The sequence below is a fragment of the Methanocella paludicola SANAE genome, assembly GCF_000011005.1.
Classification (GTDB): Archaea; Halobacteriota; Methanocellia; order Methanocellales; family Methanocellaceae; genus Methanocella; species Methanocella paludicola.
On the sequence record NC_013665.1, the window covers coordinates 1,924,414 to 1,982,084 of the forward strand.

The 57,671-nt window shown below is 49.4% G+C and carries 55 protein-coding genes and 1 pseudogene (1 of these 56 running past the window's edge); 29 read left to right on the forward strand and 27 right to left on the reverse strand.

Annotated features, from left to right (window positions below; all coding sequences use genetic code 11):
• From ablB to MCP_RS09705, 3 genes are all read right to left on the reverse strand, one after another.
• A protein-coding gene (gene ablB, locus MCP_RS09695) for a putative beta-lysine N-acetyltransferase (RefSeq protein ID WP_012900667.1) crosses the window boundary here: on the reverse strand, nt 1-63 show its start. It extends 783 nt beyond the left edge of the window; the window shows 63 of its 846 coding nt (coding positions 1-63); its start codon is at nt 61-63; the stop codon falls past the left edge of the window.
• On the reverse strand, nt 53-1,360 hold the full coding sequence (ablA, locus tag MCP_RS09700) for a lysine 2,3-aminomutase (RefSeq protein WP_012900668.1): 1,308 nt from the start codon (nt 1,358-1,360) through the stop codon (nt 53-55). The genes ablB and ablA overlap by 11 nt, the downstream gene beginning before the upstream one ends.
• Nucleotides 1,361-1,791: 431 nt before the next feature.
• Nucleotides 1,792-2,022: an Lrp/AsnC ligand binding domain-containing protein gene (locus MCP_RS09705; protein ID WP_012900669.1), complete on the reverse strand. Its 231-nt coding sequence runs from the start codon at nt 2,020-2,022 to the stop codon at nt 1,792-1,794.
• A gap of 260 nt (nt 2,023-2,282) precedes the next feature.
• Between MCP_RS09705 and MCP_RS09710 the strand changes: the two genes are divergently transcribed.
• Nucleotides 2,283-2,780, forward strand: coding sequence for a DUF5788 family protein (locus MCP_RS09710; protein WP_012900670.1), 498 nt, complete (start codon nt 2,283-2,285; stop codon nt 2,778-2,780).
• 27 nt (nt 2,781-2,807) lie between these two features.
• Here MCP_RS09710 and MCP_RS09715 read toward each other — a convergent pair whose 3' ends face one another.
• The 4 genes and pseudogenes from MCP_RS09715 to MCP_RS09730 all read right to left on the reverse strand — a co-directional run bounded on the left by MCP_RS09715 (nt 2,808) and on the right by MCP_RS09730 (nt 6,811).
• Complete coding sequence (locus tag MCP_RS09715; protein WP_128567147.1) at nt 2,808-3,095, reverse strand: hypothetical protein; 288 nt, start codon at nt 3,093-3,095, stop codon at nt 2,808-2,810.
• Between the two features lie 467 nt (nt 3,096-3,562).
• A pseudogene (locus tag MCP_RS09720) lies at nt 3,563-4,737 on the reverse strand (IS3 family transposase).
• A gap of 265 nt (nt 4,738-5,002) precedes the next feature.
• Nucleotides 5,003-6,301 (reverse strand): methyl coenzyme M reductase-arginine methyltransferase Mmp10, encoded by a 1,299-nt coding sequence (mmp10, locus tag MCP_RS09725; RefSeq protein WP_012900672.1) that lies wholly within the window; start codon nt 6,299-6,301, stop codon nt 5,003-5,005.
• 123 nt (nt 6,302-6,424) lie between these two features.
• A complete protein-coding gene (locus MCP_RS09730) occupies nt 6,425-6,811 on the reverse strand; it encodes a type IV pilin (RefSeq protein WP_012900673.1) in 387 nt (128 codons plus the stop codon).
• A 321-nt stretch (nt 6,812-7,132) separates the two neighbouring features.
• Here MCP_RS09730 and MCP_RS09735 point away from each other — a divergent pair, with 321 nt between their 5' ends.
• Nucleotides 7,133-8,110: a glycosyltransferase family 2 protein gene (locus MCP_RS09735; RefSeq protein WP_012900674.1), complete on the forward strand. Its 978-nt coding sequence runs from the start codon at nt 7,133-7,135 to the stop codon at nt 8,108-8,110.
• A 10-nt stretch (nt 8,111-8,120) separates the two neighbouring features.
• Here the strand turns inward: MCP_RS09735 and MCP_RS09740 are convergent, their stop codons facing one another.
• Entirely contained in the window at nt 8,121-9,185 is a 1,065-nt protein-coding gene (locus MCP_RS09740) for a glycosyltransferase family 2 protein (RefSeq protein WP_012900675.1), read from the reverse strand.
• A 113-nt stretch (nt 9,186-9,298) separates the two neighbouring features.
• Here MCP_RS09740 and MCP_RS09745 point away from each other — a divergent pair, with 113 nt between their 5' ends.
• Complete coding sequence (locus MCP_RS09745; protein ID WP_012900676.1) at nt 9,299-10,423, forward strand: glycosyltransferase family 4 protein; 1,125 nt, start codon at nt 9,299-9,301, stop codon at nt 10,421-10,423.
• Nucleotides 10,424-10,432: 9 nt separating this feature from the next.
• Here the strand turns inward: MCP_RS09745 and MCP_RS09750 are convergent, their stop codons facing one another.
• From MCP_RS09750 to MCP_RS15715, 8 genes are all read right to left on the reverse strand, one after another.
• Nucleotides 10,433-11,332, reverse strand: a complete 900-nt coding sequence (locus MCP_RS09750; RefSeq protein WP_012900677.1) for a glycosyltransferase family 2 protein — start codon at nt 11,330-11,332, stop codon at nt 10,433-10,435.
• Nucleotides 11,333-11,353: 21 nt separating this feature from the next.
• Nucleotides 11,354-12,253, reverse strand: coding sequence for a glycosyltransferase family 2 protein (locus MCP_RS09755; protein WP_012900678.1), 900 nt, complete (start codon nt 12,251-12,253; stop codon nt 11,354-11,356).
• Nucleotides 12,254-12,283: 30 nt separating this feature from the next.
• Nucleotides 12,284-13,318: a glycosyltransferase family 2 protein gene (locus MCP_RS09760; RefSeq protein ID WP_012900679.1), complete on the reverse strand. Its 1,035-nt coding sequence runs from the start codon at nt 13,316-13,318 to the stop codon at nt 12,284-12,286.
• An 8-nt stretch (nt 13,319-13,326) separates the two neighbouring features.
• Nucleotides 13,327-14,388, reverse strand: a complete 1,062-nt coding sequence (locus tag MCP_RS09765; RefSeq protein ID WP_012900680.1) for a CgeB family protein — start codon at nt 14,386-14,388, stop codon at nt 13,327-13,329.
• 23 nt (nt 14,389-14,411) lie between these two features.
• On the reverse strand, nt 14,412-14,921 hold the full coding sequence (locus tag MCP_RS09770; protein WP_197525915.1) for a DUF268 domain-containing protein: 510 nt from the start codon (nt 14,919-14,921) through the stop codon (nt 14,412-14,414).
• Between the two features lie 303 nt (nt 14,922-15,224).
• On the reverse strand, nt 15,225-16,532 hold the full coding sequence (locus MCP_RS09775) for an ABC transporter ATP-binding protein (protein WP_012900682.1): 1,308 nt from the start codon (nt 16,530-16,532) through the stop codon (nt 15,225-15,227).
• A gap of 2 nt (nt 16,533-16,534) precedes the next feature.
• Entirely contained in the window at nt 16,535-17,350 is an 816-nt protein-coding gene (locus MCP_RS09780; protein WP_197525916.1) for an ABC transporter permease, read from the reverse strand.
• 179 nt (nt 17,351-17,529) lie between these two features.
• Nucleotides 17,530-17,706, reverse strand: coding sequence for a hypothetical protein (locus MCP_RS15715; protein WP_012900684.1), 177 nt, complete (start codon nt 17,704-17,706; stop codon nt 17,530-17,532).
• A gap of 535 nt (nt 17,707-18,241) precedes the next feature.
• On the opposite strand from MCP_RS15715, the gene MCP_RS09785 reads away from it, so the two are divergent.
• The gene (locus MCP_RS09785) at nt 18,242-19,891 is read left to right on the forward strand and encodes a glycosyltransferase family 39 protein (RefSeq protein WP_158301481.1); all 1,650 of its coding nucleotides are present in this window, start codon (nt 18,242-18,244) and stop codon (nt 19,889-19,891) included.
• A gap of 429 nt (nt 19,892-20,320) precedes the next feature.
• Here MCP_RS09785 and MCP_RS09790 read toward each other — a convergent pair whose 3' ends face one another.
• Both MCP_RS09790 and MCP_RS09795 read right to left on the reverse strand, forming a co-directional pair.
• Nucleotides 20,321-20,710, reverse strand: coding sequence for a type IV pilin (locus MCP_RS09790; protein ID WP_012900686.1), 390 nt, complete (start codon nt 20,708-20,710; stop codon nt 20,321-20,323).
• A gap of 580 nt (nt 20,711-21,290) precedes the next feature.
• Nucleotides 21,291-23,357, reverse strand: a complete 2,067-nt coding sequence (locus MCP_RS09795) for a sodium-translocating pyrophosphatase (RefSeq protein ID WP_012900687.1) — start codon at nt 23,355-23,357, stop codon at nt 21,291-21,293.
• Between the two features lie 344 nt (nt 23,358-23,701).
• Here MCP_RS09795 and MCP_RS09800 point away from each other — a divergent pair, with 344 nt between their 5' ends.
• Entirely contained in the window at nt 23,702-24,091 is a 390-nt protein-coding gene (locus MCP_RS09800; protein WP_012899246.1) for a GxxExxY protein, read from the forward strand.
• A gap of 109 nt (nt 24,092-24,200) precedes the next feature.
• On the opposite strand, the gene MCP_RS09805 is transcribed toward MCP_RS09800, so the two are convergent.
• Nucleotides 24,201-25,250: a beta-ribofuranosylaminobenzene 5'-phosphate synthase gene (locus tag MCP_RS09805; RefSeq protein WP_231845057.1), complete on the reverse strand. Its 1,050-nt coding sequence runs from the start codon at nt 25,248-25,250 to the stop codon at nt 24,201-24,203.
• A gap of 356 nt (nt 25,251-25,606) precedes the next feature.
• Nucleotides 25,607-26,503 (reverse strand): radical SAM protein, encoded by an 897-nt coding sequence (locus MCP_RS09810; RefSeq protein WP_012900689.1) that lies wholly within the window; start codon nt 26,501-26,503, stop codon nt 25,607-25,609.
• A 172-nt stretch (nt 26,504-26,675) separates the two neighbouring features.
• Between MCP_RS09810 and MCP_RS09815 the strand changes: the two genes are divergently transcribed.
• Nucleotides 26,676-28,004 (forward strand): M50 family metallopeptidase, encoded by a 1,329-nt coding sequence (locus tag MCP_RS09815; RefSeq protein WP_128567149.1) that lies wholly within the window; start codon nt 26,676-26,678, stop codon nt 28,002-28,004.
• 14 nt (nt 28,005-28,018) lie between these two features.
• Here MCP_RS09815 and MCP_RS09820 read toward each other — a convergent pair whose 3' ends face one another.
• The 3 genes from MCP_RS09820 to MCP_RS09830 all read right to left on the reverse strand — a co-directional run bounded on the left by MCP_RS09820 (nt 28,019) and on the right by MCP_RS09830 (nt 31,222).
• The gene (locus MCP_RS09820) at nt 28,019-29,245 is read right to left on the reverse strand and encodes a 2,3-bisphosphoglycerate-independent phosphoglycerate mutase (protein ID WP_012900691.1); all 1,227 of its coding nucleotides are present in this window, start codon (nt 29,243-29,245) and stop codon (nt 28,019-28,021) included.
• A gap of 650 nt (nt 29,246-29,895) precedes the next feature.
• Complete coding sequence (locus tag MCP_RS09825; protein ID WP_012900692.1) at nt 29,896-30,480, reverse strand: DUF99 family protein; 585 nt, start codon at nt 30,478-30,480, stop codon at nt 29,896-29,898.
• Nucleotides 30,434-31,222, reverse strand: coding sequence for a YhfC family glutamic-type intramembrane protease (locus tag MCP_RS09830; protein WP_012900693.1), 789 nt, complete (start codon nt 31,220-31,222; stop codon nt 30,434-30,436). The genes MCP_RS09825 and MCP_RS09830 overlap by 47 nt, the downstream gene beginning before the upstream one ends.
• Nucleotides 31,223-31,283: 61 nt before the next feature.
• Between MCP_RS09830 and MCP_RS09835 the strand changes: the two genes are divergently transcribed.
• Nucleotides 31,284-31,730 (forward strand): universal stress protein, encoded by a 447-nt coding sequence (locus MCP_RS09835; protein WP_012900694.1) that lies wholly within the window; start codon nt 31,284-31,286, stop codon nt 31,728-31,730.
• A 469-nt stretch (nt 31,731-32,199) separates the two neighbouring features.
• On the forward strand, nt 32,200-32,772 hold the full coding sequence (locus MCP_RS09840; protein WP_012900695.1) for a GNAT family N-acetyltransferase: 573 nt from the start codon (nt 32,200-32,202) through the stop codon (nt 32,770-32,772).
• On the opposite strand, the gene MCP_RS09845 is transcribed toward MCP_RS09840, so the two are convergent.
• Nucleotides 32,762-33,142, reverse strand: coding sequence for a hypothetical protein (locus MCP_RS09845; protein WP_012900696.1), 381 nt, complete (start codon nt 33,140-33,142; stop codon nt 32,762-32,764). The genes MCP_RS09840 and MCP_RS09845 overlap by 11 nt on opposite strands.
• A 63-nt stretch (nt 33,143-33,205) precedes the next feature.
• Here MCP_RS09845 and MCP_RS09850 point away from each other — a divergent pair, with 63 nt between their 5' ends.
• From MCP_RS09850 to MCP_RS09885, 8 genes are all read left to right on the forward strand, one after another.
• Nucleotides 33,206-33,595, forward strand: coding sequence for a hypothetical protein (locus MCP_RS09850; protein WP_231845058.1), 390 nt, complete (start codon nt 33,206-33,208; stop codon nt 33,593-33,595).
• Nucleotides 33,596-33,661: 66 nt separating this feature from the next.
• Nucleotides 33,662-33,832, forward strand: coding sequence for a CxxC-x17-CxxC domain-containing protein (locus MCP_RS09855; protein WP_128567150.1), 171 nt, complete (start codon nt 33,662-33,664; stop codon nt 33,830-33,832).
• Between the two features lie 145 nt (nt 33,833-33,977).
• A complete protein-coding gene (cobD, locus tag MCP_RS09860) occupies nt 33,978-35,075 on the forward strand; it encodes a threonine-phosphate decarboxylase CobD (RefSeq protein ID WP_012900698.1) in 1,098 nt (365 codons plus the stop codon).
• Nucleotides 35,072-35,995, forward strand: a complete 924-nt coding sequence (locus tag MCP_RS09865) for a cobalamin biosynthesis protein (RefSeq protein WP_012900699.1) — start codon at nt 35,072-35,074, stop codon at nt 35,993-35,995. Before cobD ends, MCP_RS09865 begins: the two co-directional genes overlap by 4 nt.
• 9 nt (nt 35,996-36,004) lie before the next feature.
• Nucleotides 36,005-36,808: an adenosylcobinamide-GDP ribazoletransferase gene (gene cobS / locus MCP_RS09870; protein WP_012900700.1), complete on the forward strand. Its 804-nt coding sequence runs from the start codon at nt 36,005-36,007 to the stop codon at nt 36,806-36,808.
• Nucleotides 36,793-37,398 (forward strand): NTP transferase domain-containing protein, encoded by a 606-nt coding sequence (locus MCP_RS09875; protein ID WP_012900701.1) that lies wholly within the window; start codon nt 36,793-36,795, stop codon nt 37,396-37,398. Before cobS ends, MCP_RS09875 begins: the two co-directional genes overlap by 16 nt.
• A 2-nt stretch (nt 37,399-37,400) precedes the next feature.
• Entirely contained in the window at nt 37,401-38,291 is an 891-nt protein-coding gene (gene mmp11, locus MCP_RS09880) for a methanogenesis marker protein 11 (RefSeq protein WP_012900702.1), read from the forward strand.
• Complete coding sequence (locus MCP_RS09885) at nt 38,291-39,271, forward strand: radical SAM protein (RefSeq protein WP_012900703.1); 981 nt, start codon at nt 38,291-38,293, stop codon at nt 39,269-39,271. The genes mmp11 and MCP_RS09885 overlap by 1 nt, the downstream gene beginning before the upstream one ends.
• Before the next feature lie 2 nt (nt 39,272-39,273).
• On the opposite strand, the gene cobT is transcribed toward MCP_RS09885, so the two are convergent.
• Entirely contained in the window at nt 39,274-40,338 is a 1,065-nt protein-coding gene (cobT, locus tag MCP_RS09890; protein WP_012900704.1) for a nicotinate mononucleotide-dependent phosphoribosyltransferase CobT, read from the reverse strand.
• A 1,144-nt stretch (nt 40,339-41,482) separates the two neighbouring features.
• Here cobT and MCP_RS09900 point away from each other — a divergent pair.
• A complete protein-coding gene (locus MCP_RS09900; protein ID WP_128567152.1) occupies nt 41,483-41,758 on the forward strand; it encodes a type II toxin-antitoxin system MqsA family antitoxin in 276 nt (91 codons plus the stop codon).
• 145 nt (nt 41,759-41,903) lie between these two features.
• A complete protein-coding gene (locus tag MCP_RS09905; protein WP_012900705.1) occupies nt 41,904-43,430 on the forward strand; it encodes a thiamine pyrophosphate-binding protein in 1,527 nt (508 codons plus the stop codon).
• Here the strand turns inward: MCP_RS09905 and MCP_RS09910 are convergent.
• Nucleotides 43,427-44,614: a homocitrate synthase family protein gene (locus tag MCP_RS09910; RefSeq protein ID WP_012900706.1), complete on the reverse strand. Its 1,188-nt coding sequence runs from the start codon at nt 44,612-44,614 to the stop codon at nt 43,427-43,429. The genes MCP_RS09905 and MCP_RS09910 overlap by 4 nt on opposite strands.
• Nucleotides 44,615-44,728: 114 nt before the next feature.
• Between MCP_RS09910 and MCP_RS09915 the strand changes: the two genes are divergently transcribed.
• The 11 genes from MCP_RS09915 (at nt 44,729) to MCP_RS09965 (ending at nt 56,806) form a co-directional block, all read left to right on the forward strand.
• Entirely contained in the window at nt 44,729-45,967 is a 1,239-nt protein-coding gene (locus tag MCP_RS09915) for a 3-isopropylmalate dehydratase large subunit (RefSeq protein ID WP_012900707.1), read from the forward strand.
• Nucleotides 45,964-46,437 carry a 3-isopropylmalate dehydratase small subunit gene (locus MCP_RS09920; RefSeq protein WP_012900708.1) on the forward strand — a complete coding sequence of 158 codons (474 nt, stop codon included), beginning with the start codon at nt 45,964-45,966 and terminating at the stop codon, nt 46,435-46,437. Before MCP_RS09915 ends, MCP_RS09920 begins: the two co-directional genes overlap by 4 nt.
• On the forward strand, nt 46,434-47,405 hold the full coding sequence (locus tag MCP_RS09925; RefSeq protein WP_012900709.1) for an isocitrate/isopropylmalate dehydrogenase family protein: 972 nt from the start codon (nt 46,434-46,436) through the stop codon (nt 47,403-47,405). The genes MCP_RS09920 and MCP_RS09925 overlap by 4 nt, the downstream gene beginning before the upstream one ends.
• Nucleotides 47,402-48,250, forward strand: a complete 849-nt coding sequence (locus tag MCP_RS09930) for a DUF7714 family protein (RefSeq protein ID WP_012900710.1) — start codon at nt 47,402-47,404, stop codon at nt 48,248-48,250. The genes MCP_RS09925 and MCP_RS09930 overlap by 4 nt, the downstream gene beginning before the upstream one ends.
• 29 nt (nt 48,251-48,279) lie before the next feature.
• Nucleotides 48,280-49,089, forward strand: a complete 810-nt coding sequence (locus tag MCP_RS09935; RefSeq protein WP_012900711.1) for a universal stress protein — start codon at nt 48,280-48,282, stop codon at nt 49,087-49,089.
• A 91-nt stretch (nt 49,090-49,180) separates the two neighbouring features.
• The gene (locus MCP_RS09940) at nt 49,181-51,667 is read left to right on the forward strand and encodes an amino acid permease (protein WP_128860026.1); all 2,487 of its coding nucleotides are present in this window, start codon (nt 49,181-49,183) and stop codon (nt 51,665-51,667) included.
• 19 nt (nt 51,668-51,686) lie between these two features.
• Nucleotides 51,687-51,776 (forward strand): potassium-transporting ATPase subunit F, encoded by a 90-nt coding sequence (locus MCP_RS09945; RefSeq protein WP_128567153.1) that lies wholly within the window; start codon nt 51,687-51,689, stop codon nt 51,774-51,776.
• A 26-nt stretch (nt 51,777-51,802) separates the two neighbouring features.
• Nucleotides 51,803-53,422 (forward strand): potassium-transporting ATPase subunit KdpA, encoded by a 1,620-nt coding sequence (gene kdpA, locus MCP_RS09950; RefSeq protein ID WP_231845061.1) that lies wholly within the window; start codon nt 51,803-51,805, stop codon nt 53,420-53,422.
• Nucleotides 53,423-55,456 carry a potassium-transporting ATPase subunit KdpB gene (gene kdpB / locus MCP_RS09955; RefSeq protein WP_012900714.1) on the forward strand — a complete coding sequence of 678 codons (2,034 nt, stop codon included), beginning with the start codon at nt 53,423-53,425 and terminating at the stop codon, nt 55,454-55,456.
• The gene (gene kdpC, locus MCP_RS09960; protein ID WP_012900715.1) at nt 55,453-56,010 is read left to right on the forward strand and encodes a K(+)-transporting ATPase subunit C; all 558 of its coding nucleotides are present in this window, start codon (nt 55,453-55,455) and stop codon (nt 56,008-56,010) included. Before kdpB ends, kdpC begins: the two co-directional genes overlap by 4 nt.
• Before the next feature lies 1 nt (nt 56,011).
• The gene (locus MCP_RS09965; protein ID WP_012900716.1) at nt 56,012-56,806 is read left to right on the forward strand and encodes a universal stress protein; all 795 of its coding nucleotides are present in this window, start codon (nt 56,012-56,014) and stop codon (nt 56,804-56,806) included.
• A gap of 24 nt (nt 56,807-56,830) precedes the next feature.
• Here the strand turns inward: MCP_RS09965 and MCP_RS09970 are convergent, their stop codons facing one another.
• On the reverse strand, nt 56,831-57,595 hold the full coding sequence (locus tag MCP_RS09970; RefSeq protein WP_012900717.1) for an SIMPL domain-containing protein: 765 nt from the start codon (nt 57,593-57,595) through the stop codon (nt 56,831-56,833).
• Nucleotides 57,596-57,671 lie beyond the last annotated feature (76 nt).

Below are 57,671 nucleotides of genomic sequence, written 5' to 3' on the forward strand. Positions count from 1 at the left end.
GTCATTGTGGTTGCCGTGCTGGACGACGGACTGCCCGAGCCTCATGATGATGTCACGCATCATATCGCCTCCCTATGCGCCTATTGTTCGAAGGTATGATCGATATGGTCTCATCCCTGTCGGACAGGAGCCTGGCAATGCCGACCTCGTTTTCTGAGCTCACATCGTCGTGCTGTAGATGGCATGCCTGGCAGTTGCCGTCGCACTTCGCCGCCTTATAGGCGTCGGGCTCGGTGTAAGTGGTGATGACGCCCTCGTAGTTTCTCATGACGACTTTGTTCGTGGCGCTTGAGATCAGGTAGTTGGGCATCACGGGTATCTTCCCTCCGCCGCCGGGAGCGTCCACGACGTACGTGGGCACGGCGAATCCGCTCGTGTGCCCCACCAAGTTCTCGATGATCTCGATGCCCTTGGATACCGAAGTACGGAAGTGTGAGAGGCCCTCCGAGAGGTCGCACTGGAACATGTAATAGGGCCTAACACGGTTCTGTACCAGTTTCTGGAAGAGCTTCTTCATTATCTGCGGGCAGTCGTTCACGCCCGCCAGCAGGACGCACTGGTTCCCCAGAGGAATGCCGGCATCGGCCAGCTTACGCAAAGCTTCACGGGATGCCGGCGTCACCTCCTTCGGGTGGTTGAAATGCGTGTTGATCCACAGAGGGTGGTGGCCCTTCAGCATTTCCACCAGATCATCGGTAATGCGGCAGGGGAGCACGACTGGCACTCTCGTGCCGATGCGTACTACCTCTACGTGCGGGATGTTGTCCAGCTCGCTTAATATCCAGTCGAGGTAGTCGTCAGGTAACATCAGCGGGTCGCCGCCCGAGAGGAGCACATCCCGAATGGACGGGTTATCCCGGATGTAGTCGATGCCCTTGAGGATCGTCTCCCTGTCCGGGATATAGTCCACGTTGCCTACTTTCCTCTTCCTTGTGCAGTGGCGGCAGTACATGGCGCAGACGTTGCTTACGAGGAAAAGCACCCGGTCCGGGTACCTGTGGGTAATACCTGGCACCGGGCTGTCCTCTTCTTCCGCCAGGGGGTCGACCATGTCGCACTTCTCGACGTTTAATTCCTCGGGCGAGGGAAAACACTGCTTATATACCGGATCGTTCTTCATGTCCGCAGTATCGATGAGCGAAAGATAGTATGGAGTTATGTTGAGCGGAAAGTGCTCGATGGTCTTTTCGAGCTCCCTGCGTTCTTCTCTGTTGAAGTGTACTCCAGTGAGCTCCTCGAATGAGGGTATGTCCCGGACCGCGTGCCTCATCTGCCATTTCCAGTCGTTCCATTGCCTTACGGCGGCCCCCGGGTCTATTTTCTTTGCCAGCCCTACCTGTTTTATTAATAAACTGACCAATTTGTCACCTTCCTTGTAATTGGTTGCTGATTAATGGGTTGATTTGAGGGTTCAAATATTTTTTCGTGTTTAGCCAACTTTAATAATTGATGAGGTATGGCAGTTTAATTTGGTTGTTATTGAGTTAATATGTTGAATAATTCTATCCTCTCACTTGCCCGGATAAGCCCGTGAAGAGGCACAAGCCCGCGAAGACTGTTTCGAGCCCGAAGACCGCTAAGCTGGCGCGAAGACCGCGAAGACTATCTTAAAGAATTAATATAGCATTTTTAACATTTAAAATGAGTAAATTAACTATCTTTTAATGAAGCTTCGCGGTCTTCGCGTACGCTTCGCGGCCTTTGCGCTCGTATAGTCTTCGCGGGCTTGTGCCTCTTCGCGGGCTTGGTTCTGCCCGGTAAATATGTTAAAAATAATTAAGCAGCTTGCGCCTAAAGCTCGGCACCGATGATGGTCTTAGTCGAAGTGACCATATCGTTTTCCCGAATCGTGTCGACGGTCTTGTTGATCTCGGACAGGCTCCCCACGTCGATGATGGCGATAAAGTCGTACTCTCCGAACACGTGGAAGACCTCCCTGACGCCGGCGATCTTGGTGAGCACGTTGTAGACGGCCCTCTCCTCGCCGGGTATGACGGTGATCATAGTGACTCCGATAACCATAGTTACACCTACCTATGAATTAATGCCTCATTATATAGAGTTTATCATCGCTTTTCCAGTGCTGCATCCAGAGCCGGCGCCCCTCTGCAGACGCCATCGTAGTCCCGTGAGTCAATATTAAAGTAGCCATAATAATCCCATAATGGCCTCCTTATGGTTATTTTTATGACTTATATTGCTTATATGCGTAAGATTTTATGAAAAATATTAATAAGTAAAAAAGCCTCTTACATCTACCGCTTCGGCCATGAGGTCGTCCCTTGAACGAGAATGTGCCTAATTCCTGCCCGCTGAACTATGCGGGTATACCTTCGGGAGGCAAGCTTACGGATGAAGAGCGTAAGCATCTAGAAGCTAAGCTCTCCCGGCTACTGGAATGGGTCGGGGCCTGGGTGCCCGACGAGATCGTTCTTGAAGGGAAAAAATTACCGCTCCACGAGATCATCTGGAACATCGTTAAGAAAGATAAGCTGACCGATAGCGAATTAGAGCTGTTGTTAAGCCTGGAAAAAAAGCTGAATGAAAAGTACCGGCAGGATCTGGCGAATATCAAATACAGGGATACCACGGAAGACCAGGCGATCAAAGATTTCTGCGAGGCCATCGGCCTTCTTCGGGCACTCGTTACCCTGAGGGATATCGAGAAAAAAGAGGAGAAAAAAGAGGAAAAGGATGATGTCATTCTTAAAATGCGTGAAAACTCAAAAGAGCAGGCCCTGTACTGGATGGGTTTCCTAAAACGGTTCAATGTTTTGTGATCGAGCTTTTGTTAAAATAAGCAGGCCTCAGGGGGTCAGAATACCCTCCATCCCGGGCCCGCACGCCAGCCTCATCCTTTCTAGCTGTTTTTCTACTTCTTCTATGGTCCGGCCATGCTCTCGCCTGAATGCGTCTTCGTCGTTCCAGCGCCGGACCGTTGTTCTTTTCCAGTCCTCGAGCATTGTCCCGCCCCGGTCCACCTTATGCCATATGTGGACGTTGGTCTTTCGATGGTAGTGCTGAAAATTGTATTTCGGTGTTTTTACGTGGGCCGCGTGCGGGCGATTTAGCTTAATATCGGGATCTTTAAGCAAGTGACACAATATATTATGAAAAATCAGAACCAGTACAAAATTGAGATGATCAGTAATAATAAAATCTCTGCAGAGTTCGCTCTTTTATTGAATTCCTTCGATGCGACTCACGTACTGCCATTCGGTTTTGCAACACGAAGACCCTAAATTCCTTTTTAGATTTTACGAACACTAAATCATGAAGACACTGTAAACACAATTAAGCCATGAAAACTCAAAGGCACTATTAAGTGAAATAAAACACCAAGCTCACGGTTATTAAGACACTAACGAACGACGTAAGCCACGAAGTGCCACAAAAATAAGACAAATAGATTAACTATAGTTATAGCGATCGATGCAACGCTATTATCGATACCAATTTTGAAAACGATAGGCAACTTAATGGTACCTGGGCTGGCGTTCCCTTTTTGTCTTATTTTGGTGGCACTTCGTGGTGGAGTGCTTCCATAAAAGTAGACAGTTAGTTAAGGCACAATGTTCGTATTTAATGTTTTCTCGTATTCGATTGGTGATTGGTATCCTATTGACGAGTGTAATCGTTTTTGGTTGTACACTTCGTCGATGAACCGTTCGATGTTCTCCATTGCGTCCTTGAACGTCTCGTACTCGTTCAGGTATACCTCCTCGTACTTCAGGGTCTTCATGAAGCTCTCGGCGAACGCGTTATCATACGGATTGCCACGCCGGCTCATGCTAACCCGGATACCGTGCTCAAGGAGGCATTCAACGTACTCCTTAGAGGCGTACTGGACTCCCTGATCGCTATGATGAACCAGGCCGCCTAACTCCGTCCTCCTGGTCTCCAGTGCATTATGCAATGCTCCCAGCGTCAGCCTCGTATCGATACTGTGGCTGAGCTGCCAGCCAACGCACCGTCTGCTGTACACGTCTATCACTACGGCCAGGTACACGAACTCCCTGGACAACTGGATGTACGTGATGTCGGCCACCCACAACTGGTTAATACCTGAAACCCTCATGCCCCCGGCCAGGTTCTCGTACACTGGTTTATCGTGATTCGAGTCAGTGGTGCATACCCGGTACCGTCTTCTCACACACAACAGGTTGTACTGTCTCATCAGCATGTACACCTTTTTCCTACTAACAATGAACCCACGGTTGCCCAACTCCACCCAGGCTCGCCTATACCCATACCTCGGATAGTCGAGAGCTATCCGCTGGATCTCTTCAGTGATCAACAAATCAGACTCCGTGGGCTGTATCATGTTTCGAGTATGCAACCACCTGTAATACCCGCTCCTGCTGACCCCCATCAATTCCACAGCCCTCGATACCGGAAGACTGCCACGGCACTCCAGTATGCTCATATACGATCCCTCCCTCGATCTTCCTCCCGTTTCTTCATGTTGGCCAACGCTCTTTTTAAAAAATCGTTCTCCGCATACAACTGGCCCACAAGCCTCTCCAACTCCCTCGTACGATTCTCATCCACGCGAGCCTTACCCTTACCCTGAAACGCGTCAGGATTCTCCTCATGCTCCCTCTTCCACCTGGCAACAAGAAACCGAGTGAGATCGTACTCCCTGCACACCTCTGCCACGCTCTTACCGCCTTTAAGCTCCCGCAACACCTGAAGCTTGAACTCCCGCGAAAACCTCCGCCGCTCAACTCTTCCCATACAATCATACCTCATAGCAGATGTGCCTTAACTACCTGTCCACAAAAAAGGGAGCAGTCCATGGCTTACGTCGTTCGTTAGTGTCTTAATAACCGCGTCTTAGCGGCTTAATTCGCTTAATAGGGCCTTTGAGTTTTCATGGCTTAATTGTGTTTACAGTGCTTTCACGATTTAGTGTTAAAACTCTAAAAAGAAGAATTTCATGTCTTCGTGTTGTAAAACCGAGGGTCTGTACATGAGTCGCAAACACTGCACAGAAATAAATTTACTTTTTCTTTTTCGTGACGGATTTTTTTACCGGAGCTTTAGTGACACTGCTTACTTTCTTCACTTTTTGTGGCGGCAGACCAATCGCGTTTATAATATCGATAAGCTCAGTAAAAGCACATACCTCGAAGTCGATGATCTCGTCTTTCGTCATGCTGATGGTCATCTCGCCATCCGCTGTCAAACGATCCGGACCCCTGCGCACAAGACGATCAACACCATCCTTCGTTAATAGCTCCTCGATCTCTTTGTCATGCACTAAAGCCCGTCCAGGGAAGATGACGGTCTCTTTTACGTCTTTGAGGTCGATGCCTTCGATGTCCTTTATGGTGATGAGGCATGCGATGTCCTTTTTGACGGGCACGACGTTCACACTGCTGCCCAGTTTCGTGAATATTTCCTGGATGAGCGGCGCTGCGATGGAGCCCGAAATGAGGGTCGCTTCCTTGGTGAGTTTGGGTAATTTCAGGAGCTTCTTGGGCTCGTTGCGTATGGCGAATGGGGAGCCCAGCTTCGGGTCGCCCAACGGCGTGCCCGTGACGCGGAACTTGTACTTCGAGGCGATGTCCTTTACGATGCCCTCGAATTCCTGGATGGTGTGTGGCTTGACGCCCTTGATGAGGGGCGCGTTGTTCAGGATGAGGCCCTGCTCCTCGGAGTTGGCGAAGCGCATTAAGATGACGCCTTTGACACCCCATTTTTGGAGGAGGTCGCACGTCTTGATCAAGTCTTCGCCGTCGTTGACACCCGGGATGAGGACCGACGCCGCATAAACATCACAGGACTTACAGAAGCGCTTGAGGGCCTCGAGCGACTCTTCGGGGTGTTTGTCGTTCATGTACTCCTTGCGGAGCTTCGTGGTGGCCGAGAATACGGTGAAGGTGACCTCTGTGACGCCGTTCTCGATGTAGAAGTCGGCATCATCCGCACTATCAAAGCCCTTACCGCTTGTATAGCCGAGGTGGATGGGAAGGCCGGTCTGGCTGAGGAACGCGACGAGCTCCTTCAGCTCGGGGTAGCAGCTAACGTCGCCGCCGCCGCTGATGGTGATCTTGTCGGCGTTGCGGTTGAACATGAGCGCGCCCATGACGTCGGAGGTGACCATGGGGAGAGGCTTGAAGCCGGGGTACTGCTCTTTTATGCCTCTGGTGCAATAGTCGCAACCCTTCTGGAAGGGGAGGCAATGCTTACAGCCGAAAGCTGGAACTTCCTTGACTAGCTTGAAATAACAATATTTGCAAAAGCCCCGGCAGTCCTTACCAGGACTGCCGCCCACGTCCGCGAGGATTTCAACCATGATGAATCTGAGAGATGAGTTGTGCTCTGAAGAAATAAAGCTTTTTAGATTGGGTGAAATTGTAAAAAAAATCAGTAAAAAAATTAGCTATCGACAGTTTATCAATCTAAAAAATTTAATTGATTATAATATACCATCATATATTACTTTAGGCGTTTCCTGGTAGCATATTGCGGTAACTACGACGTGTGCACCAGCATTTGCGTTAAAAACTTCTGTGGATCCGATATTTTCGTCCAGATTGCCGCATGGAACTTCAATATCATTAATCACAACTCTAAATGGAGTGGTTGTATCGAGAATTTCTAAATCGCCGCCAGAATTAGTTAGGGTTATTGTCGTAGTATCTACTCTCTGAGCTGTAACAACAACATTTTTCGGTTGTCTTATATCTTGAGCTAAACCATAGGCATATGAAGCCATTATACTTGCAATAATAATCGTCAATGCGGCAATTAGAATAACAGCGAGTACATCAGAAATACCTTCATCATCAATAATCAGTGGCATAATACAATCGTATGTAAAGCGAATACTTATATTTATCTTATTATAGTATAACAAAATTATATAATAAAAATAAAAAAAGAAATTTTTGATGATTACAGGATTTATAATAAATAAATTGCATTACTAAATCATTTGTTGATTATATGGATAGGAAAATATGCGATATGATAATCAGACCATGATAATAGTGATATTTTATATGAATCATATAAATCTATAAAATCGCGATATATTATATCTCTTACAATTTATTTGGTTATACCATAAATGATTTATGTTTTATTGTTGATATAATGGTTAATTTGCAGGGGAGGAGCATTGATGGCATCAACAATAGAGCATTCGTATAATCTAATAAAGCCTAATGCCATCGATTCAATAGCTCAAAATAATAGTAATACCCCAACAAATGAGAAATACAGGATCATAGTAGCTATTCCGTGTTATAATGAAGAGATCGCGATTGGAAGTATTGTTTTACGGTCACAAAAATTTGCGAATCAAGTTTTAGTAATTGATGATGGCTCAAAGGATAAAACTTCGGAAATCGCCAGAATTGCTGGTGCCGAGATTATCACTCATAAAACTAATCAAGGAAAGGGAGTGGCAATAAAAGATGCATTTGAATTCGTAAAAAGAGCAAATGCAGATATACTTATATTGATCGATGGTGATGGGCAGCATAATCCCGATGAGATACCACTTCTTCTAGGTCCTATCATTAGTGGGAAAGCAGATATTGTAAACGGTTCGAGGTTCCTCATTAAAAATGGTAACAAAGTACCGGGATATCGACGTATAGGGCAAGAAGTTTTAACTGCTGCGACGAACACCGGTACCAAACAAAAAATAACAGATTCGCAGAACGGGTTTAGAGCATTTTCTAGTAAAACGTTTAATTGCTTTTCTTTTAGGCAGAATGGCATGGCGATAGAAAGCGAAATGCTCATCGATGCGGCACAGGCAGGGCTTAAAGTTCTAGAAGTTCCGATAAATGTTAGGTATGATGTGGAAGGTTCCACGATGAATCCTGTCTCTCATGGGTTTGGCGTATTAAACCCAATCATAGGCCTGATATCACAAGAGCGGCCTTTACTGTTCTTCGGCGTTCCTGGCGGTTTATTATTGGTCACCGCGGCGATCTTCTGCTTCATGGTACTGGATATATTTAATGCTACAAAGGTCGTTGCTGTCGGGTATTCTTTAATCTTCATGCTATGCACTATTTTAGGGATATTTAGCATATTTACCGGATTGATGCTATGGTCTATACAGAACGTTCGAATAAAGATTAGATGAATTTTATTGCTTATACAATTTTTATAATCGCATAAAAATATATCTTATAAATAGAGTTAAAAATTTTATCGACTTGATTTTTTATGGATTCATTAACTATTACTTGCTCAAAAGGTATCCTCCAATCGAGGAGTTTTATAAGTTCTTTATCACTAATTTTTCTATAGCTTTGTATCTCCTTACGTTCTGGTATGACAAGGTTAAGGTTGCTAATTAACCACCAATAAGCCCTTAATTTACTCTGCATATATGGTAATCCATTTAGTATTGCATGTCCCCAAGTGATAGCTTCGGTGACCAGCAGCACTGGCAATAATAGGAAAAGTGTCTTCAGTCGATAGTTCTTTAACAGAAGGATATATCTGTTACGTTCGAGGTAATACTCCTTCCAGGGTGCGATTGTAAGCCGGTATTTATGATAAATAACGGATGACGGCACAAACATTATTTTATATCCGGCAAGACGAGCTCGCCAAGATAAGTCATCATCCTCCATATACAAAAAAAAGTTAGAGTCAAATCCACCCAATTCCTCAATGACCTTCCGTCGAGTAGCAAATGAGCAACCAGATATAGCACCGACCTCGAGTGGTTTTTTAAACGATGAAGAAAGCTGATTGAGCCCGCGGCAGAAGTTAAGACCGGTGTAATGTGAATGATTCGCACAAGTGTTGATTAAATGCTTATCAGTGTGCATCAAAATTTTTGAAGTAGTTATAGCAATTTCTGGATTCATTTGTAGTGGCGCAATAAGCGCAGAAAGCCAGTTATTACCCGGGATAGTATCCGGATTCACGACGACTATATACTCGCCTTTTGCATGTCGAAATCCTATATTGTTACCGGCGGCGTAACCCAGGTTTGAGCCATTTTCAATGAACTGGATATTCGAATAATTCTTTTTAATAAATGATTCCGTGCCATCGACTGAGCCATTATCGACAACGATTATTTCATGGTCGGAGCCAATTTGTTCCAATATAGAAGGTATACACTCCATCAGATCTTGACAACTGTTATATGAGAGTATAATGATGCTCACGGTTTTTTTATTAACGCCGTTATTAGTATACATGGATAAATCCGCGATTCGTTCTAGGATAGCGATATTAATCTACATATGAAGAAGCAACATATTTATCTATTCCTCTTACATGTTATTGCTTAAAAGTCGGATCGATATTCCAAATGAAAGTAATTCTATTACGCGCAAGGGCCACCGATTCTGCCATTTATAAAATAGCAGAGAGCCTGTCAGAAAATGGGATGGATGTAAAATTATTAGTATGGGACAGACAACATACTCTAAAAAGCCCCATAAATTCGCATTATGCTTTTCAAAAATTCAACTTGAAAGCGCCTCTCGATAAATGGACGGTAATATTTTACATGCCAATCTGGTGGATATACGAGTTTATTTACCTCTTGAAAAATGATGCGAATGTAATTCATACATGTGATATTGATACGCAGTGGCCGGCTATCATAGCTAAATTCGTAAAAAGATGCCGGCTCTTCTATACAAGCTTTGATTTTTATGCCAGTACTATACCGGAAAAACGCCCATATTTCATAGTAAATACTATTAGAAATGTGGTCGCTGCGATCGAGATGTTCGGCATTGGATTTGCAGACGTTTTATTCTTAGTCGATGAATGTCGTTATGATGAAGTTAAAGGGGCCAAAATAAATAAGCTAGTATACATCTATAATTCGCCACCCGACCGTTTCAATCTTCAAACAAGTAAAATTAAAGATGCAGCTGATGAGATGGTTATTTTCTATGCTGGAGCTATGCATAAATATCGTGGTATCGACCATATGATAAAAGCAATTGAGAATATCGATAATGTAAAACTAGTGCTAGTAGGCCCGGGATCGGATGTTTTACCATATATGGAGCAAATCAATCGTTATAATAATAAAATAAAATATATCGGATGGCTGCCAACTTATGAAGACGTCCTGCTAAAAACGATGGAAGCAGATGTTCTATTTAGGTTTAATGATCCCCGGGTTTTAAAAAGTAAATACGAGAGTCCCAATAAACTTTTTGAGGCGATGATGTGTGGGAAACCTATAATCGTAAATTCCGAGATAGCTGCGAGTCGAATCGTTAAGGAAGAGAATTGTGGTATACTTGTCCCCTATGGGGATATTGAGGCTTTAGAAAATTTGATAAAAATGTTAAAAAATGATCCTGAAAATAGAAAAAAACTAGGCGATAATGGGAGAAATGCCTACATTTCGAAATATTCCTGGAAAATAATGGAGCAACGATTGATAGACACGTACAATAATAGTAAAATATAGCCCAGTATATCATGTTTTAATAAAATAATCGAATGTTCCTTTCAAAAATCCCTTTAATTCAGCTATATTCCTATAATAGATACCATACATTAAAATATTGTACCAAAATTTGAACAATATAAAATAAGTAAGGAATGAGATGAATTGCGATGTACTGGCATTCTTTCTCATAAAGATGAAGCAATTTCTTGTCATATAATAGCTATTTGTACCGCCTCTTCTATTCGATGTCGCAGAGATCTTATGCCATATTTTTGCATCAGGGACTGATATGGTTTTATAACCAATTTTTCTGCCCCTTTCGCACCAATCGGTATCTTCCCAATATAAAAAATATTGTGGGTCTAATAATCCAATTTTTTCTATTACATCACGTTTTACCAATATGCATGAGCCTTCGACATAATCGACTTCAATGGTCCTGTTATACTGGCCATTATCTACTTCTTTTGCACCTAAATGTCTTACCGTACCTCGCCATTTACTTAATTTTCCTCCAACAAAACTGATAATGTCTTTTCTGCCATGATAATCATAAAAATAAATCATAGGTCCCGCAAAACCTACGTTCTTATAATTCTCTGCTGCAATTACCAGCTTATTTAAAAAATCAGTAGACACTGTAGTATCATTGTTTAGTAGTAAAAGATATTCATAATTATTATCATAAACATATCGTATTCCTGAATTATTGCCCTCGGCAAATCCTAAATTTTTTTTATTTTGTATTATCTCAATACCAGGGTATTTGTTTTTAAATAACTCTACCGAACCATCTGTCGAGCCATTATCAATTAATAGAATGTAATAATTTGGATAATCCACAGCTTTAAGTGATTCGATGCAATCGATTGTATCAGATTTCCCATTCCAGTTTAATATTAAGATTATTACTTTTGGGAAATCCATCGATATCAATCCGGTTGCAATTTATACAGTATGTTTTGTTAAAATATACGATATATACATAAAAGTAATTGGTGGCCACATCACACATGATAAAACAAGATCCAAAATCGATTTGAAATAATTTTTATCTCTAGAATCGATAATATACCTATATCTATAAAAACAGGAATTGACCTGGTACTTCCAGTATATTGGCATTCCATCTAGCAATTTAATCTTGTCAATATTACTTGGTTTAAAAGTTTTATCTAATACCTGACACGTACTATTAATCATCCTTTGCTTATTCTTTGTCATGGATTGCGGGTGAATCCTGTAGTGGGCGATTAAATGATTTAAGTACCCCATCTTATATCCATTACTTAATGCCCTGAGCCACATATCCCAGTCTTCATGGGAATTTAGGGCTACATCAAAAAAACCGCAATAATCGAATACTGCTTTTTTTATTAATAACGAATGTACCGGGAAAAGATTGGTCAACATAAGATCATACAAATAGTTTTTTCGTATTATTGGCCCAAATCTACGTGAAATTGCTTTTCCATTATCATCTATTTGGTCCCATGCTCCATTTACAATATCAATATTAACATGTTTTTCCAGATAGCCAGTCGTTAGTTCGAGCATTTGAGTATCCAAAATATCATCCGAATCTAAAAATACGACATATTTTCCTTTTGCTAACTTTAATCCAGTATTACGAGCTTCTGATAAGCCCTTATTATCTTGATATATATAATTAAATCGTGAATCCTTTTTAATAAACTCTTGAGCAATTATGTCCGTATTATCTGTGGATCCATCATTGACAATGATTGCTTCCCAATCTTTTAGTGTTTGATCAATTACACTAGATAATGCTGATTGAATGTATTCTTGTTGATTATAAGCTGGTATTATTATGCTGACAGTGGGCATATCAATATATTAATTTACTTCAACGAATTTTCAATTAATTGATGATTTATAAGATTGATATAATAGCTTCAACATTATATCTTTTATAGATTGCATTTTAAATATGCCAACTTTTAAAAATATTTTTATACGATAATTAATGCCCATATTCCTTTCTTTTATCACCTGTCTCAACAATAAATACATAACAATATTCGATATAGAATTTAATTCTTTTAAATTCAGATTGTTATTATTCGTATAATGATTATAGAGCTCAAACATAATATTAAAAGCATTTTCCACTTCATCATTATTATTCAATAGAAATCCGTTATATACCCTCTTCATATTTAGTATTATTTCATCGGATACATTATTATTTAAAATTTTTCTAACATTTAATATCATAATGCACAAGGCAATTTTTTCTTGCTCTTCAAAATAGACTGATGAAATACTACTATCGTGTATGTGATAACTCAATAACACTTCGGGGAGATTGGCGATATTCGTAATGCGACTCGCCCGGATCCATAGGTCATAATCCTCACAAAAATCTACCGACTTATCATAATACCCCAACATTTTGATTATTTCACTTCTTATAATAACAGAAGAATGGGCGATACAATTGCTAAAGATAAGGCACCATTTTAATATATTGGGGTTAGTCGGTAATAAATATATTTTTTTATTTCCGTTATCGTCATTAACTGTTTCAAAGAACGTGCCTAATACCCCCACATCACTGTGATTCTCCATAAAATTAACCTGTTTCTCTAATTTTTCCGGGAACCATAAATCATCCGAATCTAATATTGCTATATACTTTCCTTTTGCTAACTTTATGCCTGTGTTCCTTGCATAAGATGGTGATCCTGAGTGGTAGATATTGACATAATTTATTTTATTTCCATATTTTTTTAGAATAGCATTTGTATTATCTGTCGATCCATCGTCAACAATAATAATTTCATAATCCTGGAAAGTTTGATTGAATATACTATCTATGGTGTCTGATATAACATTTTCTCTGTTATATGTTGCGACAATTACACTTACTTTCGGCACAATTTCGGTCAAAATATCCCTTATTTTATTATCTCAACAGTACTTCCATGCTTTGGTTTTCCGATATAAGTAATATCTGATGGAGTGGATGCCCAGGCTATATGCTTGAATATATCGTTAAATCTATGGACGTAAGTGTGTTCTTTTAATGTTCTTATATATCCTGCGTTAGCTATCTGGCGTCTTTCTTCATCATGATTGAGATAGTAATTGATTTTATATAACAGGTCATTCATATCTTCGAAACAACAAACTTCTTTATTAATGTCATAATATTGATCTAGATCTTCGGCGATACCTGTTAACATGAAACTGCCGCAACCAGGTACTTCAAAATTTCGCCCTTTAATCTGATTATTAATATGATTGAATATTATTTTATCGTTCTTGTTTTTTACAAACATAGATTTTATTTTTCCTAAAATATTTATATTATTTATAGTAGAACTGTTGCTCAAATTTAGATTAATACGACTTTGATTGAATATCTTTATCATTTCCTCTTGAGTCACCCTCCCAGATTCCCAACCGGTGCCCCACGTCTCTATTTGAATGTTCGAATTTTTTATTCTTTGTATTATCTCACGCCGATTTCCATGAGGTTGCCCAATAAACGAAGAGTCATACTTAAACTGCAGTTCCATTTTTTTATATAAAAAATTATTACATGCCCACTGGCTTTTTATTACATTCGTATAACCCATTTTTTCGTATTTCGGTAGTGCACTCTTTGCTGTCGTCACGACATAGTTAAAACACGGTGCCCAATATTTTGTAAAGTTATCAAATCTCCAGTGATCATCGCAGAACCAATTTAGTGTAATAGTATCCGTACTATCGGATATTTTTTTTACTATGTTTTTATCGAGCTCTTCCTTAAACAAAACTGTGAACATTAAGTCAGGGTTTTCTTTTTTTACTATCTCGAACAACTTATTATTCATCCACTCTCTTCCATATTGTTGCATGAGTGTCATATAATCAAAATAAAGGATATCGTGACCAATATTAACGAGTGAGTCATAGAAATTATAATGCTCGAAGCTATAACCCTGATTGGGATTGCCATAATCGTACTTCATTCCGACATATAAAATTCGAATAATTATGCCCCCTTATTCTTTCTAAACCAGAAACAGCCGCAACCATATTCCTGTTTATCTGTTATCTCTTTAGATGCATTATAAATGATACCGATATCGTTTTGATTATCAGGGATTAATGCATATTCTTCTAGGGTAAGATCAGAAAAATAACCCATAATCTGCTCATAAGAATATATACGATGCGCATTGAATGCAATTTTTGGTTTTCCAATTGGAACAACAAACAACAAGGAGCCATCTTGCGCTAGTATTCTTTTGAGTTCAGATATCGCCTTTAGGTCTCCCATCGGATTAATTAGGTCCCCGTATCTCCCCAACCCGATATGTTCTACAGTGTGCATACATGATATTGATTTTATACTCATGTCATCAAACGGTAAAGCTAATAAGTCAGCTCTATCTGCGGATAAACCTGTTAATATTATCTCAGCAGGGCGATAATCATAAAATTTTATTGGTATCACTGAAGACATTATTGAACAAAAATACAAGGATGATGAGATGTCCACATGTATCTCAGGTTTAATTTTAATAAGTGTACGAGCTGCCCATGAAAGATGATAAACATAATGTCTGTCAAACCCTGTTGTTATTGTTCTATCATATAGACATGGATAAAAATTCGTCAATTTAATAAAAAAACGATGATCTTTTTTGTTTAATGAATTGAACTTATTATAATCTTCTATGAATCTAAAAAATAATGAAAAAGACCTCAATTTATTATATACCCAAACAAGTAGGTTAATATTCGGAAAAATTTTTGTCATCAATCTTCCCTTGGTTAATTTAACATTTCCATTGACATATCTTTACATTATATTACTATCTAATTGGCCCATTTCATCATTATCAATAATACACCAGTCTATAACTGGGGCTAAAATCCCCGGCCGTTTAACCATCCAGAGTGGAGAATCGCTTAATTCTCCTTGAATTGTAAGGTATATTGATGGCGCATTTATAATTGGTTGTAAAAGCCATTCTCTAAAATGAAGGCTTCCAATTAATTCAATTTTATAAATGCCCTCATTTAAAAGTCTTTTAGGAATCATACTTCTCAAAGTAATCATCCCTAATTTTAAATCTGGCCATTTATTTTTAGTTACATCAGTATGGTATGACCAATATAATAGATTACCTGATTCATCATATATCGCATATCCAATTGTAAGTGCTGAATCCAATTCTTTTATTTCTAGCTCAATATTTATCCATATTTCACTATTATTAGTAAATATCCCCTGTTTGATATTGTTTTTATTAGATAGATAAAATTTTCTTGGCACTAACCAATGACTATTAAACTCATTTCTTGAGTTAATCCATTCAAATGATCTTTCCTCATAGTTAGCATATAAATAATTATGAATTACAGAATTTACACTATTAGAATTTTGAACAATTTTACCTTTATCTAATTGTATAACTCGAGAGCAAAGCCTTTCAATGGCTTCCATATTATGACTCACGAAAAGAACTGTTCTGCCAGCTTTTGATACATCTTCAATTTTGCCTAGGCATTTCTTTTGAAACTCAGCATCACCAACAGCTAAAACTTCGTCAATTATTAATATTTCGGGGTCTAGATACGCAGCTACAGCAAAACCCAGCCGTACCTGCATTCCACTTGAATAATGCTTTAGAGCGGTGTCTAGGAACTTTTCTGTTTCCGCAAACTTAACTATTTCATCGAATTTATTATCAATCTCCGACTTTTTCATTCCTAGGATTGAACCGCTCAAATAAATATTCTCTCGACCGGTCAGTTCTGGATGAAAACCTGTCCCCACCTCTAAAAGCGATCCAACTCTTCCATAAATTTTTGCATATCCCTCTGTTGGATCTGTGATTCTTGACAATATTTTTAATAATGTACTTTTTCCAGCTCCATTGCGACCTATAATGCCTAATACTTCTCCCTTTTCAACATCGAATGATACATCTTTTAATGCCCAGAATTTACTTTCTTGATCGGTTAATCGACTTCCTTCCTTGAATCTTTTTATTGGTGCTGTTATGGTATTTGTTATCGCATCCCTGAATGTCAAATACGGCGCTTTTTGCCCTATGCGATACTGCTTCCCCATATGCTCCACTTGTATCGCTATCTCGCTCATCTTCAGACCTCATCAGCGAATGTCTTCTCCATCCGCCTGAAATAGAATGCTCCGGACACTAGTAGAGCTAACGACACTACTACTGAAGCTATGATTATCATTCCTGGCGCATTTGTGCTTAGCAGCGACCACCTAAACCCTTCTATAACGCCTGCCATAGGGTTCAGCCCATACAGGAATTGATATTGTACCGGTATCATCGACGATGCATAAACCACGGGGGACGCGAACATCCAGATCTGTATCACGAATGGTACTACGTATTGAATATCCCTATACCGGGCGTTCAGGGCCGAAGTCCAGAGCCCGACGCCTAACGATGTCACGATGGCCAGTAACAGGAACGCCGGCATCCAGATAACATTGATCGTGGGCATCACGCCAAAATAGGCCATCATCAGTATAAGAATAACAAACGCTATCGCAAAATCTACAATCGGAGAAAGTACGCTAGAGATCGGCAGCGCCATCCTGGGGAAATAGACTTTTTTTATGATATTAGAATTCATGACCATTGTACTGGTCGATCTCGCAATGCTTTCCGAGAACATCGTCCATGGAAGCAGTGCAGCATAGGCGAATATCGGATAAGGCACGCCATCCGAAGGTAACTTCGCCAGGCTGCCGAAGAACAACGTGAATATCAACATCGCAAAGAATGGCTGGATAATCGCCCAGGCGAAGCCTAAGACCGTCTGCTTATACCGGAGCTTGATGTCTCTCCACGTGAAGAAATATAAAAGGTCTTTGAACTCCCAGAGCTCGTGAAGGTTGATCGGCATCCAGCCCTTCGACGGCTTGATGATTGTTACAGGCAAATTTCTAAATGACATTTCATAAACGCTTGGTTTTACATCTACCTCTGTTGCCTGCATATCCCACCATCAATACCAATGCCGCTTAAATCATTAGCCCGAGTATATTATCTACTTTATGCTGAATAATTGTTAATTTAGTTACTGCAACTGGGCCTTGTACCCCCTGTAATACTTCTCGATCATATGGTCCCACCCCTAGCTGGCCCACGGTCCTTCTTGCTATACACCTCGATTTTAGTACTATCAACTCCAGGCGCTTTGAACAACCGGAACACCAGTATTCTAAGCATGCCCACGATGATGTCCATGATCCTGTCCAAAGTATCCCTGAGTTCTTGCTTGAACCTGGTGAACACGCAGTCGCTAGGTACCCCCTCTAAGCCAAATATTCATTTTATACTGGTAACGCATTGCTCGAATTAACTTTAGTCAAAAAATCCGTATCAGCTCGTGCACGCTGTCCAGACATGCCAACTCCATGTAGAAAAGGTCCTGGATGCAATCAAAACAAGAAATGGGCTTCTACAATCAGATACAAACGTTTTTATCGGGTATAAAAACGACAAAACCGGAAGCTCCAAATACTTTCACCTAATTACATAATACACCCCATATTATCAATAATTTTATGAATATTTTACTTTTATTTAATCATATGAAGAATTATTAATTGAGTTTTAAGTGAAAACTATATTAGATTTTGGAACATAAGAATTTTCACATTTAAATTGAGTAATTAATTCCTCTGGGTTGCTACAGATGAAAAATGGAATTCAATGTGTAAATCAATCAATTGAAAAATATGCTTTACTTATAATTTGCATATTATTTATATCATTAACATTATTAAAGATATTTTTATCGTTAAATTTCTATGCACCCTTCATACATATGGATGAAATCTATTATGATAGTTTGGCTAATAATTTAATAGAAGGTAAATTATATGCTAAATTTGGCGGTTCTTACTCCCCCGGATATCCTATATTTTTATCTCTAGCATATGCTATATCAAATGATAAAGAAGTGATTTATCATATAATGTTAGCAATAAGTGCGATAGTGACAACCTCAATTATTTTTCCAACATATTTCTTATTAAAAAAATATTGTAATTTAATTATTTCCATTATTGGTTCCCTTGCTGTTACTACCCTGCCTTTATTAAATTATAATAGTTTTACAATAATGACTGAAGTATTATTCATACCTTTATTTTTATTTTCAATTTGGTTCATACTCAAAAGTTATGAAACAAACGATAAGAAATGGGAGTTACTAGCATCTCTATCGGTCGTATACTTATATATAACAAGATCGAATGGTATATCAATGCTTATTGCATTTATTCTAACCTTTTTTTATTATTTATTAAGTAATAAAAAGTATGATAGTGTTACTAATTTATTAAAGAAAAAATGGTTTTTAATAGGTACTTTCACGTTATTTTTAATTTCTTGGGTATTTTTTTCCATGTATGTAACAGATATAAATAATTTATGGGGAGAACGCGAAGAACAGTTAGCAAGTTGGACATATGGCTCATCTTATAATGTTTTTACTATATTTTGGCAAGCAGTAAATGGACTATCAACTATAAATGGATTATTACGCATTATAGGATGTCTTATTTATTTAATAAATTACCTTTTTTTATCATCATATTTTTTATTATTTGTTGCCATCTTTTTTTTATTAATGTTATTTATACACGATAAAAAGATCATCAACAATAATGCGTCAGTATTAATCTTTTACTTATTTACTACAATACTTTTTTTAATTTTAACAACGCTTGTTTTTACATTTATTAGTGGTGAAACATTATTAGGTAGATATGTTGAACCAGTTATACCCCCAATTATAATTTTAAGTATAATAAGTATTTACAAAATAGATTGGAAAATATTAAGTGTTAAATATGTTAATTTGTTTATATTATTATTTATATTAATTATTTTAATAGTACTATTTATACTAATGTATAATAGCACAATTATACTTGGGTTTTTAAGTTTTGTAAATAATCCATCATTATATGCATATACTTCGTTCTATGATCCTTTCTTCGGGATAAATTATGGTCAAGCATTAAATATGCCTACATGGAACATACCATCGGCAGCATTGATAATTGTTTTTTTCTTATTATTATTAATGTTGATATACTTATCAATTAGTGATAAACGTTATATTTGCGTATTGTTACTTGTTATAATTATATTTTCATACTTCTTTTCGCTGAATATATATTATAATGAATTATTCCAGTCAAAATATGAATCATATCATGAAAATGCCATATACAATTTCATAAAAAATAATACAAATTCTAATACACTATTAATTTTAGATAATAATGAGTTTAATAACAATTTTTATTTATATAATTATTGGAATATGGGAGATTCGAGTTTACAAGATATAAAAAACAACACATTAGTAAAAAGTCAAAACAAAAAGATATATTTACTATCGAATAAAACTTTAGAATATGATATAGTAGCATGTGATGACTATATGAAATTATATATGATTTAATATGTTATATTGATATTAGATAATAATTGCAAAGTTTTAAATCTATCGTAAGTACTTTGATGTCTTCTTTTTCAAATAATAGAAATTTATTCACAGTCATACTACCTCCCGGTTAGCGCTAATCTAATTTTTCTATGCCTCAGAAACATATAAAGACAGTTAAAAATAGAAAATTCCTGCATCTCACCCATACTCAGTATTTATCTCATCCACATCATTTTAACTAAGAAAAAAAGAACACCTGGTCCAATCACAACCCTAAAATAAAACACCAATCAAAATTTAAAAAAGCAATATGAGTATCAATAGTTTCAATAAGTATGCTATTAAAACAAACAACTACTTTTTAAATGTTTAACCAAATTAAAAATTAAAAATATAGGTAAGCGGATATAATAGCTTACCTAACCATAACCGTGTTATATAATTTTACAGGGTTTGTGTCATTATCACTGATGTTGATCCATCAGCCCACTTAGACGTGACAGTTACAGTACACGGGTTAGCAGCATTAGTTACTTGAATTGAGCTACCAACGGTTGTACCCAATGTACCAGAGATAGTACCACCAACAGCCGATGCAGTTAACTCAACAACCTGTGCGGAATCCTGACCACCATTGTATGTAATAAGGACTGTGTTAACACTTGTTCTCTGCGCAGTTGCCGCAACAGTGTAAGTCTTCTTGACTCCGCCAACCATGCCGAATACGAAAGCCGCGATGACAGCCGCCAGAATGACGGTGACTGCGACCATGAGGATGACACCGATTACGGCGGAGACACCCTCATCATTGTTTGCAAATCTGTTTGCCTTCATAGTTAAAATTTCCTCCACCAATTTTCAGGCGATCTGAGACCATAGGTTTTTAGCCATAGTCGCGAAGGGAAGAATCCCTGCCCCCCTAACGATAGGTATCTAAGCGGTCTCACACCGCACTCTAACAACTAAATTACGAAAAGCTACTATATATATCCTTTCCTTAACAACCCAGTTTTTTAGATAAATTGTCAAAATGGGAGAAATATTTTCATGTTTTATCAGATTCTGGAACAAAATTGCTTAATTTAACATAATCGCTCAATGTAAACAGTTTATTTTAACTTATAAGAGAATTTATATGGCATCAGCGGTATTACTACCTATATGAACAACAATATCTTTATATAGATATTTTGATTCAGGACAATTCTAATTTTAAATGCCTAATTTGTGTAGAAAAAATTGGTTATATAAGTGAATAATCCTTAGTAACATGGATTCATTTTAAAAAATATTACTTTTTTGTATTATTAGTCATAATTGGTTCTGAGGTTACTGTTTAGACCATAAAACAAGTACTTCAGTACTTCAGTAAAACTCATTAAAAAGAAAGAGGGGTTGGGAGAAAACTCCCAACTTACCTGAGCAGGTAATACGTGGTGATCAGGCCGATGAAGATCAGCGAAATAGTATTCATGACCTTGATCAGTGCGTTCAGCGACGGCCCGGCGGTATCCTTATACGGGTCACCGACTGTGTCACCGACTACAGCAGCCTTGTGAGCATCGCTCTTCTTGCCGCCGTAATTACCAGACTCAATGAACTTCTTCGCATTATCCCAGGCAGCGCCTGCGGACGTCATATGCAGCGCAAGCACCAGGCCGGTAATGATCACACCGAGCAGCAGGCCACTCAGCGCTGCAGGCCCAAGGATGAACCCGACAAGCAGAGGAGTCAAAACCGCCAGGATGGCCGGAAGTGCCATCTGCTTCAAGGCAGCGATCGTCACAATATCGACGCACCTGCCATAGTCCGGCTTTGCCTTGCCTTCCATGATGCCGGGAATCTCCTTAAACTGGCGACGGACCTCTTCGACGATGTTGAACGCCGCACGGCCCACGGCCAGCATGCACAGGGCGCTGAACAGGAACGGCACGGCGCCGCCGATGAACAGGCCGATGAGCACGATCGGGTTATCGATGGACAGGTTCAGGGAAGTCCCGGCCGGCATGACGATGTCCGCCTTGAAGGCGGCGAACAGGGCAAGCGCGGCGAGAGCCGCAGAACCTATGGCATAACCTTTAGTCACGGCCTTCGTGGTGTTGCCCACGGCATCAAGCGCATCGGTGTGCTTCCTGACCTCGGGGGGCAGCTCGGCCATCTCGGCGATGCCGCCCGCGTTGTCGGTGATTGGACCGTAGGAATCGATGGCCACGATGATGCCCGTGACCGAGAGCATGGCGACCGCCGCGATGGCGATACCATACAGGCCAGCGAACTGGTAGGCCACGAAGATGCCGATGACGATGACCAGCACCGGCAGCGCGGTGGCCTCAAGGCCCATGGCGATGCCAGTGATGATATTCGTGCCGGCGCCGGTGAGCGACGCCTTGGCGACCTCGTTGACCGGCCGGTGGCCCGTGCCCGTGTAATACTCGGTGATGATGAACAGGCAGGCCATCACTGCCAGGCCCACGAACGAGGCAATAAGTATGCCCATGTTCATGCCGAGCAGGTAGTAGTTTGCTGCAGCGAACAATATGACCGATATGACGGTGGCAGCAATGAGGCCCTTGTAGAGGGCGCCCATGATGTTGTTGCTCTTGCCCAGCCTCACGAAAAAGATGGCGATGATCGACGCGATAATGGCGCCGGCGCCCAGTATTAGCGGGAAGGTGACCAGGTTAGAGACGAAGGACGGGTTCAGCCCGAACTGCGTGGTCAGGGCCGTCTGGACCGCGGGGATGTTGCCCAGCAACATGGCGGCCAGCGCCGTGACAATGTAAGTCTCGAACAGGTCGGCGCCCATGCCGGCGCAGTCGCCCACGTTGTCGCCCACGTTATCGGCGATAACGGCCGGGTTCCTCGGGTCATCCTCGGGGATGCCCGCCTCGACCTTGCCCACAAGGTCCGCGCCCACGTCAGCCGCCTTGGTATAAATACCGCCGCCCACACGGGCGAACAGGCTGACAAGGCTGGCGCCGAAACCTAAGCCGATAAGGGGCTTCAGGTCTACGGGCTGACCCGCCGGGGTAAGGACGTAAGCGGAGATCAAGTAAACGCCGCTAATGCCCAGTAAGCCTAAACCGACGACTGCAAGGCCCGTAACGGAGCCGCCGCGGAAGGCCACGGAAAGCGCCTTGGCCAGGCCGCTCTTTGCAGCCTCGGCGGTCCTCACGTTCGACCGCACGGAAATGTTCATGCCGATATAGCCGGCCACCGCCGACAGGATGGCGCCCAGAAGGAAGCCTCCTGCAACGTACCAGCTGATAAAGAATCCCAGAACGACGGCGATGATCACGGCGAAGATCGCTATGGTCGTATACTGCCTGTTCAGGAACGCCATCGCGCCCTCCTGGACCGCTCCGGAGATCTCCTTCATCCTCGGCGTGCCCGCGTTCTCCTTGAGCACGGAGTAGGCGAAGTATCCGGCGGCCACCAGGGCGAGTAGACCCGCGATGGGCGCTAGTATGGTGAAATCCATATCCTATTGTCCTCCTACAGAATCTGATGTTTATCGTAATGATAGCCTTTTAAAGCTATATGGGGATAGCTTTAGAAGCTATATAGGTGTCATGGGTAAAAGTGCGAGGACTTTCCTATGACTAATCCTTGAGGGGGGTCCCCTCGTGTTAATAATCATGTTTCTCGCATATAACGTTTACTACGATACTGAATCCGCACAAGCTCGCGAAGCTTGTTAAGTCCGCGAAGACTGTTTCGAGCCCGAAGACCACGAAGCTTACGCGAAGACCGCTAAGATTTTTTTATTAATTGGTAATTGCTAAATACTTATATGCATATTATTGTAAATAAGATGTGATTTATATGGAACCTATTCCCGAAGAAATAGAAAAGATCGTGACCCAAATTATCGATGCAGCATACAATGTCCACGCATACACAGGCAACGGACTGCTCGAAAGCGCATACGAAGCATGCATGCTCATCGAACTGGAAAAGAAAGGATTGACTGTTGAAAACCAGATACTATTACCTATTATATACGACGGCCACATCATACCCAACGCCTACCGCCTCGACATCCTGGTAAACAAATGCGTAATAGTTGAAATAAAAGTCGTCGAAGATATACTCCCGGTACACATATCCCAGGTACTAACATACCTGAGATTCACCGATCTCAGAATAGGCCTGATCATAAACTTTAACAAAAAATACTTCGGCGATGCAGTCAGGAGAGTAAAACGAAAATAAAATATTCTTTAAAAAAATCTTAGCGGTCTTCGCGCCAGCTTCGCGGCCTTCGGGCTCGAACAGCCTTCGCGGACTTAACAAGCTTCGCGAGCTTAAAAAGATAGAGAACTTATGTTAGTTCTTCGGGTACCGGTATAGGCGAGGCAACATGTCTCTCAACCGTAAGCTTCTTCGCCCACATGCCGTGGTTATTCGGCTCGGCGATCCAGCACTGGTGCTTGATATCCATATCACATAAGTAATCGGACACGGCGTTCTGGATCTCCTGCGCCTTCTTGTTGCTGTTCGTCAGGCCATAGACAGTAGGCCCGAAGGAGCTCATGCCGCTGCCGTAGGAGCCGGCGTGGTTCATGATGCTCAGCATGTTGGGCACGAGAGGGGACTTCATCTGAACTTCGATGTTCTTGAAGCCGATCTCCTGCATCCGGTTTAAGGCGCTGCCGAAGGTCTCGATGTCCTTCTCCAGGATGCCCGGGACGAGCTGCATCAGCACGACACGGCAGACACGGCCGATCTCGTCCTCGTTAAGGGGGAAAGATGACTGGAAAATGTCGACCTCGGACTGGCCGTGGGAGCCCTCGTCGTTCAGGGGCGTGACCAGCACGAAACGCCAGTCCTCGGGGATGTCGCACCGCAGGACCTGGGGGCCGGGCTTCGCCTTAGAGGCAGAAGAGGGAAGACAGGAGCTCTTTTCCTTGCCCTCGCCGAAGCTGTGGCCGCAGTCAAGAATAAAGCCGCCCTTGTCGAAGGCACGGACGCCGATGCCGGACGTGCCGCCCCGCTCTACAAGGCGGGCCAGGCCCTCGATGCCATTATACGGCATATCGTATTCCTTGCAGATGGCGTAGGCGAGAGCCAGGCTCATCTGGGTCTTGGAGCCGAAGCCGGCGTGGGCGGGGATCTCTTCCTCGACGGTCACTTCGAAGTCGGGGAGAGGCTTGCCCAGCTTATCGCATATGCCACGGGCGATCTTTACGATGCTCGCAGGGTCCGAGCTCGTTCCGTTCGGACAATTAACCAGGAACTTTCTACCCGGCTTTATCGAAATAACGTTACGCGGGTTGTTAATGGCGACGCCGGCGCCGCCATCGATGCGGCCCAGGTTACCATTAAAGTCGATCAACCCGAAATGAAGGCGAGATGGCGTTGTGATCCTCATGTACATTGGCCAATCAGTCCTTGGTAAATATGTAGTACGTACCGTATGTTACTTATACGTTTTGTCTTAATTGGCAGTGGCCTTAAGCCCTTGCTTTTGTCTCCCCAGTAGAAAAAGGAACCGCAGGAGCCTATCCAGGTCTCGGAGGAGCCTATCCGTTCGGTCATTAGAGTAGTACCTTTTTTGTCGGTCTATCGTGCTTATACAGGAAGAATCCGTATAAACATGATTGATAATATGTTTATGTATATTAATTTTTGCGGGTGGAAAAATAGGGCAAAACGTATGGTTATAAATTGAAAAAGTAGGAAGGCCCTTTCGGGCCCGGCTTATGCGTGTCGCTTAATGCGTACCGCTTAAGCGTGGTAGTACTCGCCGCTGGCCGCACGCTGCGCTGGCGAGACCGACTCTTCCTTGCCCGGGACGCCGCAGGCGTCCGCCCTGCACTGCTTACAGAGCCTGAACTGGGGCAGGTACTTCTCGGCGATGGCCCTGGCCTCTTCGAGGTCTTTACACTCGGGGGCCTTCATGTCCTTGAACTTGTACAGCGGGATCATGGGGATGATGTTCATCAATATGGCGCCCCTGGCCGCCGCCTCTTTGGCGATCTTCTCGATCTGGTCGTTGTTGATGCCAGGCACGAGGACCGTGTTCACCTTGACGATCATTCCGGCCTTTACAGCCATCTCGACGCCCTTGAGCTGGTTGTCCCTCAAGATCTTCGCGCCTTCTTCTCCACGGTAAGTCGTATTATGATATCTTACCCATGAGACGATCTTAGCGCCCACCTCGGGGTCGTATGCGTTTATCGTAACGGTCAGGCTGGATACGCCGACCTTTACCAGGTCATCGATACGCTCGGGAAGCATGAGCCCGTTCGAGGCGATACACTCCATGATATCGGGATGCCGCTCGTGAACGAGCTTAAGCGTCTCGAAGGTCTCCTCGTTCGCGAGCGCCTCGCCCGGGCCGGCGATGCCTACCACTTTGAGGTTTCCGCCGAGCTCTTTCAGCGCCTCGTCGACACGGTCTGCCGCCGCCTGGGGCGTCATGACACCGCGGGACACGCCGGGGCGGTGCTCGCACTTGTCGATCTTGCGGTTACAGAAATTACATTGAATGTTACATTTAGGGGCTACGGGCAGGTGTATCCTGGCCGTCGAGAAGTGGGCCTTCTCGTTGAAGCACGGGTGGGCGGAGGTCATGTGTGAGAACTTTGACTTTCCGCCGTCGAACACTTTTAACTCATCCATAGGTCGTCTCCGGTTATATTCAGGGCTGCTTGATACGTTTATTGCACGCTTCAAAACTTTAGTTAGAAAGGTGATTTTGAATGGTTAAATACTTTACTAGGTTGGAGAAAAGGTTATTACTGTTGTAGCCGAAACGCTTGATGTCAGGGGTGTAATCAATATTAGGAAAACATTGTCATTTATTATAGCTATAGCCATAGCTGCGGCGGCTTTTTCGGGCTTTGCCGCGTCCCAGTCGACCACCTATACCATCAGCATATCCGATATGCTGAGTGATCTTGGCCTGGGCGGCGACGATGCGATCATCAACGTCGGGGATGTTTCTCAGGTAACGCTGACCGACCCCGTGGTCGTGATGGGCTCGGGTCTTGACGTCGAGGAACAACAGATCCTGCTTTCGGTCCAGTCCGGGGGCGTTAGCACGGACCGCGTGGTTCCAGATACGGCAACGCAGTATAACGGGCAGGACCTATCGAGTTATGATCTCATCGTCCTGGGAGGCCCCGAGCACAACACGTATGCGAAGAAGCTGCTGGACGGGGGATACCTGAAGTATGAGACGACGGACAAGAAGCTGCCCACGGTCATCTTCGAGGTCGCGGAGGGGACGGGCGGCAATAAAGTCGTCGTGATCGGCGATGCGGCCGGGTACGCGTACCATAAGAAGGACCTTCCGCTTAACGGCATCATTCCCGAGGAGATGGCCCCGGTGGCCGCGGTAGGCACGGGACTGGGCATCGGCCTTCTGGGCCTTATCGTCGCGAAGATCACGGGCATGTCTGGCTCCATTTTCGACTGGCTCCGGAGCTTCATCGCCGGCTACGCGATGACGCACGTCCAGGAGAAGGCCAGCGACCTGGAGGCAGAGGCGACAAAGGTCAAGGCTGGAAAGCCGAAGAAAAAAACGCTGATACCGGGCCTGTCCGGCATGGAGATCCTGATAGCTCTCGCCTGTATAGCCATTTTTGCCATCGCCTATGTCTTTGCGGACCGGAGCGCTTTTACCGTGAGTAATGTGGCCATGTATGTCGTAGTTGCCGGTGTCGTAACGGTTGGCCATGACCTGTCCCACAAGATAGTGGCGCTGTTCTATAAGACCGATACTGAGTATAAATTCTGGACGCTGGGAACTGTCACCATGATCCTTACCTCGTGGCTGTTCGGCACGGTCTTCGCCCAGCCTGCGCGGGCCATCATCAACTCGAAGGACCTCAAGCCCGGCGGCATAGCCCTCGTGGCGTTCGCAGGGCCGGCGGCCAGCCTTTTGTTGTCGCTCCCGTTCCTGTTGCTGGTCCCGTTGCGCTATACGCCCTGGGGCGGCTGGATCGCCGCAGTCGGGGTGCTGGGCTTCTCGATGAACATGCTGTCCACGGTCTACAGCCTGATGCCCTTTGAGCCCATGGACGGTGGCAGGATCTTCGGGTGGAGCAAGCTGCTCTGGGCTTTTATCTTTATCCCGCTGCTGCTGTTCTACCTGGTGATGCTGGTCTTTATCCTTTAAAAATAGGTGGGGCTTTATGCCCCGTATTTCTTTGTTTTGTTGATGAGGTCGAGAGCAATAGGCATCACGTCCATGCCCTTGATGCGGTGGAGCCCGCCCTTGTATGCTATTAGCTCGTTGTAGTGGGCCACGTCGTCCATGCGTACTCCCGGCCCGTGCATGAGAATGGGCACGGGGTCGGCGGAGTGGTCTTTAATGGATACGGGAGTGCTGTGGTCGACCGTGACGATGATGAGGACGTCCTTGAGCGTGAGCAGGTCCTTAAATGATTCATCCGCCTGCCCCAGGAATTGGGTCTTCTTCTCGAAGTTGCCGTCGTGGCCCGCCTCGTCGGCGCCTTTGATGTTCAGCAGGACGAAGTCGTAGGTCTCGAGCGCCTGGATGGCCTTCTTCATCTTGGCGGCCGCCTGGGAGCCGGATGATTCTATCTCCATGCTGCCTACCGGGAGATATTCCAGGCCGCACATCTTGCCGATGCCGATGATCAGGCCGGCTGCGGCGACGACCGCGCCCTTGAGGCCGTAGCGCTCCTGGAATTGCGGTATGTGGGGCACTTCGCCGGCGCCCCTGATGAGTATGGCGTTGCCGGGTGGCAGGCCCTGCTTTCTTCTTTCCTGGTTTACTGGCATGTCATCCAGCAGGCTGACGACCTGCTTCGAGATGCTGTTCACGATGTCGGCAGTGCGCTTCGCCTCCGGCGTATCGTCGGTCGCGTGGCATTCCTTGATGGGATTTCCTTCCTTCTTTGGGTCTGTGTCGGTTATGGCCGCTGAGAGGCCCTTTCCACGCAGGACCAGGGCGGCACGGTGGCCGGTCGAGCGCTTGAAGATGATGTCCACGCCGGGGACCTTCACTTTCTCATTAATAGCTTTAGCAAGCTCATCCGTGTCTGAGATGCGGCCCGCCCGGCGGTCCGTGACCAGGCCGTTCTCGACCGTGGCAAAGTTGACCCGGAATGCGATGTCGCCGCCCTTCACGTCGATGCCGACGCCCGCCGCCTCGAAGGGGCCACGGCCGGTATAGTACGTGTGCGGGTCATACCCGAGGATGGCTAAGTGGGAGGTGTCTGAGCCCGGCCTTATTCCGGGTCCCACGGTGTCCATGATGCCGTTGATGCCGCCGTACGCCAGTTTATCGAGGTTGCGCATGCCGGCCTCGGAGAGCGGCGTCTTGCCGCCGACGGGACGGTCTGAGGCGCCGTCGAGCACGATGAGAAGGATCTTGTTCGCTACGTCTGACATGAGATATCAACTAATATACAGATGCGCGCAAGGGATAAAAATTATGAGCTACATGTTTATTAAGAGCGTTTATCCATTATAGCGGTTCATAAGTATTTACAAATCAGTTCGGTCGGTATCACGAACCTCTCAAAAGGAAGTAAACCACTAATTCTTTTTTAAGATTTTACTCACTAAATCCCTGAGCATCGAATTCACCGTCAACGCTCGAACTCTCGAATACACAGGGCAGTGCTCGAATTCTCGAAGCCTCTAACCCGAAACGAAGGCTCTAAAGCACGAATGCACGTTTGAAACGCTAAACGATGGAGCACGAACACTCCAAAGCACGGCTAAACCGCTAACGGCACTAAGCCATTACAAACTGACCTAATGGGGAACGACCGGGCTTTTAGAGTGTTTGTGCATGGCTGTTTCGAGTTTCAAACGTGTTTTCGGGCTTTCGGGCTTTCCTTTCGGGTTGGAGCATTAGTGTAATTCGAGCACTGCCCTGTGGCTTGGAGAGTTCGGGCATTGACGGTGTTTTAGAGCATTAGAGGCTTCGTGAGTAAAATCTTAAAAAAAATTCGTGTTTTAATTCATTTAGTGATGTTTGTGATACCGACCGAACAAATCAACGCCTACAGGAAATACGACATATTTGACCGTGATTAGACCCGGCGGCTAGATTCGCCCAGGACTATTCCCGTAGCTATCAGGTGGGCCACGCGCACTGGCTCAGGTATCCGGCTGTGGGTAGAACTTGAACGCACTATCTCGACGGCGCTCGCCTCGTCAATGCCCTTATACTGTATAAATACCGGCTCACCTCTTGTCGTGGACACTTCTACAGCCTTGCCCGCCTTCAGGATCAGCCCATATCGCAGGTCAGGCTCGCTGAGATTATTCAAGGCATTCCTGATACTGGGCATGTCCGGCATCCGGCGCATGACGCTGATGACGGGCGTACCGGTCTTATCAGAGAGCACATCCATGTCCACCACGTTGAACCCGCCCATGGTAACGCCGTTGAGCATGACCACGCGGATCTGGCCGAAGTGCTTACTCCGGGTGACCATCTCGGCGAGCTTATCCGTGGCATCCAGGCCGTCCTTCGTGATACAGGTTCGGACCACACCCTCCAGCCAGTCGCCGCCTCGCATGACGGCCCCGACAACGAGGATATCCTTTGACAGCAGGGGCGAATCGTCAATGCCCAGTATCCGCAATTCCGGCTTCAGGTGCAGGCGCGGCACCTCCGTACTTCTTGCCGAACCAGTACAGGCCTGCCAGCCCTATGACGGCGAGGACGATGAGGTACGCCTCGACCAGGTAATACATGCTGATACCCAGATAGCCGAGATAGTGGGTGAACAGGGGCAGCGGGCCGTCGATGAGCGTCTTGTAGACAACCGCGATAAGGAGCCACTTGAGGTCGGCGAGCTTCACAGCATAGATAGTGAGAACCGTGGCGAAGACGTGGGCGAAGAGGACGGCAAGGCGCTCGATGATCGGTATGGGGATGAACGACAGCTCGAACTGCTGCTGGGTGGATGCTGGAAGCATCATAAATAGCGTCGGCTGGAGCATGAACACGATGACGTTGAGAAGGCTTAAAGCGCCCAGCAATAGCGCCTCGATGCCCCCGAAGCCGATGCCGACAGCCACCGCGTCGTCGAAGCTCATGTTCTTAAGCCTCGTATAAAGAGTCCCGAAGTAAACAGCGCCGTTCTCCAGAATGCCCGTCCTCAGGCCAAGGTAGAGCCCGGTAGCGAGCACGGCGGCGTCGATGGGAAGCGCCCCGCCGAGCCACTTGTAGAGCGAGGTCGATATGGTCAGGTCCATGATGAGCTTGATGGCGATGGCGACGACCCAGAAGAGGGCGCCTGCGGCGAAATAGACGGCTTTCGTGTGCTTTTTACGCCGCCAGTAGAAGATGGCGATTATGGCGACGGCCATCATGCCGAGCCCGGATAACAGGTTTAGAGCGCTTATCATGTGTATCCTCGTATAGAAGTAAGGTATCAATCTATATACTATTTTCAATATACGATAAAATGTGTATAAGAAAATCCTTATCCCTGTGGACGACCAGGAGCAGAGCTATGCCGCGGTCCGGGTGGCGGGAATGATGGCCGCCTGCGATAAGGCGGGCATTACGCTTTTTCATGTGCGGAAACCTCCCATGGAGGTCGTGACGGACATCGTTACGAAGGATAAGCTCTTCGAGCTGCCTCTCCAGGACCAGGACCGCAGGATGTTCGAGAAGTGCATGGGCATTTTATCGATGTTCGGGATCGAGCCGAAGGTGAAGCTGACCGTAACGGAGAACGTGGCAGCGGAGATATTGAAAGAGTGCGGCACGGGCGCCTACGACGTCATCGTCATGGGCCACCGGGGCCGGAAGGCGCTCAAGCAGCTCATGCTGGGCAGCGTGGCCAACGGCGTGCTCACCGAATCTAAGTGCCCCGTCATCATGGTCCACGTTCCCAAACCTGGTGAATGATTCTCATAGACAGTGTACCGTTTTGTCGTTTTATAGGATTTGCACTATAACTCCATTCGCCTTTTACGTTGTGCCATCATTGAGTGGTCCAACCACAGAGGCGCAGAGCGCACGGAGTTACACAGAGTTTTTATTTAATAATTTGAGACACGGAGCCCACAGAGCCCGGTTTATTAGTTTGCCTAGGGCACAGAGATAATTGAGGCCCGGTTGACCAATAAACAATAATGCGGGTTTATCCTCAGCAGTGCCTCTAACAACTCCGTGCCCCAGGAAAGTATAAACCCGTTCTCCGTGCCCTCTGAGCCTCCATATTTAAAAAACTCAGTGAACTCTGCGCTCTCCGTGCCCCTGTGGTTGGACCACTCAAAGACGGCTTTATAAGAAAATTATGGAAAAAAATATTGGATATCAAGGACGTTGCCTTCTCATAATATTTATACGAAAAGCTCTTTTTAATTAAGAGACCATGACCGGCAATTTCCACATCGACGTGGGCGATGGCCTGCACATAAGGCTTCTGGAGGATAAGAACGCCCGCGCCCTTTTCGAGCTTATCGACGCGAACCGGCTGATGCTCAGGGACTGGCTACCATGGGTGGATAAGACGAAGACGCTGAACGACAGCGTGATGTTCATCCGCAGCGCCCTCGACCAGTATAAGGGCTGCACCGGCGTCCACGCCGGCATATGGAAAGACGACACGCTCATCGGTGTCGTTGCTTTCGTGAACATCGACATTAATAACCGCAGGGCGATGATCGGCTACTGGCTGGCGGAGCCTTTCAGGGGAAAGGGATACATGACGAGGGCCTGCGCGGCCATGGTCGACGTGGCGTTCAACAAGCTGCTCCTGAACAAAGTGGACATTTATTGTGGCGTGGGTAACCATAAGAGTAAAGCTATCCCGGAGCGCCTGGGGTTCAAGCCCGAAGGCATCCTGAGGCAGCATGAGTGGGTGAACGACCGTTTCGTAGATATCGTCGCCTATGGCATGCTGGCGAGCGAGTGGCAGGAGAACCGGAAGAAGTTCAAGAAGTGAGCCGTTTTTCGAGCAGGTAACCGATCCCGATCGTCACGATCGGATAGATCAGGTACGTGAGCCCGATATCTTTCATATAATCCGTGAAGCTCATGGCCATCGGGCCCCACGAGAACATCAGCAGATCGAATATGAGGCTGATGGCAAGCCAGATGGTGCCGACGATGATCCCTTCTTTAAGATATTCGCCCTTAACGCCATTGAAATATAGATATGACAGGGCGACTACGGCGAGGGTGATGACCACCGGCATGATGGTCTCGAAAAATACTCTGTCCGAAGTATGGATGGGCGAAATGGCCAGAGATATGATAAAGGGCACTAGCCATAGCAGAAACCCAAGGGCCAGCGCGAGCTTAAGCGACCTCATAGCAATAATGTAAATTATTGTCAGAGCCGGTAAATGTATTTATCCTGCCGCGGGCATCTTGATATGGATGGTGACATGGTGAGCGACCGTAACGTTAAGGAGTTCGTCCGCAAAACGCTGGGCTGCGACTGCGCCGAGGACGTCTTCAAGCACATAGAGAATGAGCAGGATATCAATGTCGCAGGCATTACTCTGAGGAATAAGATCAACGTTGGTAACCGCTTGCTAGTCTACGTTGTCGATGCCGGCGACCTGTCAAAAGAGATGCCGGCGCTCGTTAAAGCGGGCAGGGAGGAGAGAGATGCCCGGGGCTTCAACCGGTTCAGGCTGGTGCTCGTATCGGACGATGCGGCGCTGAGGGAAAAGGCGTTTAAGGCCTTCGCCCGGCTGCCCGAAGTCGACGAAAAAGTACACCTGCACGTTATTGGGAAAGCAGGTGCAAGCGCCCTGTGACAAAATATTTATACATGATTTCGCTAAAAAATATTTTTGCAGACGTGATCTGCGAGTGTAATTAAAATGAGAGACAGTGGAAGTATGGGCCGCAGAAATTTCGGCCCCAGAGAAATGCACAAGGCAACTTGTTCTGACTGTGGTAAAGAATGTGAAGTCCCGTTCGTCCCCGCAGAGGGCCGGCCGGTATATTGCAGGGACTGCTTACCCAAGCACAGGAAACCAAGGCCGCAGTGATCAGCTTTTCATATCATAGCTCATAAGTGACAGATTTAATGCGAAGATCCGTCTTCGCCTCATTTTATTTTGGATGTTGCAAGCCGTTAGTCCACAATATTTAATATTGTTCAAGTAAAATTGACTTATCCATTGGTGGCCTGTCGTGAGGTTTCGTAAAGAGCTATCGGATATCGCGCCCTGCGCGCATGGCGGTAAAGCCTTTGAGATAGCCGGCCGCCTGGGAGTTAAAGAGGGGGCGCTGCTCGATTTTAGCGTGAACCTGAACCCGTACATGCCCCTGGATGCCGGGGATGTGCTGCGTCAGGCCCACGATTCGGTCTTTTCCTATCCCGATAATCAGTATAAGCGGTTCCGGGAAAGCGCTGCCCGCTTCACGAGCGTCCATGCCGATAATATCATACCCGGCAACGGGTCCACCGAGATCATACGGCTTGTCGCCGAGTGCGTCATCGATAGGGGCGACATCGTCTCCATTCCCTGTCCCACGTTCGGCGAGTACGAACAGCAGTGCCGGCTCTTCGGTGCCGCCATCCGGTACGTCCGCTACAGCGACATCATCAATAAGAATTACTGGCACCTGGACGGCTGCCGTATCGTTTTCCTCTGTAATCCTAATAACCCGGACGGCAGGCTTCTGCCCCGGAATGACGTCGAAAGCCTGATCGAATACTGCGCCGGGAAAGATGTCATCGCCGTCGTGGACGAGGCTTTCATCGACCTGGCCGACCCGGAGCAGAGCGTGGCACAGCTCGTCGATAAGTATGAGAATCTCCTGGTCATGAGGTCCCTGACCAAATGCTTTGCCATACCCGGCCTGAGGCTGGGCTTCGGGATCGCGAATAAAGCATCGGCCGAAGTGCTCAACAACGCCCGGCTGACCTGGAATCTGGACAGCATCGCCGCCGAGGCGGGCATCTATTATATGGATAGCTCCGACTCGTACCTGGACGTTTCCCGTGCCTACGTGAAGCGCGAGAGGGAATGGCTTGCGGATGCCATCAACGGGATCCAAGGCATAAAGCCCCTCCCGGCCAGCGCGAACTATTTCCTCATCGACGTTGCGGGCACGGGCAGGATCTCGGGCGAATTTGCTGAGAGGATGCTCCAGGAGCACGTCATCGTCCGGGACTGCAGCTCATTTTCAATGCTGGGCGATACATACCTCAGGCTCGCCGTACGTACCCGGGAAGAGAACGAGAGGCTGGTCGAAGCGCTGCGTAAGGCCGCTGGTAGCTCATGATCATAAAATTTATTCTTGAGGCGTTCCTGCTCGCCATCGTCTTCGACCTCGTTTTTGCCGAGCCCCGCCCCTTGTTCCACCCCACGGTCTGGATCGGCACGCTCATCGGCTTTCTGGATAGGCATGCGGCCGGGCAGTTCAAGCGCCTGTACGGCGTGCTGATGGCGCTTTTCTGTATCGGCATGGCCGCCATTGCGGGCTACTTCATCCCCTACCTGTTATACCAGGTATCGCCTCTTCTGGCGCTCCTCGTCACGGCGTACTTGTTAAAATCCACGTTCAGCCTTTCATTCTTATGGCAGATATCCGGCGATATTTACGGCGACTTAAAAGCAGGTAAGCTCGACGCGGCAAGGGCGAAGCTCCCGGCGCTCGTGGGACGGGACGTCAGCAAGCTCGACGAGGGCCAGATGGCCTCCTGCGTCATCGAGTCGCTGGGCGAAAGCTTCGTGGACGGCATCTTCTCCCCGTTATTCTATTTCGTCATCTTCGGCCTGCCCGGCGCCATGGCTTACCGGGCCATCAACACGCTCGACTCCATGGTCGGGTACAAAGATGAAAAGCATATAAAAGTAGGCTGGGCCTCGGCGCGCATCGACGACGTGGCTAACTTCATACCCGCCCGACTTGCCGTCTTAATCATGGCCCTGATATCAGGCCATCTAATACGAAGCCTCAAAACATCGATGCGGGACGGCAGGAACGCTCCCAGCATAAACTCGGGCTACCCGATGGCGGCGTTCGCCGGAGCGCTGGGCCTGAGGCTGGAAAAATTGGGCTATTACGTGTTAGGAGAAGGATTAAAGCCATGCGGCGCCGATGACATACCTAAAGCCATCTGGCTGAACCGGCTGCTGACGGCGACGCTGGTCATCGTTATCATCGCGGCACTGTGGCTGACGCCGCTGCCGTTGCTCTAAGGTGAAAAAATGGATACGCAGCAATTCGTGAAAGGGCTCAGGTCGGGCATAGGCTTTCTCACTACGCTCCCCGTAGGATGGGACGAGAAAGGCTTTGACGTCTTCTTCAGCCACAATTACTTTTTCGTCATCATCGGCATCATTATCGGCATATCATTTGGCGTGCTGGGATTGATCTTCCAGTGGTTCATCCCCGCTCCGCTCATACCGGTGCTCGTCATTGCGGCGATATACCTGCTCACGGGCATCAACCACCTGGACGGCCTTTCGGACTTCGGCGACGGCTTCATCGCATCGGGCACAAAAGAGAAGAAAGTGGCGGCTATGAAAGACGTCCACGCGGGCGCCGGGGGCATACTGTTCATCGGCATGAACCTGTTGTTCTTATACGCTGCCATCTCTATGTTCGCAGGGATGGGCGGATATTATCTTTTTGCCGGCCTCCTCGTCGCCGAGGTCTGCGCGAAGGTGTGCATGACCACGGCCATCGCTTTCGGGAAAAGCATGCCGGCAGGCATGGGTAAAGCCCTAATGGATAAGACGAAGAAGGACCATTATATCCTCGGGCTCGCCATAGCCGTCGTCGTATGTATCCTGGCGGCGGGCTTTGCAGTCGCACCCTGGTTCGACGCCCGCTATGCGCTGATCGGGTTCCTGTCCGTATCCCTATCGGCGGCCCTGGGATTTTTCATCGCCGACCTGGCCGAGTATAATTTCGGCGGAGTCAACGGCGACGTCATGGGAGCGGCCAACGAGATAGGCAGGATAGCTGCATTAATAGTTCTGGGTATTTTGATATGGAAGCTCTGGTAATGGCGGGCGGTAAGGGCACGCGCATGGGCGGCGGCGAGAAGCCCATTATGACATTACGTGGAAAGCCGATGCTCGCCTATGTTTTAGACGCGCTATCGGGCAGCCGTTCGATCGAGAAGATCAACGTTGCGGTGTCGCCGGACGTGCCCCGGACTGCAGAGTTCGTGCTAATGGACGGAAGGGCGTTGACGGTGATGACGCCCGGCTCGGGCTTTATCGAGGACATGGGCTACGCCCTGAGCGTCCTGGGGCTTTTCGAGCCGGTGCTGGTCGTGGCGGCCGACCTGCCGCTCATTACCCCGGAAGTCATCGACAGGGTCGTCGATGCTTATGAAAAATGCGGCAAGGAAGCGCTGTCCGTGCGCGTCGAGGCGGACATTGCTCCCTGGACCCCGGACACGGTGTTAAACGATACGGAAAAGCCCACAGTACCCGCGGGCATAAACGTGGTCCATAGTGCCCACATGGACAGAGCGCAGGAAGAGCATGTCCTGGTCATAAACGATGCGAAGCTCGCCGCAAACGTCAATTACCGAAAGGATTTAACGTACTGCGAGCATTTATTTGCGCAGGAACAAGAGCAAGGGTGAGCATGAAGGACGAAACGTATGCGACCAAGAAGTGGGTCGTGCCCTACAAGAACATCGTCGCCATGTACGACGGCGAAGGCTATGTGGATATCGTCGAGCAGACCAACTGCTTCGGAGGCGCCTGCTGGGCCCGGTACCATTATGAGCGTACGAGCCCGCTCATCGTGAGCGTCCGGAATGTCGGGAACACGATGCGATATCTTACCCGTGTCGGTAAAGAGGAGCTTAACCTTACGCCTTCCATTGCGGCCGCGGGCATCGAGGCGGTCGAGGTGGGCGACGATACGATCTCTATTACTTATGCAGGCCTTGGCGGAGGCGGCGTCGGCGCGACTATCAGCCGGGCGCTCGCCGAGGACGTCATCGATTATGATCATTCGGAGATCGGCGGCAGCCGGAGTAGTAAAGGCACCATCGTACTGCCGAAGCGTAAGCGCGTCCTCATCGGCGTCGACGATACCGACACCAAGGAGGAGGGCGCCACCTGGTCGCTCATCCACAACATCGCGTCCGACCTGAACGGCAAGAACGCCTACTATATTTCCCATGCCCTCGTCCAGCTCTACCCGGTGCCCTTCAAGACCCAGAACTGCGTCTCGACGGTCGTCGAGTTCGCCTGCCTGGACGAGAGTAAGCTGATGCGGGACTTCGAGGCACTGCTGAGGAAATATACGCTGTCCGAAGAGACCGGCATGGTCGCGCTCACGAAGTTCGATGCCGAGGCGTTGAGAGAGTACGGTAAGCTCGTCAAGTCGAAGCAGATCTCTAAGGAGACGGCCGAGAAGGCTGCCGTTAATGCTGAAGCGGATATACTTATGAATGGCCGGGGCATCATCGGCGCCCTTGCCTCGCTGCCCTATTTTGCGAATCCGATGGATTCGGTGATACTGTAATGCAAATGGATGCCCGTAAAAAGGCTGAGCTTATATCGGTCGGTGGCGTGGAGATCGACGAGTCGATCACGGCGCACCTGAGCCGTTCTACGGCAGGCCCCGGAGCGGGCCTGGACTCGTTCTTCTTTCGTTCCGGACAGCACAGGGTCAGGCTGGGCGTCCGCAAGTCATCCCCTTTTAAAGCTGTTTCAAAGGGCAACGATATCGTCATCTTAAAGAATGGAAAAGAGTTCGCCACCGGCGAGATCGAGGATGCGATCGCCCATTGCCCCGAGCAGGTGTACGTTACGGTGAGCGAGCGCTGCGTATTCGACTGTAAGTTCTGCCCGGTGCCTAAGCTGCACGGCCACATAAAGACGCTGGACGAAGTAAAGAAGCTGGCCGACCAGGGGTTGAAAAGCCCATCGTTCAAGGCGATATCGATAACATCTGGCGTTTGGAAGACTCCCGAAGAGGAAGTAAAGCGTGTCGCCGAAATGGTCGAAGAATTGAGGAAGTACAACGTCCCTATCGGCGTTTCGGTCTATGCGACGGACGATTCCTCGGAAATATTAAAGGAGGCGGGCGCAGTCGAAGTCAAGTATAACGTCGAGACCATCGACCCGGCCATTTTCGAAAAAGTCTGCCCCGGCTTGTCGCTCGACGAAATAAAGAAGGCCCTGGAGCACGCCGTTACGGTCTTCGGGCGCAACCACGTGTTCACCAACATCCTCATCGGCCTGGGCGAATCGGACGAGGCAGTCATCGCCGCCATCGAGGAGTTCGCCGCAAAAGGCATAATCCCCGTGCTGAGAAAAGTCAATCCCCATCCGCTGCGTGCCGGCGAAGCCTATACCGAGGATGTAAGCGATGAACGCCTGCTCAAGCTGGCCGAGGCCGAGCGCAAGATCCTCGATAAAAATGGCCTGAGGGCCGATAAGGCGCTTACCGGATGCCTCATGTGCACAGGGTGCGACGTCACGCCGCACCTCGACCTGTAAAATTAGTTCCCGACCATTTTTGAATAGATCGATTCCACGGTATCCTCGATCTTCTCTTTCGGCACGCCCTTGAGCATGGCCGCGGCACAGATGCCGCCCGCGCCGACGCCTTCCTTGGCCACGCCTTTCTCGTAGGCGAGCAGGCCCGGGTACTTAGACCGGGCGAAGGAAAGGTTTGATACCAGCACGGGGATATCGGCGCCAGTACACTTGAGGATGCCGAGCAGGTTCGCGCTGCGGTCTTCGACGACCCAGCGCGTCGTGCTCAGGGCCAGATCGAGTTTGCTCAAATCCATTATTTTCGAGATCAATAGCGCGACTACGGCCATCTGGGTGCCTCCGGCCAGTATGATAGGGATGCCCTGGGCACCCTGCACGAGGCCGATGGTCGCTGCCATCATCGGGTCGCCGACGGACTCGATGGCCTTTAGCGGATCGCACTGGCCGTTAATGCCGGCGTTCTTCAGGCCTTCCCGGACGACAGAATCTTTCAGTGACTGCGGATTCACGGCCATGCTGCTGCTCGTGACGCCGTTCGTGTCCATTCCCAGGGCACGCAGGACGCCTAACGCCGTTGTCGTGCCCGCGGGCGTAGTCTCGCCGATCACCAGGTACTCGGACTCGGCGGCGATCTCTTTTCCGACTTTCCGGGCGTTCTCGATGGTCTGCTTTGCCGACGGTACCGCCCTACCGGTCCTGATGTCGGCGCCCGGCCCGTTCCCTACACGATAGTGAGCCACAAAAGGTGAGATCTTGCCGCCTGCGTCCACGTAGTACTCCCGGAAGTCCGACAGCGTGATCGCAGCCCGCGTGATGAGGCCGGGCGTGGGTATGGCGTCCGCCGTCATGGCGATATTTTCGAGGGTGAGGATCCTGCCCGTATGGACGAGTTCCGCGTCAAGAGGAGGCGTATAGCACATCAGCTCGGGGCTTGCGCCGGCCACCGTAATGCCCGGTATAGCCGCTGTCTCCGTGTAGCCCATGACGAGTACGAAGGAGCCCCTGCCGCTCAGCTTTTTCGAGAACGTCTCAGCCCCGTTATAGAATGTCAAACTGTCGGTATTCATGCGAAAGCACCAATGATGCCAGCATATAGTCGCTTAAATCAAATAAAGTTTACTATAGTCAAGTAAAATTTATTTAAAATTGTGCTTCAGAGTATACGGTTGAAGTTTTAAAAAATTTTTTTTATCTATACGAAATGTTTAATTATATTGTTAGGATTACACTTATTGTTGTTAAGCTAAGGTTGTATGGGATTGAGCAAGAGGGTCAAGATCAGTATTAATCACATAAGAAAGCTGATCAGACAGGACAGGTTTGAGTTTGATAGTCATGGAATGGATAGGGCTACTCAAAGGACTGTGAGTATAGATCAAGCCGCTCATACTATCCTTAACGGGAATTTAGTGGCAGTATACGAAGATAGACAAACGGATCCCTGGGCAAGATTTGAATGTGTTCAGTAGTTACGTGTTTGTTTAGCAATAGTTTATCCTTGTTATCGTCTTTCGCTGGATTGTTCGGTTTTGTAACACGAAGACCCAAAATTCTTTTTTAGATTTTACGAACACTAAATCGTGAAGACACTGTAAACACAATCAAGCCATGAAATCATGAAACCCCTATTAAGCGAACTAAGCCGCTAAAACACGGCTATCAAGACACGAACGAACGACGTAAGCCACGAAGTGCCACCAAACTAAGACAAAAAGGAAACGCCATACCAGCGCCCATTCGCCTACTTACCAAATCATTACCGGTTAAGCTTTTTAACCTTAACAACGCCCGCTATAACAATAGTTGATCTATTTGTCTTATTTTCGTGGCACTTCGTGGATTAAGTCATTCGTTCGTGTCTTCGAAACCGTGGACTTGGCGTTTTAATTCGCTTAATAGAGCCTTTGAGTTTTCATGGCTTGATCGTGTTTACAGTGTCTTCACGATTTAGTGTTAAAATCTAAAAAGAATTTTGGGTCTTCGTGTTGTAAAACCGAAGGGCTGTACGTGAGACGCATCGAAGGAAATCGATAAAAAAGCGAACACGGAACTACTGGTGTTATTGGTGATAGAACACTTGTCGTAATAGTCATAGAGGCCCGATATTTCCTAACGATACATACTGTATACTGGAAAGGGGAGGCCGACGACGAGGAAGTTTAAATAAATGAATGATCGGATTTATTATTATCAGACGGACGGTTCAAACACATGGTATTACGTCATTGCACAAAATGCGGCGGGAAGCGCAGAAAGGGTACGACTGATTTTATAAAACATATGGATAAGGTTACCCTTAGAATTAGAAACGTCCCTGTAGAAGTATGCGGAAATTGCGGTGAGAAGTTTTATTCATTAAAAGTTGCCAGAAAAATTGAGGAAATCGTTGAAACCTATAAGGAAATGATGTCTAAGATATCGCCAAAAGAGACTATGGCGAGAGAAATCGATTTTTCTGCCCCGGGCGCAGACGAAGCTTGTGCCTGACCAAACAACCTTTTCCTTTTAAAAATACATTTTCTAATTCAACTTTTAGTCTTAACGTCTCCGGGCCGTCATTCGCTCATCACCGATGTTCATGAAAAAAGGCTGGGAAATCTTATTACGTAGCGAGGTTTTAAATCTGTAACATATGTTGAGGCCGGATGTGGAGCTTAAAAATATCGCGGGCGTCGATGCGGCGTACATGGCCCTGAAGGACGCCGGCGTCCGCATGGTCCGGGGCGTGCCGGGCTATCCTATCAACGACCTGTTCACCAGGTTCCAGAAGGATGAGGGCCTGAATGCCGAGTGGGTATTCAACGAAAAGATCGCCTACGAGATGGCCGTCGGGGCCTCGGCCTGCGGCGACCGGGCCGTCGTGGTCTGCAAGCACGTCGGCGTCAACATTTTAGCGGACCCCATGATCATTTCTGTTTCCCATAGCATCGGCTCGGGCATCGTAGTGATCGCCGGGGATGATGTGGGAGCTTTCATGTCTTCGGACGAGCAGGACTCCCGGTGGTACGGCAAGCTGGCCGAGATCCCGGTGTTCGACCCTTCCACGCCCGCGGAAGTATACGATTCTATTCTTGGAGGCCTGGGGCTTTCCGAGCGTATAAGCGCCCCGGTGCTCGTTAGAGTGGTCGATGTTGTCCTGCGGGAGCAGGGCGACATCTCAAGGAAAGTGCTGCCGGTCAGGCATAAGAAGCTGGACAGGTCCATCTGGGACTATACCATGTTCGGCAAGCATCAAAAGTATCTTCTTGAGGGCTGGAGCCAGGCAGCGGAGGAGTCTGAGCGCTCGCCCATGAACCGCTCATCGAAAAAAGGCGCCATCGGCATCATTTCCTCCGGCTATGTGTCCAATATCGCCGCCGGGATCGCCGAAGAGAAGGGACTATCTCATCTTGCCCTGGGGTTCGTAAACCCGCTGCCCAGAGGCCTGGTTGACGATTTCCTATTTGGGCTGGATCATGTTCTGGTCTGCGAGGAGGTATCGCCGTTCCTTGAGGAACAGGTCCATATGCCGAAGGTCCGGGGCAGGCTTACGGGGCACCTGCCGAGGGCGGGCCCGCTGGACGAGGAATCCGTGAGGAATGCTCTTGATAATATAAGCATGCAGGGCGGCATAAGGGACGTGGAGCTGGAAACGCTGGCCGGAAGGGGCTATGCCATCGGCAAGTGCGACGAGTGCCCGTATACGCCGGTCTACGATGCTATAAAAATGCTAAATGTCCCGGTTGCCGGGGACGCAGGATGTTCCATCCAGGCGGCTAACCCGCCGTACAGCATGCTCATCGTGGCCATGGCGCTGGGCTCGGCGCCGAGCGTGGCCTGTGGGTTCAATGAGAAAGGCATCGCCATGATGGGCGATTATGCGCTCCTGCACACGGGGCTGCCCGCGCTGCTGAACGCAAAATATTCGGGTAAAGAAGCGGTCGTCGTCCTGTTCGCCAACCGCGAGGCGGCGATGACCGGGGGCCAGACGCTGCCCGATGTGACGGGCCTGGTCAAGGATATTTTCAAAGAGGATTGCGTGATCAGCGATTCAGGGGACCTGTCGACAGATAAGGTCTATGGCGACCTGAAAAAACTACTGGAAGCTAAGGGCCTTAAGATCTACGTTGTAACTGGCTCATGCCCCGCAGGACGCAAGCATAAAAATATGCTGGCTTAAGCCTGCGTAGTGCTCGCGCTCTCCTTCGATAGCAACAGCGTGATAAGTTCCGCCAGTTCCTCACGGCGCAGCGACCGCTTCGACTCGCTCATCCGCTTGATCTCTTCGAGGACGATATCCGTCTCTGCTTTAGATAGGGTGATGCCCATCTGCCGGGCCATATAGCAGAGCGCCTTGCTGCCGCTATGCTTACCAAGGATGAACTCACGGTTGCCGCCCACGATCTCCGGCGAGAACAGCTCGTATGTCCGGTCATTTTCAAGAAGCGCAGCGATATGGATGCCCGACTCGTGTGCAAAAGCGTTTTGACCCACCACTGCCTTGTTCCTGGCCACGGGGATGCCCGAGTATTTAATTACCATTTCCGAGAGACCTTTTAATAAGGAAGTATCATAGCGGTCAACGCCGTAGTGGATCTTCAACCCCATAAGTACTTCTTCGAGGGAGGCGTTACCCGCCCGCTCACCGATACCATTCACACATGTGTGTAATTGCTTCGCTCCCGCCTCGGCTGCGGCCATGGTATTAGCAACAGCAAGCCCAAGATCGTCGTGGCAATGGACACAGACAGGTATATTGACCATATGGCGGACCTCGCCCACGAGATACTTCATGGTCGACGGCGTCATAATACCGACCGTGTCGGCGATATTCACGTAGTCGGCGCCGCACGCTTCGCCTGCCTGATAAAATCTCTTTAAAAAGTCCGGGCCAGTCCTGGTCGAATCCTCTGCGGCAAACCGCACGATAAGCCCGTGCTTTTTAGCGTACTCGGTTGCGGTGACCATGCACTCGATGGCCTCTTCCTGCGTCTTCTTATGCTTATAAGTGAGATGTAAATCCGAGGTCCCGATGAAAATGCCGACCATGTCGGCGCCGCAATCGATGACAGCGTCAATATCCGGCTTTATGGCCCGGGCCAGGCAGCTGATCTTCGCGTTCAGCCCCATGTTGCAGACCGCTTTAACCGATTCTTTTTCACCATTAGAAGTAATTGGAAAGCCGGCCTCGATTATCTCGACGCCTATCTCGTCAAGCGTCCGGGCGATATCCATTTTTTCCTCTTTCGTGAACGATACGCCGGGCGTCTGCTCGCCGTCCCTCAGTGTGACGTCGCATATCTCCACGTCGATGGGCTCCGTTTTTATGAGCTTCATCCATTCGTTGGTCGAATATCCGGGCACAGTCTCACCGACCGGTATTATAAACGAAAATTTCGCTACCGAAATATTCGTTCACAAGAAACTATAAAATGATGAATGTACTAATAATTTTCCATAAGGACGAGCGTGAGATACGTGGGGACGATCACTGAAGAAATACTCGGGCGAGCCTCAGGGAAAAAGGCTCATGCCGGCGATTTCATTATTGCAAGGGTAGATTATGCCATGAGCCACGACGGCACGTCGGTGCTGGCGGTCAAGGCCTTTAAGGATATGCTGGTAGAGAAGGTCTGGGACCCCGGCCGGATCATTATTCCTTTTGACCATCTGGCGCCTGCCAACAATGAGACGACGGCGCTGCTTCAGAAGGAGCTTCGTGAGTGGGCGGCTGCTCAGAAGATATCGCATTTATATGATGTGGGCGAGGGCATCTGCCACCAGGTCATGGCTGAGAAGGGCTTTGCTCTACCGGGGAAAGTGATCGTGGGCGCCGACTCGCACTCGTGCACGTATGGCGCCTTCGGCGCCTTCGGTACAGGCGTCGGCGCCACCGACATGGCGGAAATTTATGCCTCGGGCAAACTCTGGTTCCGCGTACCCGAGACCATCGAGGTCACAGTGGATGGAAGGTTCCCGAAAGGTGTAACGGCCAAGGATATCACGCTCCGCATCATCAAGGATATCAAGACCGATGGTGCCGCTTATAAAGCGCTCGAGTTTTATGGTACTACCATCGAGGCGATGTCCATGTCGGGCCGCATGACCTTATGCAACATGGCCATTGAAATGGGAGCTAAGGCTGGTATCGTTCCCCCGGACGCAAAGACCGGGGCGTATCTGAAAGACAGGTCCGCCGAGCCTTATTCGCCGGTCATCGCGAATGATCCCACGTATTGCGACTCGTATCATTTTGACTCAAACATTTCCCCGCAGGTCGCCTGTCCGATCGATGTAGATAACGTCCACGATATCGAGGAGGTCGAGGGCACGCATGTCGATCAGGTGCTCATCGGCTCCTGCACCAATGGCCGGCTCGAAGACCTTGAATCGGCCGCAAGCATCCTTAAAGGAAGGAAGGTCAAATGCAGGACGCTCGTTATCCCCGCTTCCAGAAGCGTTATGCTCGAAGCGGTCAATTCAGGCATCGCCGCTACTTTATTATCCGCCGGAGCCACGATCTGTAATCCCGGCTGCGGCCCCTGCCTGGGCGGCCACATGGGCGTCATGGCCGAAGGAGAAGCCTGCATGTCCACAACGAACCGTAATTTCAAAGGACGCATGGGCAAAGGCGCCGATGTATACCTGGGCTCGCCGCTGACCGCGGCCGCTACTGCCGTAGAAGGAAAGATAGCGGACCCGAGGCGGTACCTATGAAGTTCAGGGGAAAGGCCTGGAAGTACGGGGATAACGTGGACACTGATGTCATTATCCCTGGTAAGTACCTGCGAACGGCGGACTTCAAGACGTTCGGCGATCATGCCATGGAGGGCATCGACCCTCGATTCAAGCCTGAGCAGGGCGACATCATAGTGGCCGGTAACAACTTCGGCTGCGGCTCGTCACGGGAACAGGCGCCTCTCGCCCTGAAATATGCCGGTATTAGCTGCGTCGTAGCGAAGTCCTTCGCACGGATCTTCTTCAGGAACGCGATCAATGTGGGGCTGCCCATCGTGGAAGCGGACGTCTTCGATGCCATTCAGAAGGGCGATATAGTCGAAGTGGACCTTGACCGAGGCCTGGTCACCATCGGAGGAAAAGAGTATACGAGCACTAAGCTGCCCGAATTCCTCCAGGACATATTGAACTCGGGCGGCCTGGTAGCGTACAGGAGGGCAAAAAAATGAAAATAGCGGTCCTCCCGGGCGACGGCATCGGGAAAGAGGTCGTTCCGATAGCGGTCGACGTACTCCGGACGATGCTCCCGGAAGCGGAATACGTTTACGTGGACGTAGGGCATGAGCGATTCACCCGAGAAGGAAAAGCCATGACCAATGAAGACATCGAGACGATCAAAAAATGCGACTGCATCCTCTTCGGCGCCATCACCTCACCCCCAAAAAAGTGCTATAGAAGCGTCATTCTCACTCTCCGGCAGGCGCTCGACATGTACGCTAACGTACGGCCTTTTAAGTCATGCTCCATATCTCCGTACAAAGTGGACTTTACTATATACAGGGAAAACTGCGAGGACCTGTACTGCGGCATGGAAGACGTATCGGATGACCAGGTACTCTCGACACGAAAGATCACCCGCCATGCCAGCGAGCGCATTGCCCGAAAGGCCTGCGGCCATCCCGGCCTAGAAATGCTCACCATCGTCCACAAGGCCAACGTGCTCCGCTCCTGCGAGCTCTTCCGCGACGTTTGCATCGATATCGCTAAGAAGGCCGGAGTGCCATACGAGGAAATGCTCGTGGACGCCATGGCCTATAACCTGATACGCAACCCGTCGAGATTCGACGTCATCGTGACCACGAACCTGTTCGGCGATATTCTGTCCGATGAGGCGGCCGCGCTAATCGGGGGACTGGGCCTGTCGCCCAGCGCCAACATCGGCGACCGTTACGCCCTCTTCGAGCCCGTCCACGGCAGCGCCCCCGACATCGCCGGAAAAGGCATCGCTAACCCCATTGCCGCGGTGCTGAGCGCTAAAATGCTGCTGGAATGGTCGGGGCATAGGGCAAAAGCTGAATTTGTACAGGGGGCAGTTGATAGGACGATATCCAACGGCATACTTACCCCGGACATGGGCGGAAAGTTCAAGACCGAGGACGTCGGGCTATCTATAGTAAAGCACCTGGAGTCACAATGATATTTCCCAGCCATTGCCGGCTCATCGGAGTCGTCGACAAGTACGCCCGAGAGGATTACAAGCCCGACGATATCGTTTATTTTTCATCGCAGTACGTGCTCGTCTTCGAGGCGCCCGATAAATGCGAGGTCTACGAGGTGCAGAGCTGTGGCGAGGGGTTTCTCCGGGAAAAGAAAAGCGCGCGGAAAATATCGGGGGTCGACGAGACGCTTGTGTATAGCCCGGCAATGGACATCACCAATCGCGCTCACATGATAAAAAAGGCGGCCGAGCTCTGCAAAAATAAAATCACTACCGTAGTCTTCAGGGGAGTCGACAGGCATTACAACTTCGTCCACAGGCCCGACACGTCCGAGCTCACGCAGGTCGACGTCTTCGACGTGGCCCCGCCATGGCCCGCATGGCTCGCGTACAACATCCAGAGGCAGGACGATGCGGGAATGTACGGCGAGCTCATGTTCGACTTCAAATACAACGTCACCGACCTCAAGGATCTCGAGGACCCTAAAAGGACGACTATTTTCCCCTGCCGGGCCTCCGGCCTCGACGGCCTCTTCCTGGACTCGCTCGACAGGGAACCCGAAGGCGACATAAAGCTCGTCGGGTGCAACACGTCGAAGCTGATCTTCGAGACGAAGTATCCCGGAAAGCCCTTCGAGCACGTCAATGTATGCCCTTTAACTAACGTAAAGCCCGTGCGGCCATTTATTCTAAGGTGCTGCCAGTCCGAAAAGCTTGGCTTAAAAGATATTGGCGGCATCAAGGGCGTGGTGGTACACTGGGGCTCAAACCCCAGAGAGATATACGAAGCGGTCAGGCTGTTATCCTCAAGCCTCGTACAATAACGTTTATAATGCTGCCGCAGCAATGGTAGATGAAGCAGGGTGCGAATTTGTATAATAAGATCCTGATACCCATCACGCGGACCTCGAACATGAAGTTCCTGGTCAACTTCGTCGATCATTTCCTCAAGCCCGGCGGCGAGATCACGTTCCTGCACATCATCGCCTCGGACCTTTTTGCCATATCTCCAGCCGAATGGCGTCGGGCCATGAGCACCATCTCCACGACCCATTTATTGACCGCGACGGAGGGCATGCGTGTCGATTATAGGGTCAAGAATTCGCTGTCCGTCGCCTCGGGCATCCTTGAAGAGGCGGACGCGGGCGATTATGACCTCATATTATTAGCAACTTCCACCTACAGGAAGCGCCTGAAACATATTTTCGGGAGTAACCTGGACGAGATCGTAAAAAAGGCAAGGGTCGAGACCATCGTTTTCAGGTATATGGAAGATAAGGCGATGAGCTATAAGAGAATATTGATCCCGACCTCGGGGTACCAGCATTCAGTGGGCGCGGCCGTGCTGGCGGCGGAGCTGCACAAAAAGCACGGGAGCGAGATCACGGTCCTCTATATCGGGGAGAACAACGAGGATGCGGCTAAAGCGCTCAGGCCGGTCAGCGAGCGGCTGAACGCGGTGGGCATCAAGCACAGGGCGTTACACCGGAAAGGCCCCGTCGTGGAGACCATTCTGGACGAGGCGGACCGCGGCTATGACCTGATGATGATAGGGGCCACGGAGCAGCCCGTACATCATAGCTTTCTTCTGGGCTCAACGGCGGACAGGCTCGTAAAACGGTCACCATGTCCCGTATTGATGGTAAAATCGGTCGGCGGGTAAAATCGTAATCTTTATATACAGGAAGTATAGCTCCGACGATAATGCTTAAATAAGCTTCTTCGACGTTATTTACTTGAAAAGGTCGATATCTATGGCCGAAGCAAGTAAGCCGGTGCCGTCGCAGATCATGGAGCAAAAAGTCGAGGTCATTAAGTTAAAAAGGGACCTGGGCGTTTTCGGATCGTTTTCCATAGGCTTCGCAGACGTAGGAGCTGACATTTACGTTGCCCTTGGATTGGTCTTATTTTTCGCCGCAGGAGCGGCGCCGCTCGCCCTGGCCGTGGCGGCTACAGGGTATATCTTCACCGCCCTCAGCTACGCTGAACTTGCCTCCGCCATACCGATGGCCGGGGGAGCGTCCATATTTTCGAGGGAAGCGTTCAACGATTTCTGGGGGTTCGTCGCGGGATGGGGGCTGCTGCTGGATTACACGATCGATATCGCCCTGTTCGGCTGGATAACGATGGGGTACCTGGGCAGCTTCCTCGGGAACCTCGGCACTGTCGGAGTCCCATTCGTGGGAACGCTCGCGGGCCTTAACAGTATCAACATACCGGGGGCGACAGGCACACCGGTCTATACATTCCAGGCGATAGGGACCATCGCCTTATGTATCTTACTCATGGGCCTGAACTACATCGGCATCCGTGAATCGGCAAAGCTCAACGTTTCACTTTCGATCGTGAGCATATTCAGCGAGATCGCCTTACTTCTCATAGGCTTTATCCTGGTCTGGAACCTGCCCACGTTCATACACAATATCAGTCAGCTTGGGTCCGGGGTATCCTGGTCGGACTTCGGATGGGGCATCACCGTGGCCATGGTCTCGTTCATCGGGCTGGAATCCATATCGCAGGCTGCCGAAGAGACGAGGCGGCCGGACAAGACCATCCCGCGAGCGACGAAAGCGCTCATTGTCGCCGTGATCCTCGCAGGCTTGCTGCTGTGTACGCTGGCGGTGGGCCTTCCCGGGATCACCCCAAAAACGCTGGGCACGACATACCAGAACGACCCTGTGACCGGCGTCGCCGCAGGCATCGGCATGGGACTCAACATTAATAACCCACTCGTGATCCTGCTTCCGCTCTGGGTAGGCCTGCTGGGAGTCTTCATGCTGCTCATGTCCACGAACACGGGGGTCATTGGCGCTTCCCGCGTTACGTACTCTATGTCACGTTACAAGATCATGCCCGTCTGGTTCAGTAAGCTACATCCCAGATACCGGGTGCCGACCCGGACCATCGTGGTCTTCAGCCTGGCGTCCATCGGCTTCGTCCTGTTCGTCTGGATCATGGGCACGTACAAGCTCACCCACGAAGACCCCACGATCATCCTGGGCGACCTCTACAACTACGGCGCCCTCGTATCGTTCATGCTGGTCAACCTGTCGCTCATCGCGCTCAGGAATCGCCGGCCCGAGCTGTACAGGCCATATAAGTCGCCCTGGGCTTTCGACGTAAAGGTCAAAGGCAGGAACTGGATCGTGCCCATACTTCCAGTGCTAGGATTCATCGTCTGCCTGTTCGTGTGGATATTAGTGTTGAATTTGCACGAGATCGGGAAGATCGTCGGCACTCTGTGGTTCATCGTCGGCATAGCGATGTATCTATGGTACCGGAGGGGCCAGAAGTTAAGCTGGAAGGACCATATTCCGGGCACTGAGGTCACGCACCCGGATATCGCCCATGAGTTGCACCCTGAGATCTCCGTAGAACTAAAAGACAAGTATAAGGTCGAAAAGGAGCTCCTCGTGGCCCGCCAGGCCAAAGCCGCCTATAAGAATATACTGGTACCGCTGTCCAGGCCCGAGACCATCGACAATATCGTTGATATCGCATGCGACATCGTACAGCAGGGAGGCATCCTGCACCTGGTGACGGCCATCGAGGTGCCGCCGCAGCTTCCGACGGAAGCGTGCGTGTTAGATGTCCGGAACTCGACCATCCTGCTGGCCGCCTTCGAGAAGGCGAAGGCCCGGGGCGTTATGGCGACGGCGGAGGCCGTTACCACGAGATCCATCGCCGACGCGATCATACAATCGGCCATCAATAAGGAATGCGACCTCATACTCATGGGCTCAAGCCAGCGCACCGTGACCGAGAAGGTGCTCTTCGGGAACATAGTGGACCCGGTCTTACGGAACGCTCCATGCGATGTGGCCATATTCAGCTATACCAGCGACACGGAGCCAATAAGCTATAATAGGATCCTCGTCCCGACGACGGGATACCTCCATGCCACCAGGGCCCTGAGCATTGCCCTCGATATTGAAAAGAAGTTCAGAGGCAGCGTAACCTCGATATACGTCGGGAAAGAGGAAGAAAAAGAGCACGCTGAAGCGATCCTGGAGAAGGTCAATATGATGGCGGATGGCACGGGCGTAGAACATTCGGCGGTCTTCCTCACGGGGAACATCGTCAACAGCATCGTCTCTGCAGCGAAGGACGGCAGCTACGACCTGATCATCATAGGGGCCACGGAGCGGCCCACGTATTATAAGCAGCTGCTCGGGAGTACGGCGGACGAGATCGTAAAGAGAGCGCCGTGTAATGTCCTCGTCGTAAGGACAAAAAAATAATGTCAGGATTGGGGAGCCTATGCAGATCGGGATATACATCGTGATAGCGTCCGTGATAATAGCGTTCGCGTACCTGGTCTATGCCCTCATATTCCCGGAAAAGTTCTAGGTGATTGTATGGGGTTTTTATTTGGTATGGTCCAGATATTACCGATAATACTGCTGGCGCTTATCCTTGCTATACCGCTGGGCGAGTACCTGGCACTTGTATTTTCAGGTAAGAGGGCTCCACTGGAGCCGGCATTTAGCCCGATAGAGAAGGCCCTGTCGAGGCTATTGATGGGCATGGACCGCCACCCGATGGACTGGAAGGAGTACGCCCTTTCGCTCCTTGCCCTCAACGCACTCCTCTGGGCTGTCGCATTTGCCATTCTTTATTCGGCGGGGATGAGCCCGGATCTTGCCTTCCACACGGCCACGTCCTTCGTGACCAACACGGACCAGCAGCACTACTCCGGGGACACGTTGAGCCCGGCGGCCCAGATGCTCGCGCTCACGATGCTCATGTTCGCCTCCGCCGCGACGGGTATCTCGTCGGCGTTCGCGTTGATCAGGGGGCTATTAGCGACCGATGGAAAGCTCGGGAATTTTTTCTCCGATTTTATCAAGTGTATCGTCAGAGTATTACTACCCGGCGCCTTCATGGTGGCGATCGTATTTGTGGCGTGCGGCATACCCCAGACGCTCGGGGGCTCTCTCGATGTAAAAACAATTACGGGACTCATGCAATCGATACCCCTCGGCCCGGTGGCCTCGCTCGAGTCCATCAAGTATCTCGGCACGAACGGCGGCGGCTACTATGGCGCCAACTCGGCCCATCCGTTCGAGAACCCGTCGCCCCTGACGAACGTCATACAAAATATTCTGGCGCTATTGATACCGTTCTCGATACCGTACGCGTTCGGCATCATGGCAGGGAAAAGGCGGCAGGGAGCCATCATCCTCATCGCGATGCTCGTCATATTCGTTACCGGCGCGGCACTGATGCTGGCCGGCGAGGGATGGAACCCGGCATTGCCACTGAATTATCCTGACGGCTACCTGGAAGGAAAAGAACAGCGCTTTACCGCTTACGAGACCACTTTTTTCCTGGCGGTCGATACGTTCGTGCAATCGGGAGGCACATCCGGCTCGGTCACGTCGATGATGCCGGACGCGATACTCGGGGCGATGTCGGGCATGATGATGCAGTGCACCCCCGGCGGCGTCGGGGCCGGCTTCGACGTCATGCTCGTCTTTATTTTATTATCGGTGTTCATCGCCGGCCTCATGGTCGGAAGGACGCCGGAATTCTTAGGGAAGAAGGTCGAGCCGAACGAGATGAAGCTGGTCGCGCTCGTGATCATCATCCATCCCATCCTGGTCCTGCTCCCGACGGCCCTCACGATCATCGTGAACCCGCATGCCGCCCTGAACCCGGGCCCCCGGGGCTTCAGCGAGATCATGTACGAGTTCCTGTCGGCGTCGGCGAATAACGGGTCGGGCATGGCAGGGCTTGCCAACACGACGCCCTATTTCAATATCCTGTCGGGGCTTATGATCGCCACAGGCCGATACGTGCCCCTGGTCGCCATGATCGCCATCGCCGGGCTCCTCTCGCGAAAAAAGCCCATCGAGGCGACGACCGGCACGCTGCCTACGGATAATCCCACGTTCCTGTTGTTCCTGATAGGCATCATCGTCATCGTGGGCGCCATCACGTTCCTTCCCGTACTGACCTTCGGGCCGCTCGCCGAGCTGCTGGGAGGGACATAGATGAGCCAAAAGGTATCCTGGATGTCGGGGCAGATATTGTGGGGCTCCCTGAAGGACTCGCTGTTGAAGTTCGACCCCCGCTATACGGTCAAGAACCCGGTCATGTTCATACTTTACCTGTGCCTGGCCGTCACCCTGCTCATCGCCGCCTTCCCCGCTGAGTTCTCGGACGTGGCCGGCGGCAGCCTGACCAGGGTTGACTACGTGGCCATATCCGCCATCCTCTTCCTCACCATGTGGTTCTCCTTCTTCTCGGAGGCGCTGGCCGAGGCGCAGGGCAAGGCCCAGGCGGATTCCTTGAAAAAGATGAAGACGGAGACGCGTGCCAGGCTCCTGAAAGATGGCACGACGCTCGAGGTGAACTCGGACATGCTCAAGGCGGGCGACATGATAATGATCCAGGCGGGCGATATCGTGCCGGACGACGGCAGTATAGAAAAAGGGGCGGTCATGCTGGACGAGTCGATGATGACCGGCGAATCCCAGCTGGTGCTGCGGGAGAGCGGGGGGGATAAGTCATCGGTGCTCGGCGGTACCCGGGTAGCCTCGGGTGAGGCGATAGTAAAGGTAACGGCGGACCCGGGCGAGACGTTCCTGGACCGGATGATCCGGCTCGTCGAGGGCGCGGAGCGGCAGAAGACCCCCAACGAGCTGGCGCTGACCGTAGTCCTCATATCCCTGACCATCGCCCTGCTCGTCGTGGTCGTCGCTATCGTACCCCTGGCGCGGTTCTATTCCATTAGCGTCGACACGGGAAGCCTTATAACGCTTCTCGTATGCTTGATGCCCACGACGATCGGCGGCCTGTTACCGGCTATCGGCGTCGCGGGCATCAACCGGGTCACGGGCATCAACGTGGTCGCCAAGTCCGGCAAGGCCGTGGAGACGGCAGGCGACATCGACGTGCTCATCCTGGATAAGACGGGAACGCTCACCATGGGCAACCGCTACGCGAGCCAATTCATACCAGCCCCCGGAAAAAGTATGGACGAGCTGGCGGCGGTTGCCATGTACGCCTCGGCCATGGATGACACGCCCGAGGGGCGCTCCGTGATATCCTTCGGTAAAAAGCTCGGCTATAATATAGACGAGGGACGCCTTGAAGGCTCGCAGGCGATCCTGTTCACTCCCGAAACCCGGGTGAGCGGTACGCGGATGAAAGATGGGCTGACCTATATCAAAGGCTCGGTCGATGCGGTCGGCACAAAATGCGGCCGCATTCCGGAGCCCGTCCGGCTACAGGCTGAAAACGCCTCCCGCGGAGGCTCTACGCCCCTGGCGGTGGCTTCGGACGGCGACATCGTGGGGCTCATCGTGCTCAAGGACCTGGTGAAGCCGGGTATCAAGGACCGGCTCGCCGAACTCCGGCGCATAGGCATCCGCACGGTCATGTGCACGGGCGATAACCGGCTAACGGCCGCGGCCATCGCCCGGGAGACGGGCGTCGACGACTATGTCGCCAACGCGATCCCGGAGGATAAGCTGTCCATCATAAAAAAAGAGCAGGCTCTGGGTAAGCTGGTAGCCATGACCGGCGACGGCACCAACGATGCCCCGGCGCTGGCCCAGGCCGACGTGGGGCTGGCCATGAACAGCGGCACTTCGGCCGCGAAGGAAGCGGCGAACATGGTGGACCTGGACTCGGACCCCACAAAGCTCATCGAGGTCGTCACCATCGGCAAGCAGCTATTGATCACGCGGGGCGCGCTCACGACGTTCAGCGTTACGAACGATGTGGCCAAGTACTTCGCCATCCTGCCGGCGATCCTGGCATCATCCATACCGGCGATCTCGCTGCTCAACGTCATGGGCCTCGCATCGCCGAGGAGCGCCATATACTCTGCGCTGATCTTCAACGCCCTGGCCATCCCGCTGCTCATACCCGTGGCGATCAACGGCGTCAAATACAGGCCCGTGAGCGCCTCGGCCATGCTACGCAGGAATCTGCTCGTCTATGGCGCGGGAGGCCTGGTAAGCTCGTTCATCGGCATCAAGCTGATCGACATAATTATAAGCGGATGGGGGATAATATGAGCATCTGGAAAACGGCATATGCCTGCGCTGCGCTCGTCGCGCTCACGGTCGCCGCCTGCGGCCTCGCCTATCCGGTCGCCATCGCGATCGTGTCGGAGCTGGCGTTCCCCGGGGGCGCACATGGCAGCCCGGTCTACGATAACGGCACGCTCGTCGGATCCAGGCTGATCGGCCAGGATTTTTCGGGCCCGGCCTACTTCCATTCCCGGCCTTCGGCCGTGGGCTATAACGCGTCCGCATCCGGCGCTTCGAACCTGGGCCCTTATAACCCGGCATTGATCGCGGCGGTAAAAGAGCGGATCGAGGACGGGTCGACGACCGCGGACGCGGCGCTGGCCTCGGGTTCGGGGCTCGACCCCGACATATCGGTTGAAAATGCGATGTCCCAGGCGCCGCGCGTCGCCCGGGAGAACGGCCTGGACGAAGAAGCGGTAAAGACATTGATCAACGAGCGAACTCAGGGCCGGTTCATTATATGGGGGGAGCCCCGGGTGAACGTGCTCGAGCTCAACCTCGCCGTGAAAGAGATGAAAGAATCGAAGGTAAAGGTGTGACATGTACGACAGGATCCTGATACCCGTCGGGAGCAAGACCGACATGAGGCTTGTCATGAGCCTGGCCGAAGACTTCCTGGATCCCGGCGGCGATATCACCATTCTGTACGTGATACCGTCGGAGAAGCTGCCCGTCACGGCTGTCGAATGGCGAAAAGCGATGAGGGTGATATCCGAGGCGCAGTCCATCTCGATCCGTAAAAAGATCGAGGTCAACTACAAAATGAAGAATAACCGGTCCGTCGCCCAGGGTATCCTCAAAGAGGCCGCGTCGACGGACTATGACCTTCTTTTTATGGCGAACCCGAGGACGGCGAGTCGAGGGATCCTCTTCGGCCGTAAGGTCGACGAGATCGTCCGGAACACGACCGTCGAAACGGCCATCCTGACCTACACCGAGGGGCAGCCCGTATCGTGTAAGAAAATATTGATCCCGACATCGGGCTACAGACATGCTCTCCGCGCGGCACGGATCGCCGAAGCGCTGGCGAAAGAGCACGGAAGCGAGATCACCGTGATGTACGTCGGCGGCAGGAAGGACGACGCCGATGCGGTCATCCAGCCCCTCATATCGGACCTGGAAGCGAACGGTGTCAAAGGCAAGCCCTTATTTAAAAGCGGCCCCATCGCACAGACGATACTGGACGAAGCCCGGCATGGATACGACCTGATGATGATCGGCGCCACGGAACGGCCTGCCTACCAGGAGTTCCTGCTCGGTAGCACCGCCGACCGCCTTGTCCACGATGCGCCCTGTGCCGTGCTCATGGTCAAGACGGTAGAAAAAACGTACTAAAAAAATAAGATCGCCGGTTTGCGACTACACGAACGTGTACACCATCGAGACGGTGGCCTGGACCTTCTGCTCGCCCGGCGAGACCGGCGTCGTAGGTACAGCCGACTTCGCCTCGGCGGCGCCCGCGAAGTCCATGTAGTAAGGCTGCGGGTAGTACGTGCCCGACTCCGATACCGACTTCAGCGTCAGCGAGCCCGTGCCCGCGGCATCGGCGATGGTCCTCGCCTTTTTTGCGCCTTCGCTTACGGCCTTTATCAGCGCTTCATTGTAGACCTCCGAGGACTTCTCGTCCGAAAGCTCGAAGGAAACACCGTTAACCTTATTAGCGCCAGCGTTCGTGGCGGCGTCAATGACGTTGCCCACTCTGGACAGATCCCGGACCGTTACGGTCACCGTATTCGATGCACGATAGCCCACGATCTTAGGCTTTTCCGTGGAACCCTGAGGCTGCGAATAGTAATTGTACACCGGCTCGAGCGTGATCCTGCCGGTCCTGATGTCCTTTTCGGGAATGCCCGCCCTCTTGATGGCGCTCACCACAGCGTCCATAAGCTGAGCGTTCTTCTGCATGGCGTCGCTGGACGTATCTGCCTCAGTAACGACGCCCGTGCTGAACTTCGCGATGTCCGGGACGGCATAGACCGACCCTGTGCCGGTCACCGTGACCGTGCGTTCCTTGCTGGCCGCGAGAGGAGAATCATCGGCGGATGCGCTGCCCATGATGGTAAGAACGATCGCCAGGGCCGTGATCGCCCCCAGGCCGAATAGTAACCCTTTTTTATATCCCATAAAACCGATCACCTGCTATAATCAATGGGTGGTATATATTTAAGATTTATTTAAGCTACGAATAGAATCGTAGCTA

Excerpts from the sequence above, each read along its gene's own strand:
- MCP_RS09705 (WP_012900669.1), bottom strand. The coding sequence starts at position 2,022 with ATGGTTATCGGAGTCACTATGATCACCGTCATACCCGGCGAGGAGAGG.
- mmp10 (WP_012900672.1), bottom strand. The coding sequence starts at position 6,301 with ATGGTTGAAATCCTCGCGGACGTGGGCGGCAGTCCTGGTAAGGACTGC.
- MCP_RS09730 (WP_012900673.1), bottom strand. The coding sequence starts at position 6,811 with ATGCCACTGATTATTGATGATGAAGGTATTTCTGATGTACTCGCTGTT.
- MCP_RS09735 (WP_012900674.1), top strand. The coding sequence starts at position 7,133 with ATGGCATCAACAATAGAGCATTCGTATAATCTAATAAAGCCTAATGCC.
- MCP_RS09740 (WP_012900675.1), bottom strand. The coding sequence starts at position 9,185 with ATGTATACTAATAACGGCGTTAATAAAAAAACCGTGAGCATCATTATA.
- MCP_RS09745 (WP_012900676.1), top strand. The coding sequence starts at position 9,299 with ATGAAAGTAATTCTATTACGCGCAAGGGCCACCGATTCTGCCATTTAT.
- MCP_RS09750 (WP_012900677.1), bottom strand. The coding sequence starts at position 11,332 with ATGGATTTCCCAAAAGTAATAATCTTAATATTAAACTGGAATGGGAAA.
- MCP_RS09755 (WP_012900678.1), bottom strand. The coding sequence starts at position 12,253 with ATGCCCACTGTCAGCATAATAATACCAGCTTATAATCAACAAGAATAC.
- MCP_RS09765 (WP_012900680.1), bottom strand. The coding sequence starts at position 14,388 with ATGAAGTACGATTATGGCAATCCCAATCAGGGTTATAGCTTCGAGCAT.
- MCP_RS09775 (WP_012900682.1), bottom strand. The coding sequence starts at position 16,532 with ATGAGCGAGATAGCGATACAAGTGGAGCATATGGGGAAGCAGTATCGC.
- MCP_RS09785 (WP_158301481.1), top strand. The coding sequence starts at position 18,242 with ATGGATGAAATCTATTATGATAGTTTGGCTAATAATTTAATAGAAGGT.
- MCP_RS09790 (WP_012900686.1), bottom strand. The coding sequence starts at position 20,710 with ATGAAGGCAAACAGATTTGCAAACAATGATGAGGGTGTCTCCGCCGTA.
- MCP_RS09795 (WP_012900687.1), bottom strand. The coding sequence starts at position 23,357 with ATGGATTTCACCATACTAGCGCCCATCGCGGGTCTACTCGCCCTGGTG.
- MCP_RS09800 (WP_012899246.1), top strand. The coding sequence starts at position 23,702 with ATGGAACCTATTCCCGAAGAAATAGAAAAGATCGTGACCCAAATTATC.
- MCP_RS09805 (WP_231845057.1), bottom strand. The coding sequence starts at position 25,250 with ATGAGGATCACAACGCCATCTCGCCTTCATTTCGGGTTGATCGACTTT.
- MCP_RS09810 (WP_012900689.1), bottom strand. The coding sequence starts at position 26,503 with ATGGATGAGTTAAAAGTGTTCGACGGCGGAAAGTCAAAGTTCTCACAC.
- MCP_RS09820 (WP_012900691.1), bottom strand. The coding sequence starts at position 29,245 with ATGTCAGACGTAGCGAACAAGATCCTTCTCATCGTGCTCGACGGCGCC.
- MCP_RS09830 (WP_012900693.1), bottom strand. The coding sequence starts at position 31,222 with ATGATAAGCGCTCTAAACCTGTTATCCGGGCTCGGCATGATGGCCGTC.
- MCP_RS09840 (WP_012900695.1), top strand. The coding sequence starts at position 32,200 with ATGACCGGCAATTTCCACATCGACGTGGGCGATGGCCTGCACATAAGG.
- MCP_RS09845 (WP_012900696.1), bottom strand. The coding sequence starts at position 33,142 with ATGAGGTCGCTTAAGCTCGCGCTGGCCCTTGGGTTTCTGCTATGGCTA.
- MCP_RS09850 (WP_231845058.1), top strand. The coding sequence starts at position 33,206 with ATGGATGGTGACATGGTGAGCGACCGTAACGTTAAGGAGTTCGTCCGC.
- MCP_RS09855 (WP_128567150.1), top strand. The coding sequence starts at position 33,662 with ATGAGAGACAGTGGAAGTATGGGCCGCAGAAATTTCGGCCCCAGAGAA.
- MCP_RS09865 (WP_012900699.1), top strand. The coding sequence starts at position 35,072 with ATGATCATAAAATTTATTCTTGAGGCGTTCCTGCTCGCCATCGTCTTC.
- cobS (WP_012900700.1), top strand. The coding sequence starts at position 36,005 with ATGGATACGCAGCAATTCGTGAAAGGGCTCAGGTCGGGCATAGGCTTT.
- MCP_RS09875 (WP_012900701.1), top strand. The coding sequence starts at position 36,793 with ATGGAAGCTCTGGTAATGGCGGGCGGTAAGGGCACGCGCATGGGCGGC.
- mmp11 (WP_012900702.1), top strand. The coding sequence starts at position 37,401 with ATGAAGGACGAAACGTATGCGACCAAGAAGTGGGTCGTGCCCTACAAG.
- MCP_RS09885 (WP_012900703.1), top strand. The coding sequence starts at position 38,291 with ATGCAAATGGATGCCCGTAAAAAGGCTGAGCTTATATCGGTCGGTGGC.
- cobT (WP_012900704.1), bottom strand. The coding sequence starts at position 40,338 with ATGAATACCGACAGTTTGACATTCTATAACGGGGCTGAGACGTTCTCG.
- MCP_RS09900 (WP_128567152.1), top strand. The coding sequence starts at position 41,483 with ATGGTATTACGTCATTGCACAAAATGCGGCGGGAAGCGCAGAAAGGGT.
- MCP_RS09905 (WP_012900705.1), top strand. The coding sequence starts at position 41,904 with ATGTTGAGGCCGGATGTGGAGCTTAAAAATATCGCGGGCGTCGATGCG.
- MCP_RS09920 (WP_012900708.1), top strand. The coding sequence starts at position 45,964 with ATGAAGTTCAGGGGAAAGGCCTGGAAGTACGGGGATAACGTGGACACT.
- MCP_RS09925 (WP_012900709.1), top strand. The coding sequence starts at position 46,434 with ATGAAAATAGCGGTCCTCCCGGGCGACGGCATCGGGAAAGAGGTCGTT.
- MCP_RS09930 (WP_012900710.1), top strand. The coding sequence starts at position 47,402 with ATGATATTTCCCAGCCATTGCCGGCTCATCGGAGTCGTCGACAAGTAC.
- MCP_RS09935 (WP_012900711.1), top strand. The coding sequence starts at position 48,280 with ATGAAGCAGGGTGCGAATTTGTATAATAAGATCCTGATACCCATCACG.
- MCP_RS09940 (WP_128860026.1), top strand. The coding sequence starts at position 49,181 with ATGGCCGAAGCAAGTAAGCCGGTGCCGTCGCAGATCATGGAGCAAAAA.
- MCP_RS09945 (WP_128567153.1), top strand. The coding sequence starts at position 51,687 with ATGCAGATCGGGATATACATCGTGATAGCGTCCGTGATAATAGCGTTC.
- kdpA (WP_231845061.1), top strand. The coding sequence starts at position 51,803 with ATGGTCCAGATATTACCGATAATACTGCTGGCGCTTATCCTTGCTATA.
- kdpB (WP_012900714.1), top strand. The coding sequence starts at position 53,423 with ATGAGCCAAAAGGTATCCTGGATGTCGGGGCAGATATTGTGGGGCTCC.
- kdpC (WP_012900715.1), top strand. The coding sequence starts at position 55,453 with ATGAGCATCTGGAAAACGGCATATGCCTGCGCTGCGCTCGTCGCGCTC.
- MCP_RS09965 (WP_012900716.1), top strand. The coding sequence starts at position 56,012 with ATGTACGACAGGATCCTGATACCCGTCGGGAGCAAGACCGACATGAGG.
- MCP_RS09970 (WP_012900717.1), bottom strand. The coding sequence starts at position 57,595 with ATGGGATATAAAAAAGGGTTACTATTCGGCCTGGGGGCGATCACGGCC.